Genomic DNA, 49548 nt, shown 5'->3' with positions numbered 1-49548 from the left:
TTAACATCAACCCGCAACGAGCCAGAACCTCCACTCACAAAATCATCCAACCGTCCCATTTGTTTCGACGACGGACAAAGGGGCTCATTCAAGCCACTGAACCTGCCGCTATCGAGACTGAAATTGAGCTTCAGATAGACAAACTAGATGCTGTAGTTGGCTCAGCGCTGGGGCTGTCACAGGAAGACCTCGCATTCATTCGCAATGAGTTGGCGATCGACCCATACCTGTCCGCGATCACGCCACGGTATCCGTTCTTCCGCCCGCGCCAAGGCGGCCGCCGGCTGGCCTTGGAAAGCTCCAGCCGATATCAAAGGACCTGACGCACAGCAGTGTAAAATCGAGTTCCTCGACACTGTGATTTGTCTAATCTAGGGCTTGACCATTTTTTACTATGCACAAGATGGCACCCTACAACTGTGACGCCTCCTGAGGCTACTGTGCGCTGGCCTCGTTTCTCAAAATCTTAATGGCAGAGTTAGCATCGTTCATTGTGCCATCGGATTCGTCGACGATCTCCTGCCAAAGCGCTGGCCCCTTCGCCAACCGGCGTCCCAGCGCATCCAGGAAGGCATCATACCGCTCGGCACCCTTGGCCCGCGCTGCTGCCTGCGCCGGCTCCGGCAAAGCAGGCGTACTGTTGAGCCAGAAGCGCACGAACAGGGCCAAGGTCTCAATGCCAATGCCTACATCGCGCTCAAGCCGCTGGTGGCGGCGATCCAGCTGGTCCAGCCGCCGGATGACGGCTGTTTCCTGCCGCTCGGCGGCATCGGGCGACAGGAAGGAAGCAATGGCTGCCTCAGCGACGAGGGACAGGGACTGGTTGCGGCGGGCCGCGTCGAGCCGTCGGCGAGTAAGCTGTAATGTTGGGCTGTTGGCCAACATTACCTATCCTGCCCGGCTGCGCATATAGTTCAGGTGTTCGTCGCAATGCCGAATTATTCGCGACTATTCGATATTAGTCTGAAGTATGTATTGTTGTTCGTCTCTGTTTGTGTTCGTTCTGGGCATTTTTTAGACTATTCGCGCCGATGTGATTTTACGTTACCGACTGCTCTTGCCGATTCGTATCGGTAAGCCAGAGGTGATTACATGACAGCAAGACGACAATTGACGGCGGGCAGGGTGGCGTTCCTGGCCCGCCGTGATGCCATCATGGCAGAATTGGAGAAGGGCTGGTCGATATCGGCCGTCTATCGCCAGTTCGCGCCGCATCTGCCCTTGGGACTGCGGCAGTTCCAAATCTATGTACGACGGTATCTGGTCGAGAAGGTGATGCCGCCCTCCCGCATATCCCGGAGCCCGCTATATAGCCCGTAAAGGTCATGCCGGCCGAGCTTGATCCATTCCGCTGCTGTCGTGGCTGTTCGATCCCCTGGTGATGGCGGCAGGGTGCCCGCGTCCCTGGGGCTCATTGATCTGCCCATGGGGATCAAAGTGCATCGTTGGGGCTCTTGCCGGTCTTCCCGGTGACCTGGGCAGCATCGGCGAGGCGTTTCAGATACGCCTCGCGTTCGCCGATGGGGACAAGGGTCTTGCGGCCGGACTTCAGCACCTTGATCCGGCCCGCCTTCACCTCGGCATAGAAGCGGGTCTTGCCGATGGAGAGTGAATGGCAGAATTCAGCCACTGTGCAGGCCACGGGGGTGATGCGGAGCTTGTCAATTGTCATGATGGCACCATTGCCGTTGATCGGAATGGTTCGTGATCATATGCAGATGCTCGCGGGCATCCATAGAACGAGAGCCAATTTGCGAATGGCTAAAAGTTGCCCACTCTTTTATTCCGAAAAACACTTGACAAGTTAAACGTAGAAAAGAATTGAATTGTCGTCGTTAATTTCACTGTTTCCGGCTCGCTCCCATTCTTGACGACAAAGGTCGATCCCAACATCTGGGTGCTTGTCGCGAAGATTTAACCATCTGCGAACGTCAGATTTCACAACCCCCTCTGTAACATAAGAGTCGACAATCCTAATGAGTTCAAAAGCCATCCAATGTTTTGGCTAAATTTGTTCGATAAAATACTCCCGCCGTTCACATAAATGGCGTAGTCTGTCAGTTGGATAAGGTCATCTCGGATATCTCTTCTTGCATTGATCGATATGCCTTTCTTTGAAACCCTGGTTCTTGAGATTCCGTCCTTGATGCTGTCGATCAATATGTTGAAATGATAATCAAATAACTCTTTATCAAATAAGTCGCATGGCGCTACTCCGTTGGTCTTTGCGCGCTGCCTTTCTTTTTGTTCGACGGTAGAGGTCATATCAATGTCGGTAAACAAAGTAGAAAATGTTGTCTCGTCAATTTGATCGAGTTTTGATTTTAGCTTAGTCGCTGCTGATAGCAGCGAACGTAGCTCTCGCTTCACTATGATGCATTTGTCATTCGCATTGTGCCGCACAGTGTGTCTGCGCACGTAGTCGATTGCCTCGTTCAGCCGGTTCCGAAGTTCCGGTCCTCCCCTCGTGCTGCGTGCGATGCGCGCCCAAAGCTCATCGGAAATATGGCTCATATCGTCCCCTCCCACTCACCCAACCAACCGTGCTACAGCCGCCGCCTTATGTTCCGGGGCCAAGTGGGCATAGCGTAATGTCATCTGATAATCAGAGTGCCCCAACAACTCCCGGACGGTGTTCAGGTCCACGCCGCGCATGACCAGCCAGGATGCGAAGGTGTGGCGCATGTCGTGCCAGCGGAATTTCGTGATGCCGGCGTCCTTCAACACCTCCTCCCACGAGCTGCGAACATTGTCGAAGGGGCCGCCGTCGCGGCTGGGGAAGACAAGGGGGCTGGTTTCCATCCGCTGGGTATTCCAGGCGGTCAGCACCTCCATGGTGGCGCTGTTCAGGGGGATGTGGCGGGTCTTCTGGCTTTTGGCCTTGAAGCCATGGACGGTCAGGATGGCGCGATCCAGATGCACGTCGCCCCATGTGAGGTTCGCCAGCTCGCCATAGCGAAGCCCGGTGTGCAGGGAGACCAGCACCATGGGTTTCAGGTGGTCGGCATAGGGCACGGCCCGCAGGTCCGGCAGCAGGGGATATTTGCGCACAGCCCGCCACGCATTGGCGCTGTCCCGGCCCGTGCGTAACCGCTCCTCCCGGTCGTCCAGCGCGTTCAGCAGGCGCTTATGCTCGTCATCGGTCAGGAAGCGTACCGTGGCCCGGTCGTCAACGCGGGTGCGCTTCACCTTCTCGATAGGGTGGGTTTCGATGAAGCCCCATTGCTGGGCTTTCCCCAGTGATGATTTCAGGTCGTCCAAGTCGCGGTTGACGGTCGATGGCTTGGTGCCGGCCTTCAGGCGTTCCGACCGCCAGCGCTCCACCAGCAACGGGGTGATCTCGCTGAGTTTCAGGGGGCGGAACTCGGCAAAGCTGGTGTTCAGCCGCCGCAGGGTGCCCTTATGGGTGCGGACATTGGCGATGGCCCAGCTTCCATATTCTCCGTCCACGAAACTGCCGAATGTGTGTTCCTGGGCGGGCTTGGCGACCTCAGCCGCCGGGTCCTTGCCCTGGAAGGCGGAACCCAGGATGTCCTTCGCCTGGTCACGGGCCTGTTGCGGGGTGACGACGCTGGTACGCCCCAGGCTCATCCGTTTGCCGCGCGCATATTCGACGTAATAGGTCATCGCCCCGCTGGGCTGCACCCGCAGCAGCAAACCCTTCAAGCGGGTGTCCCGGACCTCATAGGGCCGATCAGCCGGTTTCAGGCTTTTGATCAGCGGCAAGCCCAGCAATCCTTGCACGGCGAATCCCCGTTTAAGTGCAACGGCCCGAGCCTGCCGTAAGTGCAGTGTAAGTGCAAGATTGATTTTGAACGGCGTTCTGTGCTGATGTTCGCCAAGGATCGTCGTTGGCTATTTTGTGTCATATATAACTGAAAATATTATGTTTTCTGGCATTCTTGTGCGTTCGTGCCCGTTCGCCTAAAATCTTGAAAGATGCCGCTCATAACGGTCTGGTTGGGGGTTCAATTCCCTCCGGGCCCAACAATCTTTTCAAGGGGTTAGCGTCGCCGGGTCGGTGACGCTAACATCCTCGTCAAGTGAGCTGTGTGTGCACAGGGCGCTGGCGAACCGGGGCGGTTCAGGTCCATCTGCGATCTCTACGATCCAGACGAGTGCCGGAACTATCTCAAAGCCGCAGCATATGCGGACAACCAAGCGCTCGATGCCCTAGGCTGGGCCGTCGCTGACACGGCCTATCCCCATGCACCTGATGGCCGGACGGCAGGATTTGATAGGGTTTCTATGGAAATCCGTTCCGGATAATCGTGACAAGGTTCCATGCGCCGGTATCTGCTTCTGCTCCTGCTGATTATCCTTCTGCCGCCGGTGCCATCCGACGCGGCGGACAAGGTGCGGTTCGGCCTGCGGGAAGCGGCCCCCTTGGTGGAGACGGGCCCGGATGGTCAGTTGCGCGGCCTGGAATATGAACTGCTGGCCGCCATCATGAACGCGGCCGGCATGGTGATGGAGCCCTATGTCGGTTCCAACGCCCGGCTGACGCTGGCGGCGGGGGAAGGGGCGGTGGACGGTTTCGCACCCGTCGTGGGCGCGGCCCCGGACGGGCTGGTGCTGACCGACAGCTACATCACCTATCACAATGTGGCCCTGACCCTGGCCACCCGCGAGATTGCGCTGAAGGTGCCGGCCGATCTGGCTGGATTGCGGGTACTGGCCTTTCAGCGGGCGACACGGGTGCTGGGTCCGGATTTTGCCGCTGCCATCGCCATGGCCGCCGATTACCGGGAAGAGCCTGTGCAGGCGCTGCAGGCCAAGGGATTGCTTTATGGCCGTTACGACGTGCTGATCGGCGAAAGCCGGGTGCTGCTGCATCATGTCGCCCGGGTGCTGGCGGAGTCGGGTGACCATAAGCAGACCCTGCCGGTGGTCGAGCATCGGTTGTTCGCGCCCAACCATTACTGCGCCGGCTTCCGCGACCCGGCCATGGCCGCCCGCTTCAACGACGGGCTGCGGCGGGTGCGGGAGGATGGTACGTATCAGGCCATCGTGAACCGCCACGACGCGACGCAGTAATTTCAGGCGCGGTCGATCCGGACAGCGCGCACCCGGTTGACGATGGACCAGCCGGTGGACAGTTCGCCCACCGGGGCCACGGTCCAGTCCCACTCCATCTCTCCCGTGGGCAGGGAAACCCCGAACAGCGGGTCCTCCATCTCCGTTACCCGTCCGTCGGGATCGATCACCCGGCGCTGCACATCGCCGATCAGCAATGTGGGGCAGGTGAAGGCCCGGAGATGCACCAGATGGGCAGTGACGATCGCTTGGGCATAGGTGGCGCGATCGGCGTCCGGCCAGAGTTTGCCCATCTGGCGCAGTGGCACCAGCGGCAGTTGCGAGATCAGGTTTGCCGACACGACCAGACCCACATCCGGATCATCCAGGAAGGCGTCGCAGCCGGGGGTGGGCGGTGCCGGCGTGGCGGGATCGGCCAGAATGGACGCGACCCCCGTCAGATCACGCTCCACCAGTTCGATGGTGGCGTGGCGGCGGGCCAGCCGTAAGGTTGCCGGTGGATGCGCCACATCCACCAGCAACACGCGCCGGAAGCGCGACAGCAACTCTGCCATGGGCAGGTCCAGGCAGGGGCCTGAGCCCAGGATGATGGCGGTGTTCCGGCCTGCCGGCGCCTCCGCCATGGCGGTCAGGATGCGGCGGCGCGTGCTTTCCTGGTGGGGGGCCCAGGCGGCGGCGCAACGGGCGGCCCGCCCCACACAGGCAACGGCGGCATAGCGATATCCCAGGCGCACAAAAGCCGGCGCGCAGCGCGTGCGCAGGCTGATCAGGATCTCGCGGAGCATCGCCAACCGGGACCAATGAAAAGGGCCCGCCCCGATTTCCCGGAACGGACCCGTCACATAGCACAGGCTTGGCGGGAAGCGTATGGGCTTACTGCGTGGGCTGCGGCGCCTGGATGCGCTGGCGCAGGGCCTCCAGCAGGGCTTCGAACCGGCCACCATTGCTTTCGATCAGGCTGGAAAATTCCGAACGCTGGGTGACGCTCATCGACACATTCTCGACGATCACGTCGATGATCTTGTAGCCGTCATCCTTGGAACGCACGCGCCAGGAGACATTGACCGGCGGCTGTCCGCTGGGCCGCAGCACCTGTGAGGCGACGATGGCGTCATTCTGCCCTGATGCCTGGCCGCTGCCGACCTTGAACTTTTCGCCGGCATACTGGCTGAAGCGCTCGGCATAGACCTCGACGATCATCTGCTCGAACAGCGTCTGGTATTCCTTTTTCTGGGCATCGGTGGCGATGTTCCAGTATTTGCCCAGCACGAAGCGGCTGATCGTGTTGATGTCGAAATTCTCGTTCAGCAGGTCGCGGAACACGGCCTTGGCCTTGTCCTTGGAAACCTTGGGGTCGGCCAGGGTGGCAATAGCCCTGTCACCCAGCGACTGTACGAAGCCGGCGGCGGCCTGCGGGCCCTTGACGTTCTGCGCGATGGCGGTAGCCGGCGCCAGGGCCGGCGCGGCAATGGCGGCCATTCCCGCCAGCAGCAGCAGAGTGGTGCCGGCCAACGGCGAACGACGGCGGGGGGTCTGCGTGGTCACGTCATCCATTCCTTATGGTCATTGGCGTCATCTTTCCCGGCGGCCGGGCCGCCGACAGTGACGCGCGTCACGTCCAGTCATCCATGGCATTAACCATTTGCCAAACTCATGGATAGACGGCAATTGCGTCCGATCTGCGGCTGAAAATCCATATCGCGATGGCATTATCGTTGTGAACCGCCTTCAACGCGGGGCGGCTGCGCGGCAGCATCGGATGCCGGGCCAGACGATCGCCGGCCGGCAGCGGTGGGCGCACCAACACACCTTGCGAAGACATAAATATATCTTTATATATTGATCTGAATGATGCATGGGTCGGGTCGCATGGAATTCCTGTTGAATGCGCTGAAGGCAGCGGCGGAGCCGACGCGGTTGCGACTTCTGTCGCTCTGCGCCCATGGCGAGTTGACTGTCACGGAGCTTACCCAGATCCTGGGCCAAAGCCAGCCGCGCGTCTCGCGCCATTTGAAGCTGCTGTGCGAAGCCGGTTTGCTGGAACGGTTCCGGGAGGGCATCTGGGCCTATTACCGGCTGGCGGAACGCGGGCCCGTGGCGGAGCTGGCGCGCACCCTGGTGGATGCCATCCCCGGTGATGACCAGGGGCTGGGCCTGGACCTGGAACGGCTGGACCTGATCAAGCAGGGGCGGCGGGAAGCCGCCGGCCGCTATTTCAGCGAGAACGCCGCCCGCTGGCATGAAATGCGCAGCCTGCATGTCCCGGAACGGGAGGTGGAGGCGGCCCTGCTGTCGCTGCTGCCCCAGACGGGGGTGGAGGATCTGCTGGATGTGGGCACCGGCACCGGCCGCATGCTGGAACTGTTCGGCCCGCGCATCGCCCGCGGCCTGGGCCTGGATGCCTCACGCGAGATGCTGGCCGTGGCGCGCGTCAATCTGGAGCAGGCGGGCCTGCGCCATTGCCAGGTGCGGCTGGGTGACATGTACCAGTTGGCGCTGCCGGGCCAGAGCCAGGATGCCGTGATCTTCCACCAGGTGCTGCATTACGCAGAAGAACCTGCGGATGCGATCGCCGAGGCGGCCCGTGTTCTGCGTCCGGGCGGCACCATGCTGGTGGTGGATTTTGCCCGCCATGACCTTGAATATCTGCGCGAGCAGCACGCGCATCGCCGTCTGGGCTTCACGGAGGACGAGGTGGCCGGCTGGCTGCGCCGTGCCGGTATGAAGCCAGAGCCCCCCGTCGCCTTGCCGGGCGATCCCCTGACCGTCTGCATCTGGCGGGCCACCCGCACCGATGCCCCCGCCACGCGGACCCGTCCGCTGGCTGCCGCCTGAAGGAACAGTTTCGATGAGCCTGAGCGACCTGATGGACGCCGCCACCAACCCGGCTTCGCTGATCACGGCCCCCGGCGATCTGACCGTCAGTTTCGAATTCTTCCCGCCCAAGACGGAGAAGATGCACGAGAATTTATGGACGGCCATCCGTCGGCTGGCGCCACTGAACCCGTCCTTCATGTCGGTGACCTATGGGGCCGGTGGATCGACGCGGGAGCGCACCCACGCCACCGTGACGGCCATCCAGGCCGAAACCGGCATTCCGGCTGCGGCGCACCTGACCTGCGTGGCTGCCACCAAGCAAGAGATCGACGAGATCGCGCGCAGTTACTGGGATGCGGGTATCCGCCACATCGTGGCCCTGCGCGGTGATCCGCCGCCGCGCGCCGACGGCACCGGTGGCCTGGGCGGGCGCGGGTATGAGCCGCATCCCGGCGGCTATGCCTATGCCGCCGATCTGGTGGCCGGCCTTCGCCGCATCGGCGATTTCGACATTTCGGTTGCGTGCTTCCCGGAAGTGCATCCGGAGGCGCCCAGCGCCCAGGTGGATTTGGACAATCTGAAGCGCAAGGTCGATGCCGGTGCCAACCGGGCGATCAGCCAGTTCTTCTTTGATGTCGATGCTTTTCTGCGCTTTCGCGACAAGGCGGCGTCGGCGGGGATTGATGTCCCCATGGTGCCCGGCATCCTGCCCATCCTGAACTTCCAGAAGGCGGCGGAAATGGGGGAGAAGTGCAACACCATCGTCCCCGCCTGGATGCGGGACCTGTTCGACGGGCTGGATGAGGCCCCGGAGACCCGCCACCTAGTGGCGGCCACAGTGGCCATCGAACAGTGCCGCTATCTGGAAAAGCATGGCGTGAAGCAATTCCACTTCTACACCATGAACCGCGCCGACCTGACGGTGGCCATCTGCCATATGCTGGGTGTGCGCGCCGCCAAGGGCTGATGTCTTCGCATGCCCCAACAGGCCGGGATTTGAGGGAACAATCAAAAAGAAAAAGCCCCCGGCCCAGGAGGGGTTTGGGCCGGGGGCAGTGGCAGGGACGTTGGAGTGGTCAGGGATGACGCCGAAGCGTCCTTTACCGCTCCATGCGGATCAGGGACCGCGTGTCCTTGCCATATTCATATTCGGCCATCTGGTCCAACTGGGCCGTGGTCAGGTTGCGCACCTTGACACTGTTGCCACCGGCCAGAAGGTCGGCATCGCTGATATCGACAGCGACATTCTTCTCGCCCAGGCCCATGAAGCCGCCGGACGAGATGATCAGGGTTTCGGCATCACCGCTGCTGGCGTTGAGGATCACATCCTCGACCTCGCCCAGTTCCTCGCCATCGGCACCCACGGCCGTACGGCCCAGCAGCTTCTCGGCGGAGGTGCGGTCGATGCCCGGACGCGGGGCGGCCAAAATCTCCGGCGCGCTCTCGCGCTCCGGCATCACTTCAGGTGTCTGGCCGATGCGGCCGGGTTCGACCGTGCCCGGAACGGGCGGTGCGGGTTCGGTGGTGCCGGGGGGCACCGTCTGGGCATACGCGCCGGTACCCAGCAGCAGGGCTGTCACCGTCGCGGCACCGATCAATCGCGTGCGCATGGTTCTGTTCCTTCCCTCTGTTGACGGTCGGGGCGGCGAGGCTTGTTCCCCGCGGCCATACCGGATCAACGGCAGGGAAGGAGAATTGTTCTGTGACCTTATGGGTTTTATGCCCCGCCGGCGGCACCGCGCAGCTGGTCGGCGATCTGGGCAAGGCGGGTGCCCAGGTCGCGGGCGGCGACGGCACTGGCATTCTCGTTCTGGCGCGAGGAGGAGCGCAGCATGTCGATGGCCCGCGACAGGTCCACCGACAATCCATCCAGGCGCAGCACGCGCTCACGCAGGTTCTGGGTCAGTTCCGATACGATGGACAGGTCCGTGCGCTCCCGCCCTCTGGTTTCCTCCAGCACGGCGCGCACGCTGTCCGTCGTGCTGTCCAGCCGGTCGCCCAGCCGGTCGATGCCATCCAGACGGGCCTTCAGCGCCGTGGCGATGGCCAGCAGGTCGGCATTCTCCCGCTCGCGCCCGGCATTGTCGGAGGCCGCCAGCGCATGCAGCGCATCGGTCGCAGCGGCCAGACCACCGGCCATGCCCTCCACGTTCAAGATACGCTGCTGCAGCTTGTCCACCAGGCCGAACGCCTGGTCGATGGCCACCTTCTCCCGGTTGTCGGCGCTGGCGATCAGGGCGTGGACGGCCTCGATGGCGGCGCGCAGCCCGCCCGTCAAGTCGATCAGCGCCTGGGGGGTATTGTCCCGGTCGCGCTGGGCATCCAGCTCCGACGCCACCTCGCGCATGTCGGCCAGCAGGCGCTCCTGCTGCCCCACGGTACGCGACAGCGTGGTGGTGGCCATATGCGCTTCCGACGACAGGGCCTTGGTTTCCGCCCGCAGATCGCCGGTAAGGTCGCGCAGCCGGGCGGTGGCATCATCCACGCCGCCGGTCAGGCTCTGCGCCAGCCGTCCCGCCGTCTCCCCGATCTCCTTCACCCGATCGCCGATCTGGGTGGCGCTGCCGCGCATGCGGGTCAGCAGGTCGGCAATGGCCTCGTGCTGGCCGGGCTCCACGCGCCGGCGCTCGAACTCCTGCCGCAGCCCGTCGCTGGTCAGGCGCAGGGCATCGACGGCGTCGGCCATGCTGTCGGCCCGGTCGGAAACGTCGCCCATCAGGCTGGAGAAACGGAACTGGATGTCGTTGAACTGTTCGGCCAGCGGTTCCAGCTTACCGCGCGTCATGTCCTCGGCGATCTCCGCCGATTGCTGCATGGCGTTGCGGGCGTGGGTCATGCTGTCCAGCGCCGTTTCCAGCTTGTAGGTGATCTCCGACGACCGGTCATCCAGCAGGTCGGCGGCGCGCGACACCTGCATGCCGGCATCCTCCAGCCGCGCCGACGCGCGTTCCGTCGCCTCGTCGAAGCGGTTGCTGACGCTGCCCAGGGTGGCAACCAGGGCCTTCTCGCCCTCCTCCATGGCATCGGCGGCGCGGGTGATGCGCGATCCGGTCTGGTCCACGGTATTGGCCAGCAGGTCGCCGGAGGCGCGCAGCAGCTTCACCGCCGACAAAAGGCCCTGCTGCGCCTCCTCCATCGAATGGGACAGGGCCTTGGCGGCGTCGCGGGCCTCCACAGTGGCCAGACGGATATCGCTGTCGCTTTCCGACAGGCTGCCCAATGTCTCGATCACCTTGGATTCGGTGTTGGCGGCGGTGAGGGCCAGGTGGTCGGCATGGGCCCGCAGCGCCTCGACAATGTCGTCCAGGCCGACATGGCCCTCGCTGCCATCGAAGGCGCGGACCTGGGCCACGGCATGGCCCAGCATCTCTGTCGCCTGCCGGATCTCGCGGTTGCTCTCCGTCACCGTGCGCACGGCGGCGGAGCAGAGCTGGTTCACCTGGCCCAGCGTATCGTTCAACTGCTGCTTGGTGTCGCCGACAATGCGGCTGACATCATTGCCCAGCATGGCCAGCGATCCGCCGGCCCCGCGCAGTCGCGCCGTCAGCGCCTCGAACAGGTCGGCATACTCGCCCTCGAACTTCAGGCGCAGGCGCCCGTCTTCGGTCGCCACCGAAATGTCGGGAATCTCGGCGGCCTGCTTGCGGAACCCGTCGACGGCGCGGGCCAGGTCGCCGAACTCATCCTCGCGCTCCGCCCCCCAGACGGGTGCCCGCCAATCGCCGCGGGCCACGCCATGAACGGCCCCCGTCAGTTCGCGCAGCGGCCGCAGCACACGGGCCCCGATCAGCGACAGGAAGGCGAACAGCGTGGCCACCAGCACCAGCACGGCGGCCCCGCCCAGCCACAGACCGCGCGTCGCCACATCCTCCAGCCGCGCCAGTTCCACCGCATGCTGCCCGCGTGAGCGGGCATCAATGCGGTCGGACAGGGTGGCATAACGGGTCAGCAGGATGGTGGGCGTGGTCTGGCCCAGGGCGGCCGGGCCGGTATTGGCCGATTCCAGCGCGCGGCGGGCGCCGTCCAGCAGACGCTTCAGATCGGCAGCCAGCTCCACCTCCTGCGGGATCAGGCGCTTGCCCTGCAACCCGCGCAGCGCCTGGTCGGCGGCTTCCAGGCTGGTGCGCATCTCAGCCCGCGCCTCGGCATTGCCGGTCTCCGCGAACTGCGCCAGGGCGGACAGGAAGCCGCCATGGCCCATGCGGTCCTGGAAGTCGGTGAGAAGCCGGGTCTTGGCCAGCTGGTCGCCCGGTACTTCCATGCTGCCGGACTGCACCTGGAACTGCGCCATCTGAAAGGTGGCACCGGCGGCCAGGCCCCCGATCAGGATCGTGGCGGCCAGGGCCGTGGCGGTGCTGAGGTTCCGCAGCGACGATAGCCGCGATCCCGTGCCCCGCTCCATGTTGCCTCCCCCGCGCTTCATATTGGGTCAATCGCGGCAGAGACTAACCAATTCTTGTGCCAACTTCATCCATTCGTTGGCATATCGCCTTCCGCACGGGGAAGATTGATCCAGGAAGGTGGCTGCGGCGTCAGCGTGGCGTCCCCACAGGCGAGGCTTCCCCCCGCCGCCAGCGCGTCCAGCCGGATCAGGGCCAGGGCCAGATCACCCCGGCCAGACCGGATTTCGCCCACATCCGTCCCCTCGCGGGTAACGATGGACCCGGCATCGGGCAGGGGGCCGTCGATACGGACAGGCACCAGCCGCTTCTTCACCAGGCCGCGATATTTGGTACGGGCCGTCAGCTCCTGCCCGACATAGCAGCCCTTGTCCCAGGCCACGCCGCCCAGCTCGTCGAAGCCGTTATCCAGCAGGATCGATTTCTCCGGTATCAGGTCGCGGCTGCCATCGGGAATGCCCAGGGCCAGACGGGTGCGATCCCAGTCGGCCGCGTTTCCCGCGGCCGGGGTGTCGGCCGGCAGGATGAGGCGGTGGCCCAGCCCGGCATGCCGCGGGTCCACGATCCGCCAGCCGCCGGGGACGGGCGTCACCGTCCCGCGTTCCGCAATCTCGGTATTCAGCTGTGCGAAGACGGCAAGCTGCCCCGTCAGGTCGACCAGTTCCACCTTGGCCCGCAGCTTGAACATGCGCAGCCGGCGCAGCAGGTCGTCGCGGCGACCGGCCTCCACATCCAGAAGCAGCCTGTCGCCATCGGCCAGCACGATGAAGTCGTGCAGATACTTGCCCTGTGCCGTCAGCAGCGCCGACCAGACGGCGCGGCCGTCCAGTTTCGTCACGTCATTGGTCACCAGCCCCTGCAGGAAGGCCACCCGATCCGCGCCGGCAACGGCGATCAGGGTGCGGTCGGGAAGGGGGATCAGCGGCAGGTCGGCCATGATGGTCGTTCGTTCCGGCAACGGTTGGGCAGGGTTGCTTACATATAGGCATGGGTGCGGCATTTCGTAGAGCGGATTACGCTTCGCTATTTCCGCTCAAGGGATTATTCAGGAAATCGAGGGGCGCTGATATCTTTGGGCAAGGACGGCGCAAATGTCGGCGTTGAACGGGGAAGGGGACGGGTTCGGCCCGGCCTTCACTTCCTTCTTCTGCTTTCTTGGAATCCTGATCCTGGCGGTGTTGGTGCCGCTGATCCCGCTGGGGATCGCACCGGGCATGGCCGTATTGGCGATCCTGACGGTTGGTGCCGCTCTCTGGCGCCGCCAAAGGGTGCCCTTGCCCGGCCGGGGTCTGTTGCTGGCGCTGGGCCTGTTCCTGGGCTGGGCCGGGCTCAGCCTCGGTTGGACGGCGGGCGGCCATAAGGCCACGATCACCTATTTCAGCTTCCTTTACCTGTGGCTGCCGGCCCTGCTGCTGCTGGCCCTGCTGGACACGTTGCCTGACCCGGTGGCGCGGCGCATCGCGCGGTGGCTGCTGCCGGCGATGGCGGTCGGTGTCGTGATCTTCGCCGTTGAACTGCTGGCCGGCCAACCGATCCAGCATCTGGCCGCCCCGCCGGAGAAATCCGCCGTCGATTATGAGCGCGACATCAACCGGGCGGCGGTGCTGCTGGCGCTGCTGGCGGGGCCGGTGTCGCTGCTGCTCTGGCGGCTGGGCCGGCGGGTGCCGGCGGGGATCGCCCTGTGCCTGCCGCTGCTGATGGCGGTGGACAGCACCAGCCAGTCGGCCGTGGCGGCGCTGCTGGGTCTGCTGGTGCTGCTGGGCGTCGGGGTCGTCAGCTGGCGGGTAGCGGCGGGGACCGTGGCGACGGGGATCGTGGCCGGGTTCGCCCTGTGCGGGCCCGTGGCGCACTGGATGGAGGCGGTGGGCCTCTCCAAGCTCTCTTTTCTGCCCTACAGCTTTCGCCATCGCATCATGACCTGGGACTTCGTGGCCGGGCGCCTGGGCGACCATCCCTGGATCGGTTATGGGCTGGAGGCATCGCGGGCGGTACCTGGCGGCGACGCCTCCTTCCCCGGTACGGGCCTGCGGATGCTGCCCTTGCATCCACATAACCTGTTCCTGCAGGTGCGCCTGGAGCTGGGCTGGGTGGGGGCTGTGCTGGCGGCGGCCGTGCTGCTGGCGGGGCTCTACCGGCTGACGCGGCTGGATGACGCTATCCGGCCCATGGCCATCGCCCTGTTCGGGGCCGCCATCTTCACCCAATGCTTCGCCTATGGCGTCTGGCAGGGCTGGCTGATCTGCGGGATGCTGTTCGCGGGTGCCCTGATCGTGCTGGCCGGTCGGATCACGACCCCTTCTTGACCAGGCAGTCAGTGCCCGCCGCCTTCAGCTTCACACACAGCGCGGCGGCCGCGGCCTGATCGGCAAAGCCGGTCAGGAAGACGCGGGTATAGATGCCCCTGGCACCCAGGTCGGCCTGCACCAGCGACGGCTGCCGCCCGCCCAGCAGGGCGGCCTGTTTGGCGGCGATGCCCCGCCAATGCTTCTCCGCCTCCTGCCGCGAGGGCAGGGAGCCGACCTGGATGACCCAGGTGCCGGTGGGTGCCGATGGAAGGGCAGGGGACTGCACGGCGGCGGGCGCAGGGGCTGGTTGGGCCTCCGGCTTGGGGACGGGGCGCGCGACGGGTACGGTGGCGGCCTGTGCGGCCGGCTTTGGCGCGGCATCCATTGGGGGCTTTGCCACCGGGGCCGCAGCCACTGCGACGGGCGCAGGGGCCACCTTTGCCGCTACAACCGGGCTGGGGGCGGCCAGCGGCTGGCCCGCCCTGGCGGTCGCCGCCTTGATCTGTTCCGGTGTGGCCTGCGATTCGATCTCTTTCTCCAGCTTGATGGCCGCCACCAGCCGTTTGGCCGCAGCGCGCTTGGCCCAGGACAGGGCTTCCACCACATCCTGTTTGGTACCTAGCCCGAAATAGAGCAGTGCGGCCAGGTTGTTCTGGGCGTGCATGTCGCCGGCTTCGGCCGCGGGGCGCAGGAAGGTCAGGGCCTTGGCATAGTCGGCGGGTGTGTCCTGGCCGAAGGCGTGCAGGGCCCCCACCATGCTCTGTGCGCCGACATGCCCGCCGCGCGCCGATGCCTCCAGCAGGGTCATGCCCCGGCGCACATCCTTGGCCGCGCCGCGTCCCTGCATCAGCATCTCGCCCGCCAGATACTGGCCGGAACTGTCGCCCGCTTCGGCCGCCGCCGTGAATTCCTTCAAGGCCGTGGCATAGTCGCCCGCCGAATAGGCGATGCGCCCGGCCTGGATATCGGCCAGGGCCGGCGGGATGGCCAGCAGGGCCAGCGACAGGACCAGGGCGGCGGGGCCGGGACGGCGGAAATGCTGCTTCATGCGGGTCGGACGTCCGTCGAAAGAGGGCGCTTCTTCATAGCGGACAAGGGCGCGCTTGACGATGCCTGTCAAACGGGCTTCAACCTGCCGGCAATATTCCATGACCCGATAGCCCACGACCGGAGTGCGCCTGATGGCCGCCAAGAAGAACCCGCTGAACCTGAACCCGCTGCAACTGAAGACCCTGACCCTGTTCCAGGCGCTGGCCGAGTTCGAGGACATCACGCGGCCCGCCGGCGACGGCGCCATCGAGGTGCTGGAACTGCCCTTCACCAGCCATGGCAACCATTTCCACCTGGGGCCCTGGCTGGTCTATGCCCAGGATGCCACCGGCCTGCGCAACCCGGCGCCCTGGACGGTGCTGGAACGCAAGGGCCTGATCGTGGGCAGGTTCCCCCTGTCGGTGACGCTGACGCGCGAGGGGCTGGATTATGAGACCGGGATGCGCCGCCAGATCCTGCAGGGGTCGGATCACTAAATCAGTATGGCAGGCGTGGGTGCCGTAGGTCAGGTCGAGGGCGAAAGCCCGAGCCCTGACCTACGGTGCCTGAACCCGGATAAAACAAAACCCCGCCGCGCCATTGAAGGCGGGCGGGGTTTTGTTTTATCCGGTGGATGGTGCTGCCGATTGGAATCGAACCAACGACCTCGTCCTTACCAAGGACGCGCTCTACCGACTGAGCTACGGCAGCGCCTTCATCCGGGTCACCGAAGCGTTGCCGCCGCGGTGGGCGGCTATGTGCCACTCCAGCCCCGGGACCGCAAGCAAAAAACACCCGCCGCCAGCGATTTTTTCCGCATACTTGACGTGCATGTGCGAAAAGGCGAGCAATCCCGCCTGTTCCAGCCTGTGGACCCCGACCGATGACCAAGACGCCCCACAAGAAGGATGACCGCCAGGGCCGCCTGGCCCAGGCGCTGCGCGATAATCTGCGCCGCCGCAAGGACCAGGACCGGGCGCGCGACGCGCAGGAGACGATGGAGAGGGCGCTGGGGGTGGACACCACCGAAGGACAGGTGCCCGATACCACGGCTTGAGTGGGCCGGACGGCTGGGCTACAAGGTTTAGCGCGCTGCGCAGATGCGCGGTGCTGATGATATTGGGACGAGTGGGGAACCGACATGCCGATCATGCCCGACAGCTGGATACGGGAACAGGCGACCAAGAACGGCATGATCGAGCCGTTCACCGAGGCGCAGAAGCGCGATGGTGTGATCTCCTACGGCCTGTCTTCCTACGGCTATGACGCCCGCGTCGCCGACGAGTTCAAGATATTCACCAACATCGACAATGCCGTCGTCGATCCGAAGAAGTTCGACGACACCAGCTTCGTCGACCGCAAGACCGACGTCTGCGTCATCCCGCCCAACAGCTTCGCCCTGGCCCGCACGGTGGAATATTTCCGCATCCCGCGCGACGTGCTGGTCGTCTGCCTGGGCAAGTCCACCTATGCCCGCTGCGGCCTGATCGTGAATGTCACGCCGCTGGAGCCGGAATGGGAAGGGCATGTGACTCTGGAAATTTCCAACACCACGCCGCTGCCGGCGAAAGTGTACGCGAACGAGGGCCTGTGCCAGTTCCTGTTCTTCCAGGGGGCAAGCCCGTGCGAGGTCAGCTATGCCGACCGGGCCGGCAAATATATGAAGCAGCGCGGCGTGACATTGGCCCGCCTCTGAGCGGCCAAAACAGTGCCATCATCGCGGCCCATGGTCCGGGCCGCCCCAAGACCTCATTCTGACGAAACGAACGTTCCATGGACAAGCTTCGCATCCGCGGCGGCAACCCGCTGAAGGGCCAGATCAGTATTTCCGGCGCCAAGAACGCGGCCCTGCCCCTACAGGCGGCCTGCCTTCTGAGCGATGAGAAACTGGTGCTGACCAACCTGCCGCTGCTGGCCGACATCACCACCATGAACCGCCTGCTGGCCCAGCATGGGGTGGAAGTTCATGTGAATGGCCGCGATGCCTTCGGGTCCAGCGGCCGGTCGGTGGAACTGGATGCCGGCGACATCTTCAACCTGACAGCCCCCTATGATCTGGTGCGCAAGATGCGCGCCTCCGTCCTGGTGCTGGGGCCGCTGCTGGCCCGCTTCGGCCAGGCCAAGGTGTCGCTGCCCGGCGGCTGTGCCATCGGCACGCGCCCCGTCGACCTGCATATCAAGGGCTTGCAGGCCATGGGTGCCCAGATCGATATCGAAGGCGGCTATATCCTGGCCAAGGCGCCGGAAGGCGGGCTGGTCGGGGCGGAATTCGTGTTCCCGCAGGTGTCGGTGGGTGCCACCGAGAACCTGATGATGGCCGCGACGCTCGCTAAGGGCGAGACCATCCTGATGAATGCCGCGCGCGAGCCGGAGATCGGCGATCTGGCCCGCTGCCTGATCGCCATGGGCGCGGAGATTGAGGGGATCGGTTCCGACCGTCTGGTGATCAAGGGCAAGGACCGGCTGCATGGTGCCACCTATGCCGTGCTGCCCGACCGGATCGAGGCCGGCACCTTCGCCATGGCCGCCGCCATCACGGGCGGGGAGCTAGAACTGGTCGGCGCCCGCATGGGCGACCTGAAGTCGGTGGTGAAGACGCTGGCCGGCGCCAATGTGAAGGTCTCGGAAACGGCCAACGGCCTGCTGGTGGCGTCCAACGGCGACCTGCTGGGCGTGGATGTGATGACGGAGCCGTTCCCCGGCTTCCCCACCGACCTGCAGGCCCAGATGATGGCCCTGATGTGCGTGGCGCGCGGTGCCTCGATGATCACCGAGACGATCTTCGAGAATCGCTTCATGCATGTGCCGGAACTGACCCGCATGGGGGCGAACATCACCGTCCATGGCTCGTCCGCCCTGGTGCGCGGCGTGCCGAAGCTGACGGGCGCGCCCGTGATGGCCACCGACCTGCGGGCATCCGTGTCGCTGGTGCTGGCGGGGCTGGCCGCGCAGGGGGAGACGACCGTCAACCGCATCTATCACCTGGATCGCGGGTACGAGCGGGTAGAGGCCAAGCTGGCGGCCTGTGGTGCCGATATGGAGCGGGTGAAGGAAGAGGATTGACGGCAAAGGGGCGATGTCCGCTGGCGTGATGGTAGTGCCGGGCGCGTGGTGTTATGCTGCCCGTGGGCAGGCGAGGGGAGCGGCAAGGTGCGGGATCACTCGATTTTTGAGCGCTTCGAGATGGAGGTTCCCCGTGACGAGGATGGCTTCCATGTGAACAATGTGGGGTGCCGCACAAGTCTCGAATATGATCCTCCGCTGGAGATTGAGCGGCTTCCCGGCATGATGACCAGCGGTGCGGTCCCCTTCCGCCGGTCGGAGGGGAACCCGCATCTGCCGGAGCCGCGATCCGAAGATTATTACGAATGGATCGATTTGCTGAGCGCCATTGTGGATGCCAAGGACCATTTCGTCATGGTCGAGCTTGGCGCCGGTTACGGCCGCTGGCTGGCCAATGCGGCAAAGGCGCTGGACCGGTTCCGCGGTCCACGGATCGGCAGCCGCTTCTTCTGCGGTGTTGAGATACAGGTGGTGCAGTTCGGCTGGCTGCATGATCATCTCGACCTGAATGGGGTGTCGGCCGATCAGCGCCTGCTTCTGCATACCGGGGTTTCGGATGCCGTTTCGTATGAGTTGATGGAGGTTCGCAAGGGCACCGACTACAGCACCCCCGTTCAGAAGGTGCCCGGCGACATGCTGAAGAATTTCTACGAGGCCGGAACCCACAATTTGCGGATCGAGGGCGTCGACCTGCCGTACAAGATCGTCAAGGTCGTTCCGCTGTCCGACGTGTTGCACGAGGCTGTGGGGCGGGGCGGTGTGGTCGATTTCATGACGATCGATATCCAGGGGGCGGAGAAGCGGGCCATTGAGGCGTCGATCGATACCGTCAACCGCCAGGTCAAGCGGATGCATATCGGCACGCATGCACGTGATATCGAGGACCAGCTGCGGCCGCTGCTGGAGCAGCATGGCTGGATCATTGACCGTTTCTACCCTGGCGAGCGCCATTTCGAGGGTGAATTCGGCCAATTCTATATCAATGACGGCATCATTTCCTGCCGAAACAGCCGGTTCTTCACCGGCTGATTCCGGCCCGTCAGATCTATGCCGCGTCCTTGAACGGCCGCAGATTGGCGAGGAACTGCTGCGCGCAGGATTGCCAGGAGAAGGTCAGTGCATGGTCCCGGCAGATCACCGGGTCGATATTCACAGCCTTCAGGCAGGCCGTCCGCAAATCCTTATCCAGAACCCCCGCCGGGCTGTCAGCGATCACATCCAGCGGTCCCGGCACGGGGAAGGCCGCCACGGGCAGGCCCGACGCCAGCGCCTCCAGCAGCACCAGACCGAACGTGTCGGTGCGCGACGTGAAGACAAAGACGTCGGCGGCGGCGTAATGCAGGGCCAGTTCCTCGCCATGTTTGGCGCCGACAAAGGTGACTGTCGGGTACTTCGCCTTCAGTTCCGCCAGCTGCGGCCCGTCGCCCACCACCACCTTCGATCCCGGCAGGTCAAGGCTCAGGAACGCCTCGATATTCTTTTCCACGGCCACCCGGCCGACGGAGATGAAGACCGGACGCGGCAGATGCGCGAACAGGTCCTTGTCACGGGGGCGGAACAGGTCGGTATCCACCCCGCGTGACCAGCGGCGGATATTGGTGAAGCCCCGGCTTTCCAGGTCCGCCTCGATGCTGGCCGTGGCCACCATCATCGAATGGGCGGGTGCGTGGAAGCGGCGGATGAAGGCGTAGGACAGGGACAGCGGCACGGGCGCGCGGTCGCGCACATATTCCGGGAACCTTGTGTGATAGGCCGTGGTGAAGGGCAGCTTGCGTTTCAGGCAATAGCGCCGAGCCGCAAAACCCAATGGTCCCTCGGTGGCAATATGGATGGCGTCCGGTTGGGCCGCGTCGATCATCTGCCGCACCCGCCGGCCGGGGGCCAGGGCCAGGCGGATTTCCGGGTATGTCGGCATGGGAATGGTGCGGAACCGGTCAGGTGCGATCACCTCCACCTTGTGGCCCAGACGTTCCAGTTCGGCCCGCGTCGTCGTCAGGGTGCGCACGACGCCGTTGACCTGCGGATGCCAGGCATCCGTGACGATCAGCAGCTTCACGCCGCCGCCTTCAGCGCTGTCCTGGCGGCGACAATATCCGCCCAGCGCAGGATCTCCAGCCGACCGTCCTCGTGTTCGACCAATGCCGTGCATGATTCGACCCAATCCCCGTCATTCACGTAAAGGATGCCGTCCATGTCGCGCATCTCGGCATGGTGGATGTGACCGCAGATGACGCCGTCCACCTGGCGCCGCCGCGCCTCGTCGGTCAGGGCGGTCTCGTAATCGCCGATGAACTCGACGGCCTTCTTGGTCTTGTGCTTCAGGTAGGCGGACAAGGACCAATAGGGGAAACCCAGCTTCCGCCTGACCTTGTTCAACAGGGTGTTGAGCCAGAGCAGGAACGTGTAGGCGGTGTCGCCGACGAAGGCCAACCACTTGGCGTAGCGCACGACCGCGTCGAACTGGTCACCATGGATGACCAGATAGCGCTTGCCGTCGGCCGCCGTGTGGATCGTGTCCTCCAGGATCGTCACGCCCCCGAATTGCAGGCCGATATAATCCCGGAAGCCCTCGTCATGGTTGCCGGGGATCAGGAAGACCTGGGACCCCTTGCGAGCCCGGCGCAGGATTTTCTGCACCACGTCATTATGCGCCTGCGGCCAGTACCAGCCCTTCTTCAGGCGCCATCCATCGACAATATCCCCCACCAGGTAGAGCAGGTCGGATTCGGTATGTTTCAGGAAATCCAGCAGCATGTCGGCCTGACATCCACGCGTCCCCAGATGGATGTCAGACAACCAGATGGCGCGATAGCGCCGTACATTCCCGTCGCCCAGCATATGTTCCCCCACCGCCGGTCAACCCAATCGCCAATCGTCCGCATGGAATTATAGACTAGCCATAGCGGATCGAAGCGTTCTATACCGCTTTATCTGGTGTTCTGTCAGCGACATCTAACGAACGGCCGGGGCGATCCGCAGAAACTTCTTGAGGTCGTCATTATTATTACATCGCCATTTCACAGGTATGTCATGGAGGTGTTTTGGAAATGTCACATGGGTTCGACCGGCGGCTGACCGTGATCTTCAATCCCGTGGCGGGTCGGCGCCGACCGGGATTGGTGGAGCAGGTGATGGCCGCGGCCACCGATGCCGGGGCCGTGGTGTCGCTGCACACCACCGATGCGGCGGGGCACGCCACATCCATCGCCCGTGACCTGGCGCGGTCGGGCATGGCCGACATCATCGTGGCGGCGGGCGGTGACGGCACCATCAACGAAGTGGTGAACGGCATGGCGGCGGCCGGCATGGCCGAACCGCCGCCGCTGGGCGTGGTGCCGCTGGGCACGGCCAATGTGCTGGCGCATGAGATGGGCGTGACAGGCGATGCGCGCCGAATCGGGGAAGGGCTGGCCCTGGCGCCGGCGCGGGCAGTGCATGCCGGGCTGGCCAATGGGCGGCTGTTCACGATGATGGCGGGCACGGGTCTGGATGCCCGCGTCGTGGCCGGTATCGACCCGGCACTGAAACGGCGTATCGGCAAGGGCGCCTATGCCCTGGGCGGCCTGCGGCAGATCCTGGCCAATCCCGGCCTGGACTATAAGGTCACGCTGACCGCCCCCGACGGCACCGTCAGCCGGCACCGGGCGGCCAGTTGCATCCTGTGCAAGGGCCATTTCTATGCCGGCACGTTTGTCCTGGCCCCCGATGTCCGGCTGGAACAGCCGGTACTGCATGCGGTGCTGTTCACAAGTCCTGGCCGGCTGGCGGCCCTGACCTATGCCAGCGCCATGACGCTGGGCCTGCTGCGTGGGCGCCGGGATGTGCTGGTGCTGCCGGCCGTGGCGGCGCGGATCGAGGGGCCGGAAGGAGAACCGGTGCAGGGCGACGGGGATGTCATCGCCCGTCTGCCCGTCGACATATCGATATGGAGTGGACGATTGAGGGTGGTTGGGGGAACATAGGCCACCTGAAAAGGTGGCAGGTCGGCGACTGCCGACCCGCGCCACGTGGCGCGTGAGCCAAGCCCACGGATGTGGGCGCCCGGCACCTGAGGGAACAACTAAAAACTCAGGCGCTGCGCATCGGCTGACGCACGTGTTCGCCGGGTTCGATCTGGGCCAGGCAGTCGATGATGTTGTCGCCCTTGCGGACCTGGAACCAGCCCTTGCCGTCATAGAAGGAGAGGCGATAGGTGCCCTGGTTGTCGCGTTCCAGGCGCAAGGTGGGTTCCTTCAGGCCCGGCAGCCAGACCAGCAGCCAATCGCGGTCCGGGCTGGTCGTGCGCTCCACCTTCTGCCACAGGCCGCGGCGGCGGCGATCAATCAGGATGGCCTTCCAGGCGGTCAGGTCGGTGGGGGTGAAACGCTGGCGGGCGAAGGGCACGATGACGCACATGGGGCGACCTCTGGGCTCTGGGATCACGGCTTGGTGCCGCGCATGGTCCAGATTTGCCCCGCCTGCTTAATGCGCCCTTAACCGCACCCGGTCCAAAAGCATAGGCCATCCGTTGGGATGTGTTGGAAAAAGCCGCTTCGCACCTGCACAGCTCCACGTCGCGGCAACGGTCGCGGAGCGGCTCGCTTCCTGGGCAAATCGGCCGGAAGCGGTGCAAAACCGCATACCCCCAATCCACAGGCGCGCTGTTGCGTAGGGGCTGTGCCTGTGTTACATGCTCGCTCGCTTGACGCCGGAGGGTCCTCCTCCGGACTGGTCGATCATTGCTAACGTCCTGAAATCATTCAGGTCCACGGACTTTAACCGAGGTTACCCAGTGGCAACCGAAGGGACTGGCGTCTCCGAACTCGCCTCGCGCTATGCGAGCGCCCTGTTCGATCTCGCAGATGGGCAGCAGGCCCTGGACCAGACGGCCCAGGATCTGATGTCCGTCAAGGCTCTGCTCGCTGAAAGCGCGGATCTCCGCCGCTTGATCGGCAGCCCGCTGCTCGCCCGCAACGACCAGGAGCGCGCCATGGAGGCCGTTCTGTCGGCCGCCGGCGTCGGTGAACTGGTGCGGAAATTCGTGGGCCTCGTCGCCCGCAACCGCCGTCTGTTCACGCTGCCGGGCATGATCGACGGCTATCTGGCGAAGCTGGCCCTGCGTCGCGGCGAAAGCACGGCGCGTGTCACCGTCGCCCGCCCGCTGAGCGATGCGCAGTGGAACGAACTGTCGGCCGCTCTAGCCCAGAGCGAAGGCCCCGGCGTAAAGCTGGATGTCTGGGTCGACCCGTCGCTGATCGGCGGCATGATCGTCAAAATCGGTTCCCGCATGGTGGATAGCTCCGTGCGCACCAAGCTCAATAAGCTGAAACTCGCCATGAAAGGGGTTGGATAATGGAAATCCGCGCCGCTGAGATTTCCGCGATCCTGAAGCAGCAGATCGCGAACTTCGGCACCGAAGCCGATGTCGCCGAAGTGGGCCAGGTTCTGTCCATCGGTGACGGCGTGGCCCGTATCCATGGTCTGGACAAGGTCCAGGCCGGCGAGATGGTTGAATTCCCCAACGGGGTCAAGGGCATGGCCCTGAACCTGGAAACCGACAATGTCGGCGTGGTGATTTTCGGCTCTGACCGCGCCATCAAGGAAGGCGACGTCGTCAAGCGCACGGGCGCCATCGTGGAAGTCCCCGTGGGCCGTGGCCTGCTGGGCCGCGTGGTTGACGGTCTGGGCAACCCGATCGACGGCAAGGGTCCGCTGGTCGACGTCAAGCGCCAGCGCGTGGAAGTGAAGGCCCCCGGCATCATCCCGCGCAAGTCGGTGCATGAGCCGATGCAGACCGGCCTGAAGGCCATTGACGCGCTGGTGCCCGTCGGCCGTGGTCAGCGCGAGCTGATCATCGGTGACCGTCAGACCGGCAAGACCGCCATCGCCCTGGATACCTTCATCAACCAGAAGGGTATCAACAAGGGCGACGACGAGAGCAAGAAGCTCTACTGCATCTATGTCGCCGTGGGCCAGAAGCGCTCCACGGTCGCGCAGATCGTCAAGACCCTGGAAGAAAACGGCGCGCTGGAATATTCCATCGTCGTGGCCGCCACCGCTTCCGAGCCGGCGCCTTTGCAGTTCCTGGCCCCCTACACGGGTGCGGCCATGGGCGAATTCTTCCGCGACAATGGCATGCATGCCCTGATCGTCTATGACGATCTGTCCAAGCAGGCCGTCGCCTATCGTCAGATGTCGCTGCTGCTGCGCCGTCCGCCGGGCCGCGAAGCCTATCCCGGCGACGTGTTCTATCTGCACAGCCGCCTGCTGGAGCGCGCCGCCAAGCTGAACGACGCCAATGGCGCCGGCTCGCTGACGGCCCTGCCGGTCATCGAGACCCAGGCCGGCGACGTGTCCGCCTATATTCCCACGAACGTGATCTCGATCACCGACGGCCAGATCTTCCTGGAAACGGGTCTGTTCTATCGCGGCATCCGTCCCGCCATCAATGTCGGTCTGTCGGTGTCCCGCGTGGGGTCGGCCGCTCAGATCAAGGCGATGAAGCAGGTTGCCGGCACCATCAAGCTGGAACTGGCCCAGTATCGTGAAATGGCTGCCTTCGCGCAGTTCGCTTCCGATCTGGACGCCACCACCCAGCGTCTGCTGAGCCGCGGTGCGCGCCTGACGGAGCTGCTGAAGCAGCCCCAGTTCAAGCCGATGCCCGTGGAAGAGCAGGTCGTGTCGATCTTCGCCGGCGTGCGCGGTTACCTGGACAAGGTCCCGACCAACGACGTGAACCGGTTCGAAGCGCGCTTCCTGGACGAAGTCCGGGCCAAGGGCGCCGACATCCTGGCCGCGATCCGCAACGAGAAGGCGATTTCCAAGGAAACCGAAGAGAAGCTGAAGGCTTTCCTCGACGGTTTCACCAAGGTTTTCGCCTGATCCAAGCACCCTGCAAAGGGGCCTCATTGAGAGCGTAGGGCTGTCATGCCGAGCTTGAAGGACATCCGAAACCGGATCGCCAGCGTCAAGTCGACGCAGAAGATCACGTCGGCCATGAAGATGGTCGCGGCCAGCAAGCTGCGCCGTGCCCAGGAGCAGGCGGAGGCCGGCCGGCCCTATGCGGAACGCATGGGCCGGATGCTGGCCTCGCTGGCGGCCAATGTGGCGGGCGGTCCCGGTGGCCCCCGCCTGATGACCGGGACGGGCAGCGACCAGACCCACCTGCTGGTGGTGATGACCGCCGACCGTGGCCTGGCCGGTGGTTTCACCAGCTCCGTGGTGCGCGATACCAAGCGTGCCATCCTGCGGTTGCAGGCCGAGGGCAAGACCGTGAAGCTGCTGACCGTGGGCCGCAAGGGCCGCGATCTGCTGCGCCGCGAGTTCCCGACGCTGGTCGTCGCGACGTTCGAGGAAGTGGGCAAGAAGAAGCTCTCCTTCGCCGACGCCGACCGGGTGACCGCGAAGATCCTGGAGCTGTTCGATGCCGGCGAATTCGATGTCGCCAGCATTGTCTATAACAAGTTCAAGTCGGCGATGACCCAGGTCGTCACCTTCCAGCAGGTGGTGCCGTTCGCGGCCCCCGCGGCGGGTGATGCCCCGGTCGAAGCCGGCGCCGTCTATGAGTTCGAGCCGAGCGAGGAGGCCATCCTGGCCGACCTGCTGCCGCGCAATCTGGCCATCCAGGTCTATTCCGCCTTGCTGGAGAGCGCCGCGTCGTTCTTCGGCTCGCAGATGACCGCGATGGACAATGCCACGCGCAACGCCGGTGAGATGATCAAGAAGTACACGCTGATTTACAACCGCACGCGCCAGGCTTCGATCACCAAGGAGCTGATCGAAATCATTTCCGGCGCGGAAGCGTTGTAAACCACACCCACATTCACGACGAAGTCAAGGTTCCGAGGGAGCTTACCCCATGGCTAACAACAGCAACGCGGTCGGCCGCATCACGCAGGTTCTTGGTGCCGTCGTGGACGTGCAGTTCAGCGGCGACCTGCCGCCGATCCTGAACGCGCTGAACACCACGAACGAGGGCAAGACCCTGGTTCTGGAAGTGGCGCAGCATCTGGGCGAGAACACCGTCCGCACGATCGCCATGGACACGACCGACGGTCTGGTCCGCGGCGCCGAGGTGGTGGACACCGGTAACTCGATCCTGATGCCCGTCGGCCCGGCCACGCTTGGCCGCATCCTGAACGTCATCGGTGAGCCGATCGACGAGCGTGGCCCGGTCGGCCATGACAAGGTCCTGCCGATCCATCGCGAGGCCCCCGACTTCGTCGATCAGGCGACCGACGCCGCCCTGCTGATCACCGGCATCAAGGTCATCGACCTGCTGGCCCCGTACCTGAAGGGCGGCAAGATCGGCCTGTTCGGTGGCGCCGGTGTGGGCAAGACCGTGACCATTCAGGAACTGATCAACAACGTCGCCAAGGCGCACGGCGGCATGTCGGTGTTCGCCGGTGTGGGTGAGCGTACCCGCGAAGGTAACGACCTGTACCACGAGATGATCGACGCCGGCGTCATCAAGACCGACGGCCCGGGCTCCAAGGTGGCCCTGGTCTATGGTCAGATGAACGAGCCGCCGGGTGCCCGCGCCCGTGTCGCCCTGTCCGGTCTGACCATCGCTGAATATTTCCGCGATGAAGAAGGCCAGGACGTGCTGTTCTTCGTGGACAACATCTTCCGCTTCACCCAGGCGGGTGCGGAAATGTCGGCGCTGCTGGGCCGTATCCCGTCGGCCGTGGGTTATCAGCCCACCCTGTCCACCGACATGGGCGCGCTCCAGGAACGCATCACCTCGACGAAGAAGGGCTCGATCACGTCCGTGCAGGCCATTTACGTGCCCGCTGACGATCTGACCGACCCGGCCCCGGCCACGTCGTTCGCCCACCTGGACGCCACGACGGTGCTGAGCCGTTCCATCGCTGAAATGGCCATCTTCCCGGCCGTGGATCCGCTGGACAGCACCAGCCGCGCCCTTGACCCCCGCATCGTCGGTGAAGAGCATTACAACACCGCCCGCAAGGTTCAGCAGGTGTTGCAGCAGTACAAGGCCCTGCAGGACATCATCGCGATCCTGGGCATGGACGAGCTGTCGGAAGAGGACAAGCTGGTTGTGGCCCGCGCCCGCAAGATCCAGCGCTTCCTGTCGCAGCCGTTCCATGTGGCCGAAGTGTTCACCGGCACGCCGGGCGTTCTGGTCTCCCTGGAAGACACCATCAAGGGCTTCAAGGGCATCGTGAACGGCGACTACGACCATCTGCCGGAAGCCGCCTTCTACATGGTCGGCACCATCGAAGCGGCCGTCGAGAAGGCCCGCAAGATGGCCGAGGCCGCCTAAGTTCGCTCCGGACCCCGCCCGCCGGTTTACGGTTGGGCGGGGATAAGGGCAAAGGGAGGGGGCGACCCCTCCTTGACGCGTTTTGCTGGGGTTTGAGCCATGGCCGACAAGGTAGAATTCGAGCTGGTGTCGCCGGAGAAGCTGCTGGTGTCGCAGCCGGTGCATATGGTGGTGGTGCCGGGGGCCGAGGGCTTCCTGGGCGTGCTGCCGGGCCATGCCCCGATGATCGTCACGGTGAAGCCGGGCGTCATCGACATCTATGCCAATGACATGGGCACCATCACCCAGCGCATCTTCGTGGCGGGCGGCTTCTGCGAGATCACCGCGACCCGCGTGACCATCCTGGCCGAGGAGGCGTCCGACCTGGATGCCGTCCGTGGTCTGGACCGCGCCGCGCTGGAGAAGCAGGTGGCCGACCTTACCGAGGACGTAGCCGACGCCAAGTCCGAAGGCGAGCGCCATACGCTGGAGGGCAAGTTGGCCATCGTGCAGGCCAAGCTGGACGTCCAGGCCGGCACCCTGCACTAAATGCCGCGTTGATCGGCGACCGGAAACGCGTCACATATGTGTCACGTTCCGGGGTGGTGAGAATGACTATCACGGGGGCGCGTTTGCGCCCCCGTTGCTTTTTCAGCATATCTCCCCAATCTGTCAGCAATCATGCAGTCCCTGGGGGACGCATCAGCAATCGGAAGAGTATCGGCACCATGGCGAATGCGCATTGGACCATCGAGGGCCTGCCCTGGGACCTGCTGGACCCCGCCAAGGCGTCGCCCGACATGCTGAAGCTGGCCAAGGCGGCGGCCCTGGTCGAATATAACGGCCATATCTATGCCGACTATCTGTGCAACGTCTTCCGCGAGGATCCGGAATTCTGCGCCCTGGTGCGCGAATGGGCGGTGGAGGAGGTGCAGCATGGCGAATCGCTGGGCACCTGGGCATCGCGTGTTGATCCCTCCTGGGACTTCCAGGCCGCCGTGCAGCGCTTCCGTGACGGGTACCAGATCGACGTGGCTGCCATGGACAGCAAGCGCGGCAGCCGTGCTGGCGAGCTGGTCAGCCGCTGCATCGTGGAAACCGGCACGTCGAGCTATTACACCGCCCTGGCCGATGCCACCGAAGAGCCGGTGTTCAAACAGCTGTGCAAGCATATCGCCGCCGATGAGCTGCGCCATTACAAGCTGTTCTACGATCACCTGAAGCGTTATCTGGTGTCGGAAAAGCTGAACCGCGTACAGCGGCTGCTGGTCTGCCTGTCGCGCATCAACGAGACCGAAGACGACGAACTGGCCTACGCCTTCTATGCGGCCAATTACTGGACCCGCCCCTATGAGCGGGTGGAGAACAATGCCGAATATACCAGCCTGGCCTATTCCTATTACCGGCCACAGCACCTGGACCGCATGGTCGGCATGGTGTTCAAGGCCTCGGGCCTGAAGCCGCATACTTGGCTGCACGGCGTGGCCGCCAAGTTCGCCTATAACCGCATGCGCAAGAAGGCCGAAACGGCGCGTCTGGCGGCGTAACGCCCCCTTTACCCGTCATCCCGGCGCAATCCGGGATGGCGGGGGGTATGTGCGCTGCCCTCAATGCAGTCGCTGCGACGGCGCCGGCCCATCCAGCTGGATTTCCGGCTCGCCGTTCTCCGCCCCCTTGCGCAGCAGCTTCAGCAGGGCGCCCGCCTCGGGTGTGCCGTCCAGCGTGGCGCAGAGGCAGGCCATCAGTTCCGGCACCATCAGGGTCAACGCCGCGTTGCCCTGGGTGAGTTTGTGCACGATCAGCCCGTTTTCCACGGCGTTCAGCATCACAGCCGCCGCCGGCCCCACCAGGGCGAGTTCCGACGGCAGGGGGGTGGGTACCGGTTCCACGCCGGTGCGGGCGAATTCCTTCAGGTTACGCTCCAGGATATAGGCGTTCACCGGGCCGTCCATCACCTGCTGGGTGGCGCTGTCGCCCGCCTGTTCGGTCAGGACGCGGCGCAGCTTGCGCAGGCCCGCGACGGCGGCGGCGGTCAGATCCTCCCGGCCGCTGGCATGGCTGCCGGCCGATACGAAAGCGGCCCGGATCAAGGTGGGGACCAGATTCTGGTCCTGCTGGGTCGTCATGGCGCGTCCTCCTTCACGAAGCGATGCCCCTTCATTCACTGGCGCGCCATCGCGGACCCCATTCTGGGCATCCGTGGCATCGCCTGTTGGAGCACGTGGGGAGGCGTCCATCTGTCGTCAAGGGTCGGCGGCGGAACCATTCCGGTCTATCCTGTGGCAGTGCAACAGAGGTGGCGGACAGGATGTTGAAGCGGATCATGCGTGGATTGCGCCGCGACGTGGCGGAAGCGGCGCCCCCAGCCACCCCCTCCCGGCCGAACCAGCCGGCTGGATTGGCGCTGGCGCTGCAGGGCGGTGGGTCCCTGGGTGCCTTCACCTGGGGCGTGCTCGACCGGCTGCTGGACGAGCCCGGCTTCGTGCCGGTGCGCCTGTCGGGTGCCTCGGCCGGGGCGGTCAATGCCGTTTCCTTCGCCAGCGGCTGGGCCAAGGGCGGGCCGGCGGGGGCCCGCGACGCGCTGGACCGGGTGTGGCGGCGGGTGGGGGAATGCGGCGTCGGCGCGCTGGGTTTCTGCCCGAGCTGGGCCAATAATGGCATCACCCAGGCCGTTAACAGCGCCGCCTTCGCCATGGCCACGCGGATGTTCTCGCCCTATGCGCTGAACCCGCTGGGGTTCAACCCGCTGCGGTCGATCCTGGTGGAAGAGGTGGATTTCGCCGCCCTGGCCCTGCCCACCGCCCCCGCCATCCTGATCTCCGCCACCCGTGTGCGTGACGGGCAGCCCCACCTGTTCGGCAGTGCGGAGATCAATGTCGAGTCGCTGCTGGCCTCCACGACGCTGCCCACCCTGCATCAGGCGGTGGAGATCGAGGACGAGGCCTATTGGGATGGCGGCTATACCCTGAACCCGCCCATCCGCGCCCTGCTGGACGGGCCTTCGGTGGGCCGCCTGCTGGTGGTGCAGGCCATGGCCAACTGCACCGACGACACCCCGCGCACGGCAGCCGCGATTCGCGAACGCCTGAACCAGATCACCTTTTCCCGACCGCTGGAGGCGGAGATGGAACTGGTGCGGGAGGTGCTGAAGCGCGGGGAGGGGCCGGAACAGCTCGACCTGCTCTCCATCGATCCGCAGGACCCGGCGCTGGGTGACCTGAACGGGCTGCGCATCGATATGGAGTATCTGCTGACGCTGAAGGCGCACGGTCGGGCGCAGGCGGGGGAGTGGCTGGCTAGATGATAGCGCTAGCTACCTCGCTGCCAGTGAATCGATGAACGCAGTGATCCGGGAAGCGGCCTCGTTCGGGCAGTGCTGTAGCAGCAGGTGTGGGCCCGCCAATGCTCCATGCTGGCAATTGCGGGCCAACCGGGTCAGGTCTTGGGTCGTGCCTTTCCGTAGAAGCCGGTCCTCCAGGGAGGATAGCACCAGGGCGGGTACATCCAGCATGCAAAGCGTTTCGCGTACATCCACGCGCATTGCTTCTCGTGCACGTCCGGCAATGACGGCGGGCGCCAGTGAACGCATCCGTTCACGGACCTGCCGTGCGAGGGGGGCGTTCTCGCCATTCAACAGAAACTGGTCGATCAAAGTGGCGGGCGGTATCAATCTGCCGGCCAATCCTGTGGCAGCACGCGCAATGGCCGCAATGACCGGCGGCAGGGGCCGGTTGGCAAACGTCGTGGTAAGCACGATGCCCTGAAGCCCGGTGGGATTGAGAGACGCCAGCATAATGCAGACCGGTCCAGAGAAGGACTCGCCCAGCAGGATGAAATTGCCATCGGGTAGTTGGCCTGAAACCAGCTGCGTCAGCGCTTCGTAGTCGAGATGGGTATCCCCCGGATATGGGATCACCTGAGGGGTGACCCACGAGGGCAGCCGTTGGATCAAGGGGGCGAAGAATTGCCCAGAACCGTCAAAGCCTGGAAGCAGTACCAACTTCATGCATCTGGGATCCTTGTTGAGACGTCGTCAATACCGCAACAACATCTTCCCCGGATTCATGATCGCGTCCGGGTCCAGCATCGCCTTTACCTTCCGCATCAGGTCCAGTTCCACCGGGTCCTTGATGCGGGCCAGTTCTTCGGCCTTGTGGTTGCCGATGCCATGTTCGGCGCTGATGCTGCCGCCATGGGCCAGGGCGTGGGTATGGACAAGGTCGGTGATGGCGTGGGCATGGGCCAAATAGGCCGCCCCGTCCATGCCGGCCGGGCGTCCGATATTGAAATGGATATTGCCGTCCCCGGCATGGCCGAACGGGTAGGGCCGGATGCCGGGCATATAGGCGCTGACGGCTTCGATGGTGGCGGACAGGAAGTCGGGGATGCGGCTGACGGGCACGGACACGTCGGTATGCACCGCCCCGCCGATCTTGCGCCCGATTTCTGGCAGGCTCTCGCGAATTAGCCAGAGCTTGCGTTGCTGTTCCATGCTGTCGGCAAAGATGGCGTCGGTGACGACACCCTGTTCCAGGGCGGTTTCCAGCACCGCCTCCACCTGACCACGCAGTAGGGGGCCTTCCATGCCGCTGCTGGCCTCCAGCAGCACGTACCAGGGGGAGGGGGCCGATAGCGGGTCCTGGTCGCGGCCCAATATCTGCCGCGAGCCATCGAAGGTGAAACGCGGCATCAGTTCAAACGCCGACAGGCTGTCGCCGGTGCCGGTGCGGGCCAGACCCAGCAGGGCGATGGCCGCCGCCGGGCTGGGCACGGCCACCAGGGCGGTTTCGATCTGACGGGGGCGGGGATAGAGCTTCAGGGATGCGGCGGTGATAATGCCCAGGGTGCCCTCAGCACCTAAGAACAGGTGCTTCAGATCGTAGCCGCTATTATCCTTGCGCAGGGTCCGCAACCCATTCCAGACGCGCCCGTCGGGCAGCACCACTTCGAGCCCCAGCACCAGATCGCGGGCATTGCCATAGCGCAGGGTCAGGATGCCGCCGGCATTGCTGGACAGGTTGCCGCCCAGCATGCAGGTGCCCTCCGCCCCCAGCGACAGGGGGAAATAACGGTCGGCCGCCTGGGCCGCCGCCTGGATATCGGCCAGCACGCATCCCGCCTCGGCGACCATCGTGTAGTCGGCGGCGTCCAGGACGCGGATTCGGTTTAACCGGCCGAGGTTCAGCAGGACGGCACCGCTCCCTGGCCGGGCCACCGTTCCCCCGACCAGTCCGGTATTACCCCCCTGCGGTACGATGGGCACGCGCTGTTCAGCGCACAGGCGCACGAGGGCGGACACCTCATCCGTCGAACCGGGGCGCAGGACCGCCAGCGGGTGGCTCTCTTCCCGCCGGCGCCAGTCGAAGGCGTAAGCGCCCATGTCTGCGCCGGTCAGGACGTTCGATGCGCCGACAATCCCGGCGAAGGCGGAAAGAAGATTGCTCATGTCCGGGGTGCCGCCGCCCGGCGCAGCCGGTCGTTGATGGCCACACCCAGCCCCCTGTCCGGCACCGGCATCACGGCGATGCCCGACAGGCCCGGCCGGTCCAGGGCGCGCAGCATGGCGAACAGGTTGGATGCCGCCTCCGTCAGATCGCCATTGTTGGACAGGTTCAGGCGCACGGCCCCACCGCGCAGGAACTGGTCGGGCCCGAAGGCCAGCAACGCCTCGTCCTGGCGCACTTCTGCTGCGTCCAGCCGCACGGGCAGGCCCGGCGCGTAGTGGCTGGTCATCATGCCGGGCGCTTTCACCCCGTCGGCCGCCGTGGCGGTATCGACGGGACCGAGCACGCTTTCCAGCTCTTCGCGCGTCACCGAACCGGGGCGCAGCAGCAGCGGACGCTCGCCCGTCAGGTCCAGCACAGTGGATTCCACGCCGATGGCGCAGCGTCCGCCGGCCAGGATCAGCTTCAGCCGGGCGCCGCCGCCGTCCGGAAACTCATCGGCTACATGCATGGGGGTGGTGGGGCTGACATGGCCGGAGACATTGGCCGATGGGGCGGCGATGGGCCGGCCGGAAGCCTGGATCAGGGCGCGGGCAATCGGGTGGGCGGGGCTGCGCACCGCCACCGTGTCCAGCCCGGCAGAGACCAGCAGCGACAGGGGTGCCGTGGCGCGGCGCGGCAGCACCAGGGTCAGGGGGCCGGGCCACCACATCTCCATGGCGCGGGCCGCCCGCTCATCGACATGGACCAGCGCCTCGGCCGCGCCGGCATCGGCCACATGCACGATCAGCGGGTTGAAGCTGGGGCGGCCCTTGGCGGCGAAGATGGCGGCCACGGCCGCATCATTGCCGGCATCCCCGCCCAGCCCATAGACCGTCTCTGTCGGCAGGGCCACCAGATGCCCTGCCGCCAGCACGTCCGACGCCTGCGCATAGGCCGCCGGTCCCGGTGGCAGCACGCGCGGCCGGTCGGGATGCGGTGGCGGGGCCGGCGCGTCATGGTGATGGTGGTGGCTGGGATCGTCGCAACAAGGGTCGTGGGGCACGGGGCAAAATCCTGAAACGTCTGGGTCAGAAGATAGTCCCCCGGCCCCGCGCGATCACGGGCTTTTGGCGCACAGCCATGCTGCGTCAGGCGATGCCGGGCTTCAGCGAGAAGACGATGCCCCAGCCGTCCGGATCCTCAAAACACACGGCCCGGTCCAGCCAGTAGGGGTTCTCCGGCACCACCGGCACGCCGCCGCGCGCCTGGATGGACGCCGAGACGGAGTCCAGGTCGGCCCGGCTGTCCACATACAGCACCAGCAGATTGTCGCGCGTCGGCGCGGGGCAGGGGCTGCCATCTTTGTGCTGGGTGAATTCCAGATGCGTGTCCCAGCCGGGCAGGCCGATCATCACCCCGTCATAGCCGGCATGGCTGCCATCATCGACCCAGCCGCCGATCACGGGCAGGCCGATCACGTCACGATAGAAGGCGGTGACTGCCTGGATCTTGTCGGTGGGCCGCGCCACCCGCAATCGGGTGATGGGCAGATGAGCAGGCCATTTACTCATGCTTTTCTTCCCTCAATGTATGTTAATGATATTTTTAATTACGCATTCTGGAGGAATTAATAGATGCCAGTAGGTGTTGCGGTAATTCAAGAGGCGTTACTGAGTCTCGGAGGTGAGGCCCATCTCAAGCAGATCGTGGCTAGGGTTAAGGAAATTGTCCCAGATCCGCATCCTAAAAGTTTAGACGCAATAGTTAGAGGCAGATTGGAGAATTATTGTGTTGAATCGTCTTCTTTTAAGGGAAAAGAGATATTCTGCAGTGTTTATGGCGTTTCGGCAAGAAAAGGAGTGTGGGCTCTAGTTGATTCAGGTGATATTCAGGAGAGTGAAGAATTTAATTATGATTTATTTGAAAAAGAAGAAGGTCGTCAATTCCTTAAGGAACATCTTAGGAGGGAGCGGTCGTCCAGGCTTGTTTCTATATTCAAAAGAAGACTAAAGTTATTTTCGTGCTGCGTGTGTGATTTCAATTTTGAGGAATTTTATGGAGTACCGGGAAGGGGATATATTGAGGCTCACCACGTTATTCCAATTGCAAATATGAACAATGGCGATGTTACAAAGTTAACCGATTTGGTGCCGGTATGTGCAAATTGTCATCGGATGCTGCATCGGAATGGCTTACTAGATTGGCAAGAATTAAGGCGGCTTCTTGGTAAGTGATAGCTAAGGCTTTCTGTTGCATTGCACTCCAGTGCTTGCCGCCCGTTGATCATGTGGGCACACTGGCCCACGCAACAGAGCACAGCAAGGGGCCGGGCATGACGGGGCGGGTCATCACCATCGCACAACAGAAGGGTGGGGCGGGCAAGACCACGCTGGCCATCCATCTGGCCGTCACCTGGGTATTGGCCGGTAAATCCACCGCCCTGGTCGATATCGACCCGCAGGGCAGCCTGTCCGCCTGGTACCAGCAGCGTCAGGCCACCCTGGGGCCGGAGAATACCGGCATCACCCATCTCCAGATTTCCGGCTGGCGCACGCAGCGGGAGGTGGAGCGGCTGGCCAGGACCCATGATGTCGTGGTCATCGACAGCCCGCCGCACGCCGAAACCGACGCCCGCATTGCCGTGCGCACCGCCGCCCTGGTGGTGGTGCCGGTGCAGCCCAGCCCCATGGACCTGTGGGCCACGCGCCCGACCCTGGACCTGGCGCGGGCGGAGAAGCGGCCGGTGATGCTGGTCATGAACCGGGTGCCGGCACGCGGCAAGCTGGTGGATGCGGTGGCTTTGAGGGCAGCGGAGCTGGCAGTGCCCATGGCCACGGAAAGCCTGGGCAACCGCATCGGATTCGCCGGTTCCCTGATGGAGGGGCTGACGCTGGCCGAAACCGATCCGAAATCCAAGGGGGTGGAGGAGTTGGAGGCATTGGCCGCCGAGATCTGGGCGGCAATGGACTGATCGGAGGGGGCGCGGGTGGCCCAATGTCTCCACTTGCCATGATTGGCGGGCATTAACCCGTTTGGTAGCCTTCCCCGGAGCGCAAAAGGGGGAAGCGATGCGAAAGCTTGTTGGGGCATTGGCGCTGCTGTCGATTCTGTGGGCACCGGTGGTCGCGGCTGCTGACGCGCCGGTGGAGGTGATGGTGCTGGGCACCTATCATTTCGCCAATCCCGGCCAGGACAAGGTCAATGCCCAGATCGATCCGGTCACCACGCCGGCCAAGCAGGTGCAGCTGGAACAGGTGGCCGAACGGCTGGCCCGGTTCAAGCCAACGGTCATTGCGGTGGAACGGGTGGCCAAGGACCAGTCCAGCCTGCTGGACCACCGCTATCCGGACTTCACGCCGGACGCGCTTCTGAAATATCCGGACGAGCGGGTGCAGATCGCCTATCGCCTTGCCCACAAGCTGGGTTTGAAACAGGTCTTTGCCGTCGATGAGGTGGCGGAAGCGGGCGAGCCCGATTATTTCCCGTTCGATCCGGTCCAGACATGGGCCGATGCCCATGGCAAGACCGCCGCCATCGACGCGCTGTTCGGCCCCGTCCAGGCCTGGGCGGCACAGCTGGAACAGGATCAGAAGACCCGGTCCGTTGCCGACATCCTGGCCGACCTGAACGCACCCGACCATCCCATCGCCATCAAGAGCATGGGCGAGGGTTATTACCGGCTGCTGGCCCTGGGCAAGGGCCGCGACCTGCCGGGGGCGGACCTCAACGCTCGCTGGTATGCCCGCAACGCCCGCATCTTCGCCAAGCTGATCCAGGTGGTGAAGCCGGGCGACCGCGTGCTGCTGGTCTATGGTTCCGGCCATAATTACTGGCTACGTCATTTCGCCAGCGAAACGGGTGGGTTCAGGCTGGTGGAAGCGGGCGATTATTTGCGCAAGTGAGGGGGCGTCCCCCCCCCCTTAAAGCGCCTGCGCCGCCTTCAGCACCTCTTCGACATGGCCCTTCACCTTCACCTTGCGCCAGAGGGCGCGCAGGATGCCGTCCTTGTCGATCAGGAAGGTGGAACGGTCGATGCCCATATAGGTGCGGCCATACATGTTCTTTTCCACCCAGCTTTCATAGCGCTCGGTGACGTCGCTGTCCTTGTCGGATGCCAGGATGAAGGGCAGCTGGTACTTGGCCTTGAACTTGTCATGGCTGGCGACGCTGTCCTTGGAGATGCCGATGATGGTGGCGTCGGCCGCCTCGAAATGCGGTAGCTGTTCGCCGAATCCGCAGGCCTGCGCCGTGCAGCCGGTGGTGTCGTCCTTGGGATAGAAATAGATGATGACGGCCCGGCCTTTCAGCGCGGACAGGGTGACGCTGCCATTGCCGTCGGTGGGCAGGGTGAAATCAGGGGCGGGTGCGCCGATGGCGATGGTCATGGATGGTGTCCTTGGCGGATAATGTCGGAGATGAGGATTGGGATGCCGGGTGGGATAGTCAACCCGTCCGACGCAATGGGGAGTGGGGCATGATCACCGTCGACTATGTGCGCACCATGGCCGCCTATGGCAACTGGATGAACAGCCGCATGATGGCGGCCTGTACCGCCATTGCCGCCGCCGACCGCACCCGTGACATGGGCGCCTTCTTCAAGTCGTTGCATGGCACGCTGGATCATATCCTGTGGGCCGACATGATCTGGATGGGCCGGTTCCGGGGCACGGCCCTGCCGGTGCCCAAGGCCGATGGCCTGCTGCGCCCCGACTGGGATGAGCTGGTGGCCGATCGGGCCGCGGTCGACGCGGATATCGCGCAATGGGCAGAAACGCTGACACCGGAATGGCTGGCCGCCCCCATCACCTATGTCACGAAGTTCAACCCGCACCGCTGGACCCTGCCGGCCTGGATACCGGTGACCCATATGTTCAACCACGCCACCCACCATCGCGGGCAGGCGACGACCCTGATGATGCAACTGGGCGTCGATCCCGGCGTCACCGACCTGCCGGTGCTGCCGGGTTTCTTCGACGGGTCGTTGGAGGTGGGGGCCAGCAAGGTTCCGGTTTAGGACCCGTCGCCCAGCACCTGCCGGCAGAACCGCACGGTGATCGGCTTCTTGGCGGCCAGACCGGCATGGTCCAGCGTGGCCACCACGCGCCGCGCATTGGCGAAGCTGCGTTCGGTGCGGGTCATCAGCCAGTCGATGACATCCTCCCCCACCCGGATCTGCCGGTCGGCGAACAGCTTGACCAGCACGGCCATCAGCAGCGCGTCATCCGGGGCTTCCATGCCCACGGCGGGGGCCGCCAGCAGGCGGGAGCGCAGGTCGGGCAGGCGGATGACCCAGTTGATCGGCGCGTTGTCCGCCAGCAGCAGCAGCGATCCCCCCATCTCCTTGGCCAGATTGTAGAGATGGAACAGCGACCGTTCCAGCGTGGGGTCTCCAGCCACATCCTGAGCCCCGTCCAGCACGGCGGTGCGCATGGGGCGCAGCAGTTCGGGCAGTTCCGCCTCGTCGCGCAGATCATCGACAGACAGCAGGTTGGCCCGCGCCCGCGCGCGCCAGATCTGCGCCAGATGGCTTTTGCCGCTGCCGGGCGGGGCGAACAGCAGCAGGGCGGGTGCCGGCCATTCCGGCCAGGAATCCAGCCAGGCGACGGCATCCTGGTTGCCGGGCGCGACCAGGAAGTCATCCTCGCCCATTGCCGAGCGGTGGCCAAGGTCCAGCGGAATCTGTCGGGAGGGAACGGTCATGACGTGCCCTCCTTTCATTGGGGCGGGAGAGTCAGGGCGCAGGATGGGTATCGGCGGGGCCGGCGCGTTCGGCCCCCTCCGCTGCCGGATGGGATAGCAGCGGGTCGGGGGGCAAGTCGAGGTCCGTCGCCACCACCGGCGGGCAGCCATTGTAGAAGCTGCTCTGCGTATACTGCCGCAAACAGAAGCGCGCCAGCACCCCGAGGATGGATGCCACCGGTACAGCCACCAGCACACCGACGAATCCGGCCAGCGCCCCGCCGGCCATCAGGGCGAAGATCACCCAGACCGGATGCAGCCCCACCCGGTCGCCCACCAGCTTGGGCGTCAGGAAATTGCCCTCGATGGCCTGACCCAGGAAGAAGATGCCGGCGATGACGCCGACGCGCCACATCTCATCGAACTGGAACAAGGCCAGCCCGACGCTGGCCGCGAATCCGACCAGGGAGCCGACGAAGGGGATGAAGGACAGGATACCGGTGATCAGGCCGATGACCAGCCCGAATTCCAGCCCGGCCAGCGTCAGGCCCAGGGCATAGAATACGCCCAGGAACAGGCAGACCAGCGCCTGTCCACGCACGAATCCGGCCAGCGTGGTGTCCACCTCGCGGGCCTGTTCGCGGATCGTATCGACATGCGGGCGGGGCAGCCAGCCGTCAACCGTCGCCACCAGCCGGTCCCAGTCGCGCAGCAGATAGAAGGCGACGATGGGGGTGATGAACACCACGGACAGGATGTCGATGATGGCCACACTGCTGGTCAGGATGTTGCGCACCACATCCGCGGTCCAGCCCACGGCCGTGCCGGCATAATTGCCGGCGGCGGCCCGGATCTGCTGCTGCTCCGACGCGGGCAGGCGGCGCAGCCAGCGCTGCACGGTGGGCACCACCTCCTGCTTGGCCCAGGTGATCCATTCCGGCGCCACCTCGATCAACCGGGTGATCTGGGCCTGCAGCAGCGGTGCCAGCAGTAGCAGCGCCAGCAAGACGGCCAGCAGGAAGCCCAGCAGCACCACCGTCGTGGCGCTCCACCGCTTCCAGCCGCGCGCCTCCAACTTGTCCGCCAGGGGGTCCAGCAGATAGGCGACCGCCATGCCGACCACGAAGGGCGCCAGCATCGACCGCAGCAGCCAGAACAGAAGCACGAAGATGACCAGGCCCCAGACCCAGAATTTCCACTGGTTGCTGGCGCGCATCATACGTCTTTCCCCTGGCCGTCACTGTCGCTCAAGAACGCGTCTTCCGGCTTCGGCCGGTTGAAATAGGCCGCCAGGATGGCGCCCAGCGACAGGATCACCACCAGCAGTTGGGCGGGCATGATGAACAGGTCCATGCCGAAGCCGGGGCCCTGGAACACCAGGATGATCAGGGCCAGCAAGTCCATGGCGATGATGGTCAGGTGGAACAGCCAGCGCGGTTCCCGGATCCAGGGATCATTGCCGGCCGATTGCGGCAGATACTGTCCCAGCGCCAGCACCAGTTCACGCAGCAGCACGGGGATCAGCACCCACAGCGGCAGCAAGCCATTATAGGTGAGGGCCGCCAGGGCGAGAATCGGCAGCAGCCGGTCGGCCAACCCGTCCAGCACCCCACCCAGCCTTGTCCGCGCCTTGAAGACCAGCGCCGCCAGCCCTTCCAGCAGGGCGCCCAGGCCGGCCAGCACGAACAGCCAGAAGGCGATGGTCATGTAACCGCTATAGATCAGCCAGGCGATGAGCAATGCTGCCACCAGCCGGGCGGCGGTAATGCCCATGGTGATGCGGCGCAGCCGCTCCATTGTGGGATCGGTGGCCGGGGATTCGGACAGGGGCGCGGTCATCGGGCTTCAACTCCGCCTATGGCACTTGGCAGGGCAGTATGAGGGATTGCGGATGGATAACAATGGGCTGGAAGCCATAGGCCGGTGCCGCTCACCGCGTTGCACGCAGCACCGGTCCGTCGACCCCGTCCTCCAGTGCCAGGTCGCGCTGGGCCAGGGCGATGCGTAACTGTTCCACCCCGCCGACATGGCGCAGGTCCAGCACGGCGCTGGTGCGCGACAGGCTGGTCAGCGTGGTCTGGGTCACGGTGCTGACGCTGGCCAGACGCTTGCGCACCGATTGCCATCCCGCCTGGTCGGCGAAGTGGACGGTCAGGACCATACCGGTCTCTGACCCTGTCGCGATCTGGGTGGCGGCGGTCCAGCGTTCCTCCAACCGGTGTGTCACCGCTTCAACCGCGGCGCGCAGGGTGGGGTTGGCCTGCGCGTTCCCGGGCACGGCCGCCGGGTCGGCCGGCAGGGGCGACTGGGTCAAGGTGAAATGCTCCACACCACCATTGGCGGCATGCAGGCTGACGGCGATGGTCAGGCCGGTTTCCGCCGTGCCGGTTGCCACCACGACGGCCACGTCGCCAGCCTTGTACCGGTCGGCGATGCGGCGCAGGGCCCCGGCATCACTGGCCAGCGCCTGTTCCACGCCGATATCGGCCACGTCCGCCCCCTCGCCATAGGGCACGGTCACCGGTACCAGCCCGCCCTGCTGCGGGGCCAGGTCGGCCCAGGCCTGGCGCCAGCCCGTCTCCGCCTGCCACAGCACGGGCGTGCCGCCGGCCTGGTCGACGGGCAGGACCAGCACGGGCTTGGACCGCACCTCGGCATAGGAGACCCCATTGGCGCGCAGGTAATTGCGCACCGATGCGGCGTTGAAGCGGATGGCCAGCCGGCCGACATAGCGGGTGGCCGAGGTCCGCTCCTCCTGGATTTCGAAGCTCTGCACCATGCGCTCGATCGTGTCGGACGCCACGGGCGGCAGGGCGGTGCGGGCGCCATCGACGGTCAGCCGGTCGAACAGCAGGTCGAAGGCCTTGCGCTGCGCCTCGCGCACGCCCTGGTCGCGGGCGACATTGGCATTGCCGGACGAGATGTCGACACCCACGTCGCGGATGGTGAACAGGTCGTCCACCCCCTGGCCGGAAGCGGGCAGGGCGAGGGCCGCCGCGACCAGGGCAGCGGACAGGCTTTTGCGCAGGGCGGGGGTGCGGATGACCGGCATTGCCTTGAGTTCCGATATTGCTATGTTCGGCGCCAAATCCGGGGGGCGGCGACCGTATAACGCTTTCTACCGCACCCCGGCTCCCTTACGCCAGCAGCGAGGACCAGGGCATGAGCAGCTATTCCTACCGGGATGCGGGTGTCGATATCGACGCGGGCAACGCGCTGGTCGATGCCATCAAGCCCTTGGCCAAGTCCACGGCCCGTTCCGGCTCCGACGCCGGGCTGGGCGGTTTCGGTGCGCTGTTCGATCTGCGGGCGGCCGGGTTCCAGGATCCGCTGCTGGTTTCCACCACCGACGGTGTCGGCACCAAGCTGAAGGTGGCCATCGACGCCAATAAGCATGACACGGTCGGCATCGATCTGGTCGCCATGTGCGTGAACGATCTGGTGGTGCAGGGGGCGGAACCGTTGCTGTTCCTGGATTATTACGCCACGGGCAAGCTGGACGTGGCCGCCGGCCGCGCCATCGTTGCCGGCATCGCCGAGGGCTGCCGTCAGGCCGGCTGCGCCCTGGTCGGCGGGGAGACGGCAGAGATGCCGGGCATGTATGCCGCCGGCGATTATGATCTGGCCGGCTTCTCCGTCGGTGCGGTGGAACGTTCCCAGGTGCTGGTGGGCGACAAGGTGGCGGCCGGCGACGTGGTGCTGGGCCTAGCCTCGTCAGGCGTACATTCCAACGGCTATTCGCTGGTGCGCAAGCTGGTGGGCGTGTCGGGCCTGACCTATGACAGCGCCTGCCCCTGGGATGCGTCGCGCTCGCTGGGCGACGCGCTGCTGACGCCGACCCGCATCTATGTGAAGTCGGTGCTGGCCGCCGTGCGCGCCGGCACGGTCAATGCCCTGGCCCATATCACCGGTGGCGGGTTGATCGAGAATATTCCACGCGTCCTGCCCGATGGCCTGGGCGTTGACCTGGACGCCGCCAGCTGGGACCTGCCGCCGGTATTCGGCTGGCTGATGAAGACCGGCAATGTCGAGGCGGCGGAAATGGCCCGCACCTTCAATTGCGGCATCGGCATGGTCGTCGTCGTCCCGGCCGACAAGGTCGACGAGGCCGCCCGCATCCTGGCCGACGGTGGCGAGACCGTGAAGCGCATCGGCACCGTCGTGCCGCGCACCGGCGACGGTCACCGCGTCGTCATCAGCGCGTTGGAGCGCTGGTCGTGAGGTTGCGCCTGGGCGTCCTGATCTCCGGCCGGGGCAGCAACCTCCAGGCTTTGATCGACGCCGCCAAGGACCCAAGCTTTCCGGCGGAGGTGGCACTCGTCATCTCCAACAAGCCCGACGCCCCCGGCCTGGAACGGGCGCGGGCCGCCGGCATCGCCACCGAGGTCATCCGGCCCAAGGATTATGCCGACAAGCCGGCCCATGAGGCGGCGGTTACGGCGGCCTTGACGGAGGCCGGCGTCGGTCTGGTCTGTCTGGCCGGCTATATGCGCCTGCTGTCGCCCTTCTTCGTGGATTGCTGGCGCGACCGGCTGATCAATATTCACCCCTCGCTGCTGCCCGCCTTCCCCGGCCTGGATACCCATGCCAGGGCGATCGAAGCCGGCGTGCGCTTCCATGGCTGTACCGTGCATTATGTGCGGGTGGAGATGGATACCGGCCCGATCATCGTCCAGGCCGCCGTGCCCGTGGCCGATGATGACACGCCCGACAGTCTGGCTGCCCGCGTGCTGGAGCAGGAGCACCGCGCCTATCCGTTGGCCGTGCGGCTGATCGCCGAGGGTCGGACGGCGGTGGAGGGCAACCGCGTGGCGGTGCGGGGTGCCGGGCTGGCGGCTGCGGTGATCGGACCGGTGGCTTAAAGGCCCAACACGGGTATTGCCAGGGCCTGTGCGGCGCTGTGGAGGTCCTTGTCCAGACTGGCCAGGGGCATTTCCTGCCGCAGCGCCAGTTCCAGATAGCTTGCGTCATAAAGCGTCAAGCGATACTGCTCAGCCAGGGCCATTGTTACACCCCAGGCATTATAACTGGTGTCCTGATCGACCCTGATGTCCAGTTCCGACAGCAGCTGTAGTGAACGATTTCGTCGGAAATCATCATATCGCCCGCGTCGGATGCCCATCATAAGGCCGTTCGCGACTTCAAGGTGCCAGATGCCGGTTACATGGGCACCGTCATGCAGAACCTGCCGCATTACGGTCTCCACCGCCACGCTGGCTTCGTCCTCGAAGCACCAGGCCAATGCGACTGAGCAGTCGAGGATAAGGCTCAACGGCGGCCCTCTTCGATCAATTCCTTGATGCTGAGGCCGTCAAGCCGGGCGCCCTTGCGCAATTCCTTCATTTCTTCAACGGCTGCGAGAGCGCGTTTGGGATCGTATGGTCTCTGGGCGCGCACCAGCTTGGCGACCGGGCGCCCCTGCCGCGTTATAGTGATTTCCTCACCCTGCTCGACAAGGTCCAGCAGATTGCCCAGCGTATTCATCGCCTCTGTGGCAGCGATCTCCCGCATTTCATGGCCTCCTCACCTTTGATCAAATAGTAGATTACTCCTGGCTGATATCGCCTACAAGGCATGTTGCCCCGCTCATGGAACAGGTGCCTGCATTCATCATGCCCCATATCCGCACCGCGACCTCCGCCGATCTCCCCTTCATCCACGGCCTCGCCCCGCGGCTCGCCGGTGTTGCCGACCTGCCCTGGCGCAGTGCCGACGAGGTGATGCGGTTCCAGCGCAGTTTCATGCATGAGACGCTGGAGGCGCCCAAGCCCGGCGCCGTCACCCTTGTCGCGCAGGACGCGGCCGGAACGCCGCTTGGCTTCATCCATGCCGAACCCATGCTCGACATCTTCACCGACATCTTGGCCGCCTATATCCCGCTGCTGGCGGTGACGGAGGCGGCGGAAGGGCAGGGGGTGGCAGGCACTCTGATGGCGGCGGTGGAGGACTGGGCGAAGCGGCAGGGCTACGCCTCCCTGTCGCTCGACGTGTTTGCCAGCAATGCGCGCGGCCGTGCCTTCTATGCAAGGCAGGGATACGGGGAGGAGACGCTGCGGCTGGTGAAGGACATTCGGTAGCACCCCCAACTGTTCGAGAGCCCCTTGTCAACCGCCCCACCAACCCTTACACAATCGCGCAAGATTTCCATCGCCTTGTTCTGAGGAGAAGAAAATGGCCGGCAATCATGGACCCGTGGTGGTCAGCGACAAGCTGGTGAAAGAGCATGCCGAAGGCTGGCACGCCTTCACCCGCTTCACCACGATCGGCATCATTGCCGTGATCCTGTTCCTGCTGATGATGCTGCTGCATTTCTTCATCGGCTGGGGCTATGCCATGCTGTTCATGGTGCTGGGCTATGTGGTGCTGACCATCGCCGCCTTGCTGGGCAAGGTCTGACGGGACATTCTTCCCTCAAGTCGCGGGCGCCGCCTCCGGCGACTTGGCGCACGCCATCATGGGGGCAGGAGCGTCGGTCGGCGGTCCTGGATTGCACAAGCTTTACGATGTTGAAAGGGCCGCCAGCATCGCTAGGCGGCCTTTTTCCGTCTGTGACATGCCGGTAGTACGCCTTTGGACGGGTTCAAGCCCTTGAAGGGGGTGTTTTGGTGTGCCACGTTAACGCCTGACGCCGTCAGGGCCGTTTCTTCCGTGCCCAATTGGGGCGGGCGGCCTGTCCAGGCCCATCGGGGCTGGCGGCATGGATATAGAAGGCTGACAAAAGATGTTGGACATCCCTCGCGGTGTTCTCTACCCGGTCCTTCCGCTGAGAGACATCGTCGTCTTCCCGCACATGATCGTCCCGCTGTTCGTCGGCCGTGAGAAATCCGTCCGCGCGCTGGAGGATGTGATGAAGGATGACAAGCAGATCCTGCTCGTCACCCAGAAGAACGCTTCCCAGGATGATCCGACCCCCGCCGACATCTTCTCCGTCGGCACCATCGGCACGGTTCTGCAGCTCCTCAAGCTGCCCGACGGCACCGTCAAGGTGCTGGTGGAGGGCGGCAAGCGCGCCGCCATCACCAAGTTCGGCGACAATGAGGAGTTCTTCCAGGCCTATGCCGAACTGATCGACGAGAAGGTGGGCGAGCAGCAGGAGCTTGAGGCCCTGAGCCGCGCCGCCGTGTCGCAGTTCGAGCAATATATCAAGCTGAACAAGAAGATCCCGCCCGAGGTCCTGGTTTCCATCAACCAGATCGAGGAGCCGGGCAAGCTGGCCGACACCATCGCCAGCCATCTCCAGCTCAAGATCCCCGAGAAGCAGCAGTTGCTGGAGACCCCGACGGTGGCCGAGCGGCTGGAGCGGGTCTATGCCTTCATGGAAGGCGAGATCGGCGTTTTGCAGGTGGAAAAGCGCATCCGCAACCGCGTGAAGCGCCAGATGGAAAAGACCCAGCGCGAGTATTATCTGAATGAGCAGATGAAGGCCATTCAGAAGGAATTGGGCGAGGGCGAGGACGGCAAGGACGAGGTGGCGGAGATCGAGGAGAAGATCGCCAAGACCAAGTTCAGCAAGGAAGCCCGCGAAAAGGCCCAGGCCGAGGTCAAGAAGCTGCGCACCATGAGCCCGATGAGCGCCGAGGCGACCGTCGTGCGCAACTATCTGGACTGGATGCTGTCCATTCCCTGGAAGAAGCGCAGCAAGGTCAAGAAGGACATCAAGGGTGCGGAAACCATCCTGAATGCCGACCATCACGGTCTGGAGAAGGTCAAGGAGCGTATCCTTGAATATCTGGCGGTGCAGCAGCGCATGGATAAGGTCAAGGGCCCGATCCTCTGCCTCGTCGGCCCGCCGGGCGTGGGCAAGACCTCGCTGGGCAAGTCGATCGCCAAGGCCACCGGCCGCAATTTCGTGCGCATGTCGCTGGGCGGCGTGCGGGATGAGGCCGAGGTGCGCGGTCACCGCCGCACCTATATCGGCTCCATGCCCGGCAAGGTCATCCAGGGCATGAAGAAGGCCAAGACCTCCAACCCGCTGTTCCTGCTGGATGAGATCGACAAGCTGGGCGCCGACTGGCGCGGCGACCCGTCCTCGGCCCTGCTGGAAGTGCTGGACCCGGAGCAGAATGCGACCTTCAGCGACCATTATCTGGAGGTCGATTACGACCTGTCGGACGTGATGTTCGTCTGCACGGCCAATTCGCTGCGCATGCCGCAGCCGCTGCTGGACCGTATGGAGATCATCCGTCTGGCCGGCTACACCGAGGATGAGAAGGTGGAGATCGCCAAGCGCCACCTGATCGACAAGCAGGTGACCGACCATGGGCTGAAGCCGGGTGAGTTCACCATCACCGACGACGCCCTGCGCGATGTGATCCGCTATTACACGCGGGAAGCCGGCGTGCGTTCCCTGGAGCGTGAGATCGCCAATCTGGCGCGCAAGGCCATCAAAGAGATCCTGATGAAGGGTCTGGAGAAGGTGAAGGTCACGCCCAAGAACCTGGAAAAGTTCGCCGGTGTGAAGCGCTTCCGATTCGGTGAGGCCGAGCTGGAGGATCAGGTCGGTGCGACCACCGGTCTGGCCTGGACCGAGGTGGGCGGGGAGATCCTGACCATCGAGGCGGTGATGCTGCGCGGCAAGGGCCGCATCCAGACCACCGGCAAGCTGGGCGACGTCATGAAGGAATCGGTGCAGGCCGCCGAATCCTATGTGAAGGCCAATGCGCTGAAGTTCGGCATCAAGCCGACCCTGTTCGAAAAGCGGGATATCCATGTCCACGTGCCGGAGGGGGCGACCCCGAAGGATGGCCCGTCGGCCGGCGTGGCCATGATCACCACCATCGTATCCGTCCTGACGGGAATCCCCGTCGCGAAGGACATTGCGATGACCGGCGAGATCACCCTGCGCGGCAAGGTTCTGCCCATCGGCGGCCTGAAGGAGAAGCTGCTGGCGGCATTGCGGGCGGGAATCAAGCGCGTGCTGATTCCCAAGGACAATGAGAAGGACCTGGCCGAAATCCCGGATAACGTCAAAAAGGGCCTGACCATCACCCCGGTTTCAACCGTAGATGAGGTTATCGCCCATGCCCTGGTCACCGCTCCGGTCGGAATTGAGTGGTCCGAGCCCGAAGAAGTGGCCCAGGTGCCCGGAAAAGCTGGGGATGAGGACCGTGACGGCGTGATTCGGCATTGAAGTGCGTCGGGAAATCGTGTGAATTGGGTTCCCGCCGCCACCCGCACAAATCCTTGTGTTGGCGGCGGAACCTATCCTGAATGCCTGGGAATTTTTTTCGGGCATGTGCAACCGTTACTCTCTTGATGAGGGGGGCCTTAAGTGAACAAGAACGATCTCGTTGCCGTGGTCGCCGAAGCGGCTGGTTTGTCCAAGGCGGACGCGAATAAGGCCGTGGATGCGGTCTTCGATGGGATCACCGGCGCGCTGCAGAAGGGCGACGAAGTGCGGCTGGTCGGTTTCGGCACCTTCGCGGTGGCCGAGCGCGCCGCTTCCGAGGGTCGTAACCCCCGTACCGGTGAGAAGATTTCCATCGCTGCCAGCAAGCAGCCGAAGTTCAAGCCCGGCAAGGGCCTGAAGGACGCGCTGAACTGAGCGACGACCGTTAGGGACCCCCGGCAATAGGCCGGGCCGACTGACAGCGGATAAAACGGGCGGCCGCAAGGCGCGCCCGTTTTTCTGTTTTGGGGCCTGGGGCCGCTGGCCGCGGATTGTAATGGCTCTTCCACGCGACAAGGGCAGCCTCGCCAACTTCGCTGTTGACCCCGCCGTTCGCGTCGCTATTGTCCCGCCACGGATGACGTGGGCGGTTAGCTCAGCGGTAGAGCATCGGTTTTACACACCGCAGGTCGGGGGTTCGATCCCCTCACCGCCCACCATCCTCCCCAATCTCCATACCCAGTTCGGATGATCCACCTGTTGCGCGGCAATGGGACAGGGTATGATGCGCCCGGGCCGGTTCTGACGGCCGCTGGATGGGGAAGGCGCTTCGTGACCGATTCCACTGATCGTCGCCTGGGCGACCGCATCCTGGCCGCATTGGAACTGGCCATCGACCAACAGGAATTGGAAATTGCCGAGCAGCTTTGGCGGGCGCTGGAACTGGCGCTGAGTCGTTATGGCGGCCCCGACGCGGTGGAGAAGCGTGATCCGCCGGCGGCACTGGACGAGGCCCTGGACCGCCTGCTGGCGCTGCGCCAGGCCAACGGCACCTGAATTATAGACAGCCCTCAGATGCTGATCACCGTCCTTGGCGGTTGGGCGGATACGTCCATCTGCTTGTGGTGGACAGGCTGGCCTGACCCGCCCAACCAGGGGTGATTTCATGTTTGACAAGGGGTGCGGGGTCGAATATACACCCGCCCACCTCAGCGGCGGCGGGGCTGGAAACGGTCGCGACGCTGTTGGGAAAGTTTGCGGGTGTAGCTCAGTTGGTTAGAGCGCCGGCCTGTCACGCCGGAGGCCGCGGGTTCAAGTCCCGTCACTCGCGCCACTTTCCTTGAGGTTCCAGGTGCGCCCTGACAAGTGCGCCGTTGGCTTAAGCGGGTGTAGCTCAGTTGGTTAGAGCGCCGGCCTGTCACGCCGGAGGCCGCGGGTTCAAGTCCCGTCACTCGCGCCA

General features: G+C 64.5%; 55 protein-coding genes and 5 tRNA genes. 34 read left to right on the top strand and 26 right to left on the bottom strand.

The annotated features are described in order from the left end of the window. A partial coding sequence (locus tag AC1Q7F_RS08515; RefSeq protein WP_492505701.1) for a hypothetical protein occupies positions 1-323 on the top strand: 323 nt, incomplete at its 5' end. Positions 324-435: 112 nt separating this feature from the next. Here AC1Q7F_RS08515 and AC1Q7F_RS08510 read toward each other — a convergent pair. Further along, positions 436-885: a CopG family transcriptional regulator gene (locus AC1Q7F_RS08510; RefSeq protein ID WP_492505699.1), complete on the bottom strand. Its 450-nt coding sequence runs from the start codon at positions 883-885 to the stop codon at positions 436-438. Between the two features lie 207 nt (positions 886-1092). Here AC1Q7F_RS08510 and AC1Q7F_RS08505 point away from each other — a divergent pair, with 207 nt between their 5' ends. After that, positions 1093-1320, top strand: a complete 228-nt coding sequence (locus AC1Q7F_RS08505) for a hypothetical protein (RefSeq protein ID WP_492505697.1) — start codon at positions 1093-1095, stop codon at positions 1318-1320. Between the two features lie 112 nt (positions 1321-1432). On the opposite strand, the gene AC1Q7F_RS08500 is transcribed toward AC1Q7F_RS08505, so the two are convergent. The 3 genes from AC1Q7F_RS08500 to AC1Q7F_RS08490 all read right to left on the bottom strand — a co-directional run bounded on the left by AC1Q7F_RS08500 (position 1433) and on the right by AC1Q7F_RS08490 (position 3726). After that, positions 1433-1672, bottom strand: a complete 240-nt coding sequence (locus tag AC1Q7F_RS08500; RefSeq protein ID WP_492505695.1) for a MerR family transcriptional regulator — start codon at positions 1670-1672, stop codon at positions 1433-1435. A 266-nt stretch (positions 1673-1938) separates the two neighbouring features. Next, positions 1939-2514 carry a hypothetical protein gene (locus tag AC1Q7F_RS08495; protein ID WP_492505693.1) on the bottom strand — a complete coding sequence of 192 codons (576 nt, stop codon included), beginning with the start codon at positions 2512-2514 and terminating at the stop codon, positions 1939-1941. Between the two features lie 15 nt (positions 2515-2529). Then, a complete protein-coding gene (locus tag AC1Q7F_RS08490) occupies positions 2530-3726 on the bottom strand; it encodes a site-specific integrase (protein ID WP_492505691.1) in 1197 nt (398 codons plus the stop codon). Positions 3727-3912: 186 nt separating this feature from the next. Between AC1Q7F_RS08490 and AC1Q7F_RS08485 the strand changes: the two genes are divergently transcribed. Next, a tRNA-Ile gene (locus AC1Q7F_RS08485) sits at positions 3913-3987 on the top strand. 297 nt (positions 3988-4284) lie between these two features. Further along, positions 4285-5037, top strand: coding sequence for a substrate-binding periplasmic protein (locus tag AC1Q7F_RS08480; protein ID WP_492505689.1), 753 nt, complete (start codon positions 4285-4287; stop codon positions 5035-5037). 2 nt (positions 5038-5039) lie between these two features. Here the strand turns inward: AC1Q7F_RS08480 and AC1Q7F_RS08475 are convergent, their stop codons facing one another. Both AC1Q7F_RS08475 and AC1Q7F_RS08470 read right to left on the bottom strand, forming a co-directional pair. Next, positions 5040-5822, bottom strand: a complete 783-nt coding sequence (locus AC1Q7F_RS08475; protein ID WP_492505687.1) for a hypothetical protein — start codon at positions 5820-5822, stop codon at positions 5040-5042. Positions 5823-5910: 88 nt separating this feature from the next. Then, entirely contained in the window at positions 5911-6582 is a 672-nt protein-coding gene (locus AC1Q7F_RS08470) for an MlaC/ttg2D family ABC transporter substrate-binding protein (RefSeq protein WP_492505685.1), read from the bottom strand. A gap of 324 nt (positions 6583-6906) precedes the next feature. Here AC1Q7F_RS08470 and AC1Q7F_RS08465 point away from each other — a divergent pair, with 324 nt between their 5' ends. After that, positions 6907-7872, top strand: a complete 966-nt coding sequence (locus AC1Q7F_RS08465) for an ArsR/SmtB family transcription factor (RefSeq protein ID WP_492505683.1) — start codon at positions 6907-6909, stop codon at positions 7870-7872. 13 nt (positions 7873-7885) lie between these two features. Next, the gene (gene metF / locus AC1Q7F_RS08460; RefSeq protein WP_492505681.1) at positions 7886-8821 is read left to right on the top strand and encodes a methylenetetrahydrofolate reductase; all 936 of its coding nucleotides are present in this window, start codon (positions 7886-7888) and stop codon (positions 8819-8821) included. Positions 8822-8954: 133 nt separating this feature from the next. On the opposite strand, the gene AC1Q7F_RS08455 is transcribed toward metF, so the two are convergent. The 3 genes from AC1Q7F_RS08455 to ygfZ all read right to left on the bottom strand — a co-directional run bounded on the left by AC1Q7F_RS08455 (position 8955) and on the right by ygfZ (position 13191). Next, positions 8955-9464: a PRC-barrel domain-containing protein gene (locus AC1Q7F_RS08455; RefSeq protein ID WP_492505679.1), complete on the bottom strand. Its 510-nt coding sequence runs from the start codon at positions 9462-9464 to the stop codon at positions 8955-8957. Positions 9465-9571: 107 nt separating this feature from the next. After that, positions 9572-12256, bottom strand: a complete 2685-nt coding sequence (locus AC1Q7F_RS08450) for a HAMP domain-containing protein (protein ID WP_492505677.1) — start codon at positions 12254-12256, stop codon at positions 9572-9574. Positions 12257-12321: 65 nt separating this feature from the next. Continuing rightward, a complete protein-coding gene (gene ygfZ / locus AC1Q7F_RS08445) occupies positions 12322-13191 on the bottom strand; it encodes a CAF17-like 4Fe-4S cluster assembly/insertion protein YgfZ (protein ID WP_492505675.1) in 870 nt (289 codons plus the stop codon). A gap of 154 nt (positions 13192-13345) precedes the next feature. Here ygfZ and AC1Q7F_RS08440 point away from each other — a divergent pair, with 154 nt between their 5' ends. Beyond that, positions 13346-14557 (top strand): O-antigen ligase family protein, encoded by a 1212-nt coding sequence (locus tag AC1Q7F_RS08440; protein ID WP_492505673.1) that lies wholly within the window; start codon positions 13346-13348, stop codon positions 14555-14557. Here the strand turns inward: AC1Q7F_RS08440 and AC1Q7F_RS08435 are convergent. Beyond that, positions 14541-15587 (bottom strand): SPOR domain-containing protein, encoded by a 1047-nt coding sequence (locus AC1Q7F_RS08435; RefSeq protein WP_492505671.1) that lies wholly within the window; start codon positions 15585-15587, stop codon positions 14541-14543. The two genes, AC1Q7F_RS08440 and AC1Q7F_RS08435, sit on opposite strands and share 17 nt — an antisense overlap. Positions 15588-15720: 133 nt before the next feature. Here AC1Q7F_RS08435 and AC1Q7F_RS08430 point away from each other — a divergent pair, with 133 nt between their 5' ends. Next, entirely contained in the window at positions 15721-16065 is a 345-nt protein-coding gene (locus AC1Q7F_RS08430) for a hypothetical protein (RefSeq protein WP_492505669.1), read from the top strand. A gap of 138 nt (positions 16066-16203) precedes the next feature. On the opposite strand, the gene AC1Q7F_RS08425 is transcribed toward AC1Q7F_RS08430, so the two are convergent. Next, positions 16204-16279 (bottom strand) — tRNA-Thr (locus AC1Q7F_RS08425). A gap of 172 nt (positions 16280-16451) precedes the next feature. On the opposite strand from AC1Q7F_RS08425, the gene AC1Q7F_RS08420 reads away from it, so the two are divergent. The 4 genes from AC1Q7F_RS08420 (at position 16452) to AC1Q7F_RS08405 (ending at position 19660) form a co-directional block, all read left to right on the top strand. Further along, complete coding sequence (locus tag AC1Q7F_RS08420; protein WP_492505667.1) at positions 16452-16625, top strand: hypothetical protein; 174 nt, start codon at positions 16452-16454, stop codon at positions 16623-16625. 84 nt (positions 16626-16709) lie between these two features. Further along, on the top strand, positions 16710-17264 hold the full coding sequence (dcd, locus tag AC1Q7F_RS08415; protein WP_492505665.1) for a dCTP deaminase: 555 nt from the start codon (positions 16710-16712) through the stop codon (positions 17262-17264). 77 nt (positions 17265-17341) lie between these two features. After that, positions 17342-18631: a UDP-N-acetylglucosamine 1-carboxyvinyltransferase gene (gene murA / locus AC1Q7F_RS08410; protein ID WP_492505663.1), complete on the top strand. Its 1290-nt coding sequence runs from the start codon at positions 17342-17344 to the stop codon at positions 18629-18631. Between the two features lie 87 nt (positions 18632-18718). Continuing rightward, positions 18719-19660: an FkbM family methyltransferase gene (locus AC1Q7F_RS08405; RefSeq protein ID WP_492505661.1), complete on the top strand. Its 942-nt coding sequence runs from the start codon at positions 18719-18721 to the stop codon at positions 19658-19660. A gap of 16 nt (positions 19661-19676) precedes the next feature. Here AC1Q7F_RS08405 and AC1Q7F_RS08400 read toward each other — a convergent pair whose 3' ends face one another. Together AC1Q7F_RS08400 and AC1Q7F_RS08395 are read right to left on the bottom strand one after the other, a co-directional pair. Further along, positions 19677-20687 (bottom strand): glycosyltransferase family 4 protein, encoded by a 1011-nt coding sequence (locus AC1Q7F_RS08400; RefSeq protein ID WP_492505660.1) that lies wholly within the window; start codon positions 20685-20687, stop codon positions 19677-19679. Next, complete coding sequence (locus AC1Q7F_RS08395) at positions 20684-21469, bottom strand: UDP-2,3-diacylglucosamine diphosphatase (protein WP_492505659.1); 786 nt, start codon at positions 21467-21469, stop codon at positions 20684-20686. The genes AC1Q7F_RS08400 and AC1Q7F_RS08395 overlap by 4 nt, the downstream gene beginning before the upstream one ends. Before the next feature lie 209 nt (positions 21470-21678). On the opposite strand from AC1Q7F_RS08395, the gene AC1Q7F_RS08390 reads away from it, so the two are divergent. Next, entirely contained in the window at positions 21679-22593 is a 915-nt protein-coding gene (locus tag AC1Q7F_RS08390) for a diacylglycerol/lipid kinase family protein (RefSeq protein WP_492505658.1), read from the top strand. A 106-nt stretch (positions 22594-22699) separates the two neighbouring features. Here the strand turns inward: AC1Q7F_RS08390 and AC1Q7F_RS08385 are convergent, their stop codons facing one another. Beyond that, entirely contained in the window at positions 22700-23026 is a 327-nt protein-coding gene (locus tag AC1Q7F_RS08385) for a hypothetical protein (protein WP_492505657.1), read from the bottom strand. A gap of 376 nt (positions 23027-23402) precedes the next feature. On the opposite strand from AC1Q7F_RS08385, the gene AC1Q7F_RS08380 reads away from it, so the two are divergent. The 6 genes from AC1Q7F_RS08380 to AC1Q7F_RS08355 all read left to right on the top strand — a co-directional run bounded on the left by AC1Q7F_RS08380 (position 23403) and on the right by AC1Q7F_RS08355 (position 29422). Continuing rightward, on the top strand, positions 23403-23963 hold the full coding sequence (locus tag AC1Q7F_RS08380) for a F0F1 ATP synthase subunit delta (protein ID WP_492505656.1): 561 nt from the start codon (positions 23403-23405) through the stop codon (positions 23961-23963). Further along, positions 23963-25492, top strand: a complete 1530-nt coding sequence (atpA, locus tag AC1Q7F_RS08375) for a F0F1 ATP synthase subunit alpha (protein ID WP_492505654.1) — start codon at positions 23963-23965, stop codon at positions 25490-25492. The genes AC1Q7F_RS08380 and atpA overlap by 1 nt, the downstream gene beginning before the upstream one ends. Positions 25493-25537: 45 nt before the next feature. Next, a complete protein-coding gene (locus AC1Q7F_RS08370; protein ID WP_492505652.1) occupies positions 25538-26419 on the top strand; it encodes a F0F1 ATP synthase subunit gamma in 882 nt (293 codons plus the stop codon). Between the two features lie 49 nt (positions 26420-26468). Further along, a complete protein-coding gene (gene atpD / locus AC1Q7F_RS08365; protein ID WP_492505650.1) occupies positions 26469-27896 on the top strand; it encodes a F0F1 ATP synthase subunit beta in 1428 nt (475 codons plus the stop codon). Positions 27897-27995: 99 nt separating this feature from the next. Then, the gene (gene atpC, locus AC1Q7F_RS08360) at positions 27996-28424 is read left to right on the top strand and encodes an ATP synthase F1 subunit epsilon (protein WP_492505648.1); all 429 of its coding nucleotides are present in this window, start codon (positions 27996-27998) and stop codon (positions 28422-28424) included. Positions 28425-28603: 179 nt separating this feature from the next. Further along, positions 28604-29422, top strand: coding sequence for a ferritin-like domain-containing protein (locus AC1Q7F_RS08355; RefSeq protein ID WP_492505647.1), 819 nt, complete (start codon positions 28604-28606; stop codon positions 29420-29422). A 60-nt stretch (positions 29423-29482) separates the two neighbouring features. Here AC1Q7F_RS08355 and AC1Q7F_RS08350 read toward each other — a convergent pair whose 3' ends face one another. Beyond that, positions 29483-30001 carry a hypothetical protein gene (locus tag AC1Q7F_RS08350; RefSeq protein WP_492505645.1) on the bottom strand — a complete coding sequence of 173 codons (519 nt, stop codon included), beginning with the start codon at positions 29999-30001 and terminating at the stop codon, positions 29483-29485. A gap of 197 nt (positions 30002-30198) precedes the next feature. Between AC1Q7F_RS08350 and AC1Q7F_RS08345 the strand changes: the two genes are divergently transcribed. Then, positions 30199-31179: a patatin-like phospholipase family protein gene (locus AC1Q7F_RS08345; RefSeq protein WP_492505643.1), complete on the top strand. Its 981-nt coding sequence runs from the start codon at positions 30199-30201 to the stop codon at positions 31177-31179. Positions 31180-31188: 9 nt separating this feature from the next. On the opposite strand, the gene AC1Q7F_RS08340 is transcribed toward AC1Q7F_RS08345, so the two are convergent. The 4 genes from AC1Q7F_RS08340 to AC1Q7F_RS08325 form a co-directional block, all read right to left on the bottom strand. Continuing rightward, positions 31189-31881: an alpha/beta fold hydrolase gene (locus tag AC1Q7F_RS08340; protein ID WP_492505641.1), complete on the bottom strand. Its 693-nt coding sequence runs from the start codon at positions 31879-31881 to the stop codon at positions 31189-31191. 27 nt (positions 31882-31908) lie between these two features. Further along, positions 31909-33321, bottom strand: a complete 1413-nt coding sequence (locus AC1Q7F_RS08335; RefSeq protein ID WP_492505639.1) for an FAD-binding oxidoreductase — start codon at positions 33319-33321, stop codon at positions 31909-31911. After that, positions 33318-34277: an L-threonylcarbamoyladenylate synthase gene (locus AC1Q7F_RS08330; protein WP_492505723.1), complete on the bottom strand. Its 960-nt coding sequence runs from the start codon at positions 34275-34277 to the stop codon at positions 33318-33320. The genes AC1Q7F_RS08335 and AC1Q7F_RS08330 overlap by 4 nt, the downstream gene beginning before the upstream one ends. Before the next feature lie 172 nt (positions 34278-34449). After that, the gene (locus tag AC1Q7F_RS08325; RefSeq protein ID WP_492505637.1) at positions 34450-34872 is read right to left on the bottom strand and encodes a VOC family protein; all 423 of its coding nucleotides are present in this window, start codon (positions 34870-34872) and stop codon (positions 34450-34452) included. A gap of 63 nt (positions 34873-34935) precedes the next feature. On the opposite strand from AC1Q7F_RS08325, the gene AC1Q7F_RS08320 reads away from it, so the two are divergent. The 3 genes from AC1Q7F_RS08320 (at position 34936) to AC1Q7F_RS08310 (ending at position 37203) form a co-directional block, all read left to right on the top strand. Continuing rightward, positions 34936-35535 (top strand): HNH endonuclease, encoded by a 600-nt coding sequence (locus AC1Q7F_RS08320; RefSeq protein ID WP_492505635.1) that lies wholly within the window; start codon positions 34936-34938, stop codon positions 35533-35535. A 98-nt stretch (positions 35536-35633) separates the two neighbouring features. Continuing rightward, the gene (gene parA / locus AC1Q7F_RS08315) at positions 35634-36272 is read left to right on the top strand and encodes a ParA family partition ATPase (protein ID WP_492505633.1); all 639 of its coding nucleotides are present in this window, start codon (positions 35634-35636) and stop codon (positions 36270-36272) included. Positions 36273-36369: 97 nt separating this feature from the next. Continuing rightward, a complete protein-coding gene (locus AC1Q7F_RS08310; RefSeq protein WP_492505631.1) occupies positions 36370-37203 on the top strand; it encodes a DUF5694 domain-containing protein in 834 nt (277 codons plus the stop codon). Between the two features lie 18 nt (positions 37204-37221). On the opposite strand, the gene AC1Q7F_RS08305 is transcribed toward AC1Q7F_RS08310, so the two are convergent. After that, the gene (locus tag AC1Q7F_RS08305) at positions 37222-37686 is read right to left on the bottom strand and encodes a peroxiredoxin (RefSeq protein WP_492505629.1); all 465 of its coding nucleotides are present in this window, start codon (positions 37684-37686) and stop codon (positions 37222-37224) included. 89 nt (positions 37687-37775) lie between these two features. Here AC1Q7F_RS08305 and AC1Q7F_RS08300 point away from each other — a divergent pair, with 89 nt between their 5' ends. Beyond that, positions 37776-38315: a DinB family protein gene (locus AC1Q7F_RS08300; protein WP_492505628.1), complete on the top strand. Its 540-nt coding sequence runs from the start codon at positions 37776-37778 to the stop codon at positions 38313-38315. Here AC1Q7F_RS08300 and AC1Q7F_RS08295 read toward each other — a convergent pair. The 4 genes from AC1Q7F_RS08295 to AC1Q7F_RS08280 form a co-directional block, all read right to left on the bottom strand. Then, positions 38312-39001: an HdaA/DnaA family protein gene (locus tag AC1Q7F_RS08295; RefSeq protein WP_492505626.1), complete on the bottom strand. Its 690-nt coding sequence runs from the start codon at positions 38999-39001 to the stop codon at positions 38312-38314. The two genes, AC1Q7F_RS08300 and AC1Q7F_RS08295, sit on opposite strands and share 4 nt — an antisense overlap. Before the next feature lie 31 nt (positions 39002-39032). Continuing rightward, entirely contained in the window at positions 39033-40199 is a 1167-nt protein-coding gene (locus tag AC1Q7F_RS08290; protein ID WP_492505624.1) for an AI-2E family transporter, read from the bottom strand. Then, the gene (locus AC1Q7F_RS08285) at positions 40196-40819 is read right to left on the bottom strand and encodes a CDP-alcohol phosphatidyltransferase family protein (protein ID WP_492505622.1); all 624 of its coding nucleotides are present in this window, start codon (positions 40817-40819) and stop codon (positions 40196-40198) included. The genes AC1Q7F_RS08290 and AC1Q7F_RS08285 overlap by 4 nt, the downstream gene beginning before the upstream one ends. A gap of 91 nt (positions 40820-40910) precedes the next feature. Beyond that, a complete protein-coding gene (locus AC1Q7F_RS08280; protein WP_492505620.1) occupies positions 40911-42032 on the bottom strand; it encodes a hypothetical protein in 1122 nt (373 codons plus the stop codon). 110 nt (positions 42033-42142) lie between these two features. On the opposite strand from AC1Q7F_RS08280, the gene purM reads away from it, so the two are divergent. Next, positions 42143-43201 carry a phosphoribosylformylglycinamidine cyclo-ligase gene (gene purM, locus AC1Q7F_RS08275; RefSeq protein WP_492505618.1) on the top strand — a complete coding sequence of 353 codons (1059 nt, stop codon included), beginning with the start codon at positions 42143-42145 and terminating at the stop codon, positions 43199-43201. Continuing rightward, complete coding sequence (purN, locus tag AC1Q7F_RS08270) at positions 43198-43842, top strand: phosphoribosylglycinamide formyltransferase (protein WP_492505616.1); 645 nt, start codon at positions 43198-43200, stop codon at positions 43840-43842. Before purM ends, purN begins: the two co-directional genes overlap by 4 nt. Here the strand turns inward: purN and AC1Q7F_RS08265 are convergent. Together AC1Q7F_RS08265 and AC1Q7F_RS08260 are read right to left on the bottom strand one after the other, a co-directional pair. Then, positions 43839-44252: a type II toxin-antitoxin system VapC family toxin gene (locus tag AC1Q7F_RS08265; protein WP_492505614.1), complete on the bottom strand. Its 414-nt coding sequence runs from the start codon at positions 44250-44252 to the stop codon at positions 43839-43841. The genes purN and AC1Q7F_RS08265 overlap by 4 nt on opposite strands. Then, positions 44249-44491 (bottom strand): type II toxin-antitoxin system Phd/YefM family antitoxin, encoded by a 243-nt coding sequence (locus AC1Q7F_RS08260; RefSeq protein WP_492505612.1) that lies wholly within the window; start codon positions 44489-44491, stop codon positions 44249-44251. The genes AC1Q7F_RS08265 and AC1Q7F_RS08260 overlap by 4 nt, the downstream gene beginning before the upstream one ends. Before the next feature lie 101 nt (positions 44492-44592). Here AC1Q7F_RS08260 and AC1Q7F_RS08255 point away from each other — a divergent pair, with 101 nt between their 5' ends. The 8 genes from AC1Q7F_RS08255 to AC1Q7F_RS08220 all read left to right on the top strand — a co-directional run bounded on the left by AC1Q7F_RS08255 (position 44593) and on the right by AC1Q7F_RS08220 (position 49548). Next, entirely contained in the window at positions 44593-45057 is a 465-nt protein-coding gene (locus tag AC1Q7F_RS08255) for a GNAT family N-acetyltransferase (RefSeq protein ID WP_492505610.1), read from the top strand. 94 nt (positions 45058-45151) lie between these two features. Further along, positions 45152-45376, top strand: a complete 225-nt coding sequence (locus tag AC1Q7F_RS08250; RefSeq protein WP_492505608.1) for a hypothetical protein — start codon at positions 45152-45154, stop codon at positions 45374-45376. 325 nt (positions 45377-45701) lie between these two features. Then, positions 45702-48110, top strand: coding sequence for an endopeptidase La (gene lon / locus AC1Q7F_RS08245; protein WP_492505606.1), 2409 nt, complete (start codon positions 45702-45704; stop codon positions 48108-48110). Positions 48111-48251: 141 nt separating this feature from the next. Further along, positions 48252-48524 (top strand): HU family DNA-binding protein, encoded by a 273-nt coding sequence (locus tag AC1Q7F_RS08240; protein ID WP_094456833.1) that lies wholly within the window; start codon positions 48252-48254, stop codon positions 48522-48524. A 209-nt stretch (positions 48525-48733) separates the two neighbouring features. Next, positions 48734-48808: transfer RNA gene (locus tag AC1Q7F_RS08235), tRNA-Val, on the top strand. Positions 48809-48920: 112 nt separating this feature from the next. Beyond that, positions 48921-49145 carry a hypothetical protein gene (locus AC1Q7F_RS08230; protein ID WP_492505604.1) on the top strand — a complete coding sequence of 75 codons (225 nt, stop codon included), beginning with the start codon at positions 48921-48923 and terminating at the stop codon, positions 49143-49145. Between the two features lie 200 nt (positions 49146-49345). After that, positions 49346-49422 (top strand) — tRNA-Asp (locus tag AC1Q7F_RS08225). A gap of 49 nt (positions 49423-49471) precedes the next feature. Then, a tRNA-Asp gene (locus AC1Q7F_RS08220) sits at positions 49472-49548 on the top strand.

The organism is Niveispirillum sp. GW835-FHT14G11, from assembly GCF_058793615.1.
The sequence above is the reverse complement of the archived record's forward strand: the minus strand, read 5'-3'. Positions and strand labels throughout refer to the sequence as shown.

Excerpts from the sequence above, each read along its gene's own strand:
- AC1Q7F_RS08295 (WP_492505626.1), bottom strand. The coding sequence starts at position 39,001 with ATGACCGTTCCCTCCCGACAGATTCCGCTGGACCTTGGCCACCGCTCG.
- AC1Q7F_RS08390 (WP_492505658.1), top strand. The coding sequence starts at position 21,679 with ATGTCACATGGGTTCGACCGGCGGCTGACCGTGATCTTCAATCCCGTG.
- AC1Q7F_RS08255 (WP_492505610.1), top strand. The coding sequence starts at position 44,593 with ATGCCCCATATCCGCACCGCGACCTCCGCCGATCTCCCCTTCATCCAC.
- AC1Q7F_RS08495 (WP_492505693.1), bottom strand. The coding sequence starts at position 2,514 with ATGAGCCATATTTCCGATGAGCTTTGGGCGCGCATCGCACGCAGCACG.
- AC1Q7F_RS08350 (WP_492505645.1), bottom strand. The coding sequence starts at position 30,001 with ATGACGACCCAGCAGGACCAGAATCTGGTCCCCACCTTGATCCGGGCC.
- parA (WP_492505633.1), top strand. The coding sequence starts at position 35,634 with ATGACGGGGCGGGTCATCACCATCGCACAACAGAAGGGTGGGGCGGGC.
- atpC (WP_492505648.1), top strand. The coding sequence starts at position 27,996 with ATGGCCGACAAGGTAGAATTCGAGCTGGTGTCGCCGGAGAAGCTGCTG.
- AC1Q7F_RS08420 (WP_492505667.1), top strand. The coding sequence starts at position 16,452 with ATGACCAAGACGCCCCACAAGAAGGATGACCGCCAGGGCCGCCTGGCC.
- lon (WP_492505606.1), top strand. The coding sequence starts at position 45,702 with ATGTTGGACATCCCTCGCGGTGTTCTCTACCCGGTCCTTCCGCTGAGA.
- atpA (WP_492505654.1), top strand. The coding sequence starts at position 23,963 with ATGGAAATCCGCGCCGCTGAGATTTCCGCGATCCTGAAGCAGCAGATC.
- AC1Q7F_RS08325 (WP_492505637.1), bottom strand. The coding sequence starts at position 34,872 with ATGAGTAAATGGCCTGCTCATCTGCCCATCACCCGATTGCGGGTGGCG.
- murA (WP_492505663.1), top strand. The coding sequence starts at position 17,342 with ATGGACAAGCTTCGCATCCGCGGCGGCAACCCGCTGAAGGGCCAGATC.
- AC1Q7F_RS08430 (WP_492505669.1), top strand. The coding sequence starts at position 15,721 with ATGGCCGCCAAGAAGAACCCGCTGAACCTGAACCCGCTGCAACTGAAG.
- AC1Q7F_RS08320 (WP_492505635.1), top strand. The coding sequence starts at position 34,936 with ATGCCAGTAGGTGTTGCGGTAATTCAAGAGGCGTTACTGAGTCTCGGA.
- metF (WP_492505681.1), top strand. The coding sequence starts at position 7,886 with ATGAGCCTGAGCGACCTGATGGACGCCGCCACCAACCCGGCTTCGCTG.
- AC1Q7F_RS08250 (WP_492505608.1), top strand. The coding sequence starts at position 45,152 with ATGGCCGGCAATCATGGACCCGTGGTGGTCAGCGACAAGCTGGTGAAA.
- AC1Q7F_RS08500 (WP_492505695.1), bottom strand. The coding sequence starts at position 1,672 with ATGACAATTGACAAGCTCCGCATCACCCCCGTGGCCTGCACAGTGGCT.
- AC1Q7F_RS08480 (WP_492505689.1), top strand. The coding sequence starts at position 4,285 with ATGCGCCGGTATCTGCTTCTGCTCCTGCTGATTATCCTTCTGCCGCCG.
- AC1Q7F_RS08310 (WP_492505631.1), top strand. The coding sequence starts at position 36,370 with ATGCGAAAGCTTGTTGGGGCATTGGCGCTGCTGTCGATTCTGTGGGCA.
- ygfZ (WP_492505675.1), bottom strand. The coding sequence starts at position 13,191 with ATGGCCGACCTGCCGCTGATCCCCCTTCCCGACCGCACCCTGATCGCC.
- AC1Q7F_RS08345 (WP_492505643.1), top strand. The coding sequence starts at position 30,199 with ATGCGTGGATTGCGCCGCGACGTGGCGGAAGCGGCGCCCCCAGCCACC.
- AC1Q7F_RS08290 (WP_492505624.1), bottom strand. The coding sequence starts at position 40,199 with ATGATGCGCGCCAGCAACCAGTGGAAATTCTGGGTCTGGGGCCTGGTC.
- AC1Q7F_RS08395 (WP_492505659.1), bottom strand. The coding sequence starts at position 21,469 with ATGCTGGGCGACGGGAATGTACGGCGCTATCGCGCCATCTGGTTGTCT.
- AC1Q7F_RS08510 (WP_492505699.1), bottom strand. The coding sequence starts at position 885 with ATGTTGGCCAACAGCCCAACATTACAGCTTACTCGCCGACGGCTCGAC.
- AC1Q7F_RS08300 (WP_492505628.1), top strand. The coding sequence starts at position 37,776 with ATGATCACCGTCGACTATGTGCGCACCATGGCCGCCTATGGCAACTGG.
- AC1Q7F_RS08435 (WP_492505671.1), bottom strand. The coding sequence starts at position 15,587 with ATGAAGCAGCATTTCCGCCGTCCCGGCCCCGCCGCCCTGGTCCTGTCG.
- dcd (WP_492505665.1), top strand. The coding sequence starts at position 16,710 with ATGCCGATCATGCCCGACAGCTGGATACGGGAACAGGCGACCAAGAAC.
- AC1Q7F_RS08505 (WP_492505697.1), top strand. The coding sequence starts at position 1,093 with ATGACAGCAAGACGACAATTGACGGCGGGCAGGGTGGCGTTCCTGGCC.
- AC1Q7F_RS08455 (WP_492505679.1), bottom strand. The coding sequence starts at position 9,464 with ATGCGCACGCGATTGATCGGTGCCGCGACGGTGACAGCCCTGCTGCTG.
- purM (WP_492505618.1), top strand. The coding sequence starts at position 42,143 with ATGAGCAGCTATTCCTACCGGGATGCGGGTGTCGATATCGACGCGGGC.
- atpD (WP_492505650.1), top strand. The coding sequence starts at position 26,469 with ATGGCTAACAACAGCAACGCGGTCGGCCGCATCACGCAGGTTCTTGGT.
- AC1Q7F_RS08260 (WP_492505612.1), bottom strand. The coding sequence starts at position 44,491 with ATGCGGGAGATCGCTGCCACAGAGGCGATGAATACGCTGGGCAATCTG.
- AC1Q7F_RS08475 (WP_492505687.1), bottom strand. The coding sequence starts at position 5,822 with ATGCTCCGCGAGATCCTGATCAGCCTGCGCACGCGCTGCGCGCCGGCT.
- AC1Q7F_RS08385 (WP_492505657.1), bottom strand. The coding sequence starts at position 23,026 with ATGTGCGTCATCGTGCCCTTCGCCCGCCAGCGTTTCACCCCCACCGAC.
- AC1Q7F_RS08440 (WP_492505673.1), top strand. The coding sequence starts at position 13,346 with ATGTCGGCGTTGAACGGGGAAGGGGACGGGTTCGGCCCGGCCTTCACT.
- AC1Q7F_RS08340 (WP_492505641.1), bottom strand. The coding sequence starts at position 31,881 with ATGAAGTTGGTACTGCTTCCAGGCTTTGACGGTTCTGGGCAATTCTTC.
- AC1Q7F_RS08305 (WP_492505629.1), bottom strand. The coding sequence starts at position 37,686 with ATGACCATCGCCATCGGCGCACCCGCCCCTGATTTCACCCTGCCCACC.
- AC1Q7F_RS08335 (WP_492505639.1), bottom strand. The coding sequence starts at position 33,321 with ATGAGCAATCTTCTTTCCGCCTTCGCCGGGATTGTCGGCGCATCGAAC.
- AC1Q7F_RS08450 (WP_492505677.1), bottom strand. The coding sequence starts at position 12,256 with ATGGAGCGGGGCACGGGATCGCGGCTATCGTCGCTGCGGAACCTCAGC.
- AC1Q7F_RS08280 (WP_492505620.1), bottom strand. The coding sequence starts at position 42,032 with ATGCCGGTCATCCGCACCCCCGCCCTGCGCAAAAGCCTGTCCGCTGCC.
- AC1Q7F_RS08370 (WP_492505652.1), top strand. The coding sequence starts at position 25,538 with ATGCCGAGCTTGAAGGACATCCGAAACCGGATCGCCAGCGTCAAGTCG.
- AC1Q7F_RS08355 (WP_492505647.1), top strand. The coding sequence starts at position 28,604 with ATGGCGAATGCGCATTGGACCATCGAGGGCCTGCCCTGGGACCTGCTG.
- AC1Q7F_RS08285 (WP_492505622.1), bottom strand. The coding sequence starts at position 40,819 with ATGACCGCGCCCCTGTCCGAATCCCCGGCCACCGATCCCACAATGGAG.
- AC1Q7F_RS08465 (WP_492505683.1), top strand. The coding sequence starts at position 6,907 with ATGGAATTCCTGTTGAATGCGCTGAAGGCAGCGGCGGAGCCGACGCGG.